The sequence below is a fragment of the Streptococcus equinus ATCC 9812 genome, from assembly GCF_000187265.1.
GTDB classification, from domain to species: Bacteria; Bacillota; Bacilli; order Lactobacillales; family Streptococcaceae; genus Streptococcus; species Streptococcus equinus.
The window spans coordinates 1-57,671 of record NZ_GL698434.1; the positions used below are offsets into that span (position 1 = coordinate 1).

General features: G+C 38.3%; 49 protein-coding genes and 8 pseudogenes. 11 read left to right on the forward strand and 46 right to left on the reverse strand.

Annotated elements, in window-relative coordinates; all coding sequences use genetic code 11:
- Positions 1–457: 457 nt before the first annotated feature.
- From rpsI to HMPREF0819_RS07865, 15 genes and pseudogenes are all read right to left on the reverse strand, one after another.
- A complete protein-coding gene (gene rpsI / locus HMPREF0819_RS07795) occupies positions 458–850 on the reverse strand; it encodes a 30S ribosomal protein S9 (RefSeq protein ID WP_003067667.1) in 393 nt (130 codons plus the stop codon).
- Between the two features lie 22 nt (positions 851–872).
- Entirely contained in the window at positions 873–1,319 is a 447-nt protein-coding gene (gene rplM / locus HMPREF0819_RS07800; protein WP_003067669.1) for a 50S ribosomal protein L13, read from the reverse strand.
- A 202-nt stretch (positions 1,320–1,521) separates the two neighbouring features.
- Positions 1,522–2,478 (reverse strand): ketopantoate reductase family protein, encoded by a 957-nt coding sequence (locus HMPREF0819_RS07805; RefSeq protein ID WP_003067670.1) that lies wholly within the window; start codon positions 2,476–2,478, stop codon positions 1,522–1,524.
- Between the two features lie 130 nt (positions 2,479–2,608).
- Positions 2,609–3,469 (reverse strand): annotated as a pseudogene (locus HMPREF0819_RS07810) (DegV family protein).
- A gap of 160 nt (positions 3,470–3,629) precedes the next feature.
- Positions 3,630–4,142, reverse strand: coding sequence for an NYN domain-containing protein (locus HMPREF0819_RS07815; RefSeq protein WP_003067677.1), 513 nt, complete (start codon positions 4,140–4,142; stop codon positions 3,630–3,632).
- A 46-nt stretch (positions 4,143–4,188) separates the two neighbouring features.
- On the reverse strand, positions 4,189–4,938 hold the full coding sequence (gene rlmB / locus HMPREF0819_RS07820; RefSeq protein WP_044023468.1) for a 23S rRNA (guanosine(2251)-2'-O)-methyltransferase RlmB: 750 nt from the start codon (positions 4,936–4,938) through the stop codon (positions 4,189–4,191).
- 61 nt (positions 4,939–4,999) lie between these two features.
- Positions 5,000–5,401 carry a Mini-ribonuclease 3 gene (locus HMPREF0819_RS07825; RefSeq protein WP_003067681.1) on the reverse strand — a complete coding sequence of 134 codons (402 nt, stop codon included), beginning with the start codon at positions 5,399–5,401 and terminating at the stop codon, positions 5,000–5,002.
- Positions 5,394–6,740, reverse strand: coding sequence for a cysteine--tRNA ligase (cysS, locus tag HMPREF0819_RS07830; RefSeq protein ID WP_003067683.1), 1,347 nt, complete (start codon positions 6,738–6,740; stop codon positions 5,394–5,396). The genes HMPREF0819_RS07825 and cysS overlap by 8 nt, the downstream gene beginning before the upstream one ends.
- Before the next feature lie 30 nt (positions 6,741–6,770).
- Positions 6,771–7,388 (reverse strand): serine O-acetyltransferase, encoded by a 618-nt coding sequence (gene cysE / locus HMPREF0819_RS07835; RefSeq protein WP_044023469.1) that lies wholly within the window; start codon positions 7,386–7,388, stop codon positions 6,771–6,773.
- Between the two features lie 13 nt (positions 7,389–7,401).
- Positions 7,402–8,151, reverse strand: coding sequence for an SseB family protein (locus HMPREF0819_RS07840; RefSeq protein ID WP_044023470.1), 750 nt, complete (start codon positions 8,149–8,151; stop codon positions 7,402–7,404).
- 36 nt (positions 8,152–8,187) lie between these two features.
- Positions 8,188–10,359 carry a polyribonucleotide nucleotidyltransferase gene (gene pnp, locus HMPREF0819_RS07845; RefSeq protein WP_003067689.1) on the reverse strand — a complete coding sequence of 724 codons (2,172 nt, stop codon included), beginning with the start codon at positions 10,357–10,359 and terminating at the stop codon, positions 8,188–8,190.
- Between the two features lie 216 nt (positions 10,360–10,575).
- Entirely contained in the window at positions 10,576–10,806 is a 231-nt protein-coding gene (locus HMPREF0819_RS07850) for a GlsB/YeaQ/YmgE family stress response membrane protein (RefSeq protein ID WP_020916090.1), read from the reverse strand.
- A 246-nt stretch (positions 10,807–11,052) separates the two neighbouring features.
- Positions 11,053–13,734, reverse strand: coding sequence for a bifunctional acetaldehyde-CoA/alcohol dehydrogenase (gene adhE / locus HMPREF0819_RS07855; RefSeq protein ID WP_044023471.1), 2,682 nt, complete (start codon positions 13,732–13,734; stop codon positions 11,053–11,055).
- A 449-nt stretch (positions 13,735–14,183) separates the two neighbouring features.
- Entirely contained in the window at positions 14,184–14,453 is a 270-nt protein-coding gene (rpsO, locus tag HMPREF0819_RS07860; RefSeq protein ID WP_003063161.1) for a 30S ribosomal protein S15, read from the reverse strand.
- 157 nt (positions 14,454–14,610) lie between these two features.
- Entirely contained in the window at positions 14,611–15,774 is a 1,164-nt protein-coding gene (locus tag HMPREF0819_RS07865) for an MFS transporter (protein WP_003067692.1), read from the reverse strand.
- A gap of 91 nt (positions 15,775–15,865) precedes the next feature.
- Here HMPREF0819_RS07865 and HMPREF0819_RS07870 point away from each other — a divergent pair, with 91 nt between their 5' ends.
- Together HMPREF0819_RS07870 and def are read left to right on the forward strand one after the other, a co-directional pair.
- The gene (locus HMPREF0819_RS07870) at positions 15,866–16,510 is read left to right on the forward strand and encodes a cyclic nucleotide-binding domain-containing protein (RefSeq protein ID WP_003067693.1); all 645 of its coding nucleotides are present in this window, start codon (positions 15,866–15,868) and stop codon (positions 16,508–16,510) included.
- 66 nt (positions 16,511–16,576) lie between these two features.
- The gene (gene def, locus HMPREF0819_RS07875; RefSeq protein ID WP_003067695.1) at positions 16,577–17,191 is read left to right on the forward strand and encodes a peptide deformylase; all 615 of its coding nucleotides are present in this window, start codon (positions 16,577–16,579) and stop codon (positions 17,189–17,191) included.
- 189 nt (positions 17,192–17,380) lie between these two features.
- Here the strand turns inward: def and HMPREF0819_RS07880 are convergent, their stop codons facing one another.
- From HMPREF0819_RS07880 to HMPREF0819_RS07940, 13 genes are all read right to left on the reverse strand, one after another.
- Entirely contained in the window at positions 17,381–17,926 is a 546-nt protein-coding gene (locus tag HMPREF0819_RS07880; RefSeq protein WP_003067697.1) for an NADPH-dependent FMN reductase, read from the reverse strand.
- Positions 17,927–18,026: 100 nt separating this feature from the next.
- Positions 18,027–18,479, reverse strand: a complete 453-nt coding sequence (locus HMPREF0819_RS07885; RefSeq protein ID WP_003067699.1) for a MarR family winged helix-turn-helix transcriptional regulator — start codon at positions 18,477–18,479, stop codon at positions 18,027–18,029.
- 103 nt (positions 18,480–18,582) lie between these two features.
- Positions 18,583–18,927, reverse strand: a complete 345-nt coding sequence (locus tag HMPREF0819_RS07890) for a hypothetical protein (protein WP_003067701.1) — start codon at positions 18,925–18,927, stop codon at positions 18,583–18,585.
- A gap of 176 nt (positions 18,928–19,103) precedes the next feature.
- A complete protein-coding gene (locus tag HMPREF0819_RS07895; RefSeq protein ID WP_003067703.1) occupies positions 19,104–23,498 on the reverse strand; it encodes a PolC-type DNA polymerase III in 4,395 nt (1,464 codons plus the stop codon).
- A 154-nt stretch (positions 23,499–23,652) separates the two neighbouring features.
- Entirely contained in the window at positions 23,653–25,509 is a 1,857-nt protein-coding gene (locus tag HMPREF0819_RS07900; protein WP_003067707.1) for a proline--tRNA ligase, read from the reverse strand.
- 152 nt (positions 25,510–25,661) lie between these two features.
- Entirely contained in the window at positions 25,662–26,924 is a 1,263-nt protein-coding gene (gene rseP, locus HMPREF0819_RS07905) for an RIP metalloprotease RseP (RefSeq protein ID WP_003067709.1), read from the reverse strand.
- 84 nt (positions 26,925–27,008) lie between these two features.
- Positions 27,009–27,803 (reverse strand): phosphatidate cytidylyltransferase, encoded by a 795-nt coding sequence (locus HMPREF0819_RS07910; protein WP_003067712.1) that lies wholly within the window; start codon positions 27,801–27,803, stop codon positions 27,009–27,011.
- 12 nt (positions 27,804–27,815) lie between these two features.
- Positions 27,816–28,571, reverse strand: a complete 756-nt coding sequence (gene uppS / locus HMPREF0819_RS07915) for an undecaprenyl pyrophosphate synthase (protein WP_003067715.1) — start codon at positions 28,569–28,571, stop codon at positions 27,816–27,818.
- Between the two features lie 134 nt (positions 28,572–28,705).
- A complete protein-coding gene (gene yajC, locus HMPREF0819_RS07920) occupies positions 28,706–29,050 on the reverse strand; it encodes a preprotein translocase subunit YajC (RefSeq protein WP_003067717.1) in 345 nt (114 codons plus the stop codon).
- A gap of 100 nt (positions 29,051–29,150) precedes the next feature.
- Positions 29,151–30,002 (reverse strand): GNAT family N-acetyltransferase, encoded by an 852-nt coding sequence (locus HMPREF0819_RS07925; protein ID WP_044023473.1) that lies wholly within the window; start codon positions 30,000–30,002, stop codon positions 29,151–29,153.
- A 79-nt stretch (positions 30,003–30,081) separates the two neighbouring features.
- Positions 30,082–31,080 carry a UDP-glucose 4-epimerase GalE gene (gene galE / locus HMPREF0819_RS07930; protein ID WP_003067721.1) on the reverse strand — a complete coding sequence of 333 codons (999 nt, stop codon included), beginning with the start codon at positions 31,078–31,080 and terminating at the stop codon, positions 30,082–30,084.
- Between the two features lie 9 nt (positions 31,081–31,089).
- Complete coding sequence (gene galT, locus HMPREF0819_RS07935; RefSeq protein ID WP_003067723.1) at positions 31,090–32,559, reverse strand: UDP-glucose--hexose-1-phosphate uridylyltransferase; 1,470 nt, start codon at positions 32,557–32,559, stop codon at positions 31,090–31,092.
- Between the two features lie 19 nt (positions 32,560–32,578).
- Positions 32,579–33,751: a galactokinase gene (locus HMPREF0819_RS07940; RefSeq protein ID WP_003067724.1), complete on the reverse strand. Its 1,173-nt coding sequence runs from the start codon at positions 33,749–33,751 to the stop codon at positions 32,579–32,581.
- A 149-nt stretch (positions 33,752–33,900) separates the two neighbouring features.
- Between HMPREF0819_RS07940 and HMPREF0819_RS07945 the strand changes: the two genes are divergently transcribed.
- Positions 33,901–34,899, forward strand: a complete 999-nt coding sequence (locus tag HMPREF0819_RS07945; RefSeq protein WP_003067726.1) for a LacI family DNA-binding transcriptional regulator — start codon at positions 33,901–33,903, stop codon at positions 34,897–34,899.
- Between the two features lie 35 nt (positions 34,900–34,934).
- Here the strand turns inward: HMPREF0819_RS07945 and dexB are convergent, their stop codons facing one another.
- The 3 genes and pseudogenes from dexB to HMPREF0819_RS07960 form a co-directional block, all read right to left on the reverse strand.
- Positions 34,935–36,545, reverse strand: coding sequence for a glucan 1,6-alpha-glucosidase DexB (gene dexB / locus HMPREF0819_RS07950; protein WP_044023474.1), 1,611 nt, complete (start codon positions 36,543–36,545; stop codon positions 34,935–34,937).
- Between the two features lie 120 nt (positions 36,546–36,665).
- Positions 36,666–37,004, reverse strand: a pseudogene (locus HMPREF0819_RS07955) (sucrose phosphorylase); the annotation flags it as partial.
- Positions 37,000–37,263 (reverse strand): annotated as a pseudogene (locus tag HMPREF0819_RS07960) (alpha-galactosidase); the annotation flags it as partial. The pseudogenes HMPREF0819_RS07960 and HMPREF0819_RS07955, both read right to left, overlap by 5 nt.
- A gap of 109 nt (positions 37,264–37,372) precedes the next feature.
- On the opposite strand from HMPREF0819_RS07960, the pseudogene HMPREF0819_RS07965 reads away from it, so the two are divergent.
- Positions 37,373–38,203 (forward strand): annotated as a pseudogene (locus HMPREF0819_RS07965) (AraC family transcriptional regulator).
- A gap of 328 nt (positions 38,204–38,531) precedes the next feature.
- A complete protein-coding gene (locus HMPREF0819_RS07970) occupies positions 38,532–39,302 on the forward strand; it encodes a DeoR/GlpR family DNA-binding transcription regulator (protein ID WP_003067735.1) in 771 nt (256 codons plus the stop codon).
- 116 nt (positions 39,303–39,418) lie between these two features.
- On the opposite strand, the gene HMPREF0819_RS07975 is transcribed toward HMPREF0819_RS07970, so the two are convergent.
- From HMPREF0819_RS07975 to HMPREF0819_RS08010, 8 genes are all read right to left on the reverse strand, one after another.
- A complete protein-coding gene (locus HMPREF0819_RS07975) occupies positions 39,419–40,552 on the reverse strand; it encodes an ABC transporter ATP-binding protein (RefSeq protein WP_044023476.1) in 1,134 nt (377 codons plus the stop codon).
- A gap of 98 nt (positions 40,553–40,650) precedes the next feature.
- Positions 40,651–41,499: a helix-turn-helix domain-containing protein gene (locus HMPREF0819_RS07980; RefSeq protein ID WP_003067739.1), complete on the reverse strand. Its 849-nt coding sequence runs from the start codon at positions 41,497–41,499 to the stop codon at positions 40,651–40,653.
- A 29-nt stretch (positions 41,500–41,528) separates the two neighbouring features.
- A complete protein-coding gene (gene dtd / locus HMPREF0819_RS07985; RefSeq protein WP_003067741.1) occupies positions 41,529–41,972 on the reverse strand; it encodes a D-aminoacyl-tRNA deacylase in 444 nt (147 codons plus the stop codon).
- A 130-nt stretch (positions 41,973–42,102) separates the two neighbouring features.
- On the reverse strand, positions 42,103–44,325 hold the full coding sequence (locus HMPREF0819_RS07990) for a RelA/SpoT family protein (RefSeq protein WP_003067743.1): 2,223 nt from the start codon (positions 44,323–44,325) through the stop codon (positions 42,103–42,105).
- A gap of 121 nt (positions 44,326–44,446) precedes the next feature.
- On the reverse strand, positions 44,447–45,328 hold the full coding sequence (locus HMPREF0819_RS07995) for an acetylxylan esterase (RefSeq protein ID WP_044023477.1): 882 nt from the start codon (positions 45,326–45,328) through the stop codon (positions 44,447–44,449).
- Positions 45,274–45,543 carry an SGNH/GDSL hydrolase family protein gene (locus HMPREF0819_RS08000; RefSeq protein WP_003067747.1) on the reverse strand — a complete coding sequence of 90 codons (270 nt, stop codon included), beginning with the start codon at positions 45,541–45,543 and terminating at the stop codon, positions 45,274–45,276. Before HMPREF0819_RS08000 ends, HMPREF0819_RS07995 begins: the two co-directional genes overlap by 55 nt.
- A 9-nt stretch (positions 45,544–45,552) precedes the next feature.
- A complete protein-coding gene (locus HMPREF0819_RS08005) occupies positions 45,553–46,416 on the reverse strand; it encodes an ROK family protein (protein ID WP_003067749.1) in 864 nt (287 codons plus the stop codon).
- A 33-nt stretch (positions 46,417–46,449) separates the two neighbouring features.
- Positions 46,450–47,163, reverse strand: a complete 714-nt coding sequence (locus HMPREF0819_RS08010; protein WP_044023478.1) for a GntR family transcriptional regulator — start codon at positions 47,161–47,163, stop codon at positions 46,450–46,452.
- A gap of 484 nt (positions 47,164–47,647) precedes the next feature.
- Here HMPREF0819_RS08010 and HMPREF0819_RS08015 point away from each other — a divergent pair, with 484 nt between their 5' ends.
- From HMPREF0819_RS08015 to HMPREF0819_RS08020, 3 genes and pseudogenes are all read left to right on the forward strand, one after another.
- Positions 47,648–48,499, forward strand: coding sequence for a cellulase family glycosylhydrolase (locus tag HMPREF0819_RS08015; RefSeq protein ID WP_272868973.1), 852 nt, complete (start codon positions 47,648–47,650; stop codon positions 48,497–48,499).
- Positions 48,442–48,762 carry a cellulase family glycosylhydrolase gene (locus HMPREF0819_RS09470; protein WP_003067755.1) on the forward strand — a complete coding sequence of 107 codons (321 nt, stop codon included), beginning with the start codon at positions 48,442–48,444 and terminating at the stop codon, positions 48,760–48,762. Before HMPREF0819_RS08015 ends, HMPREF0819_RS09470 begins: the two co-directional genes overlap by 58 nt.
- 159 nt (positions 48,763–48,921) lie before the next feature.
- Positions 48,922–49,377, forward strand: a pseudogene (locus HMPREF0819_RS08020) (3-methyl-2-oxobutanoate hydroxymethyltransferase); the annotation flags it as partial.
- Here the strand turns inward: HMPREF0819_RS08020 and HMPREF0819_RS08995 are convergent.
- The 4 genes and pseudogenes from HMPREF0819_RS08995 to celB form a co-directional block, all read right to left on the reverse strand.
- Positions 49,369–49,840 (reverse strand): annotated as a pseudogene (locus HMPREF0819_RS08995) (transposase); the annotation flags it as partial. The pseudogenes HMPREF0819_RS08020 and HMPREF0819_RS08995 sit on opposite strands and share 9 nt — an antisense overlap.
- A gap of 94 nt (positions 49,841–49,934) precedes the next feature.
- Complete coding sequence (manA, locus tag HMPREF0819_RS08030) at positions 49,935–50,885, reverse strand: mannose-6-phosphate isomerase, class I (protein WP_003067761.1); 951 nt, start codon at positions 50,883–50,885, stop codon at positions 49,935–49,937.
- A gap of 73 nt (positions 50,886–50,958) precedes the next feature.
- Complete coding sequence (locus HMPREF0819_RS08035; RefSeq protein WP_003067763.1) at positions 50,959–51,684, reverse strand: GntR family transcriptional regulator; 726 nt, start codon at positions 51,682–51,684, stop codon at positions 50,959–50,961.
- A gap of 52 nt (positions 51,685–51,736) precedes the next feature.
- A pseudogene (gene celB, locus HMPREF0819_RS08040) lies at positions 51,737–53,005 on the reverse strand (PTS cellobiose transporter subunit IIC).
- A 157-nt stretch (positions 53,006–53,162) separates the two neighbouring features.
- On the opposite strand from celB, the pseudogene HMPREF0819_RS08045 reads away from it, so the two are divergent.
- Positions 53,163–54,601, forward strand: a pseudogene (locus HMPREF0819_RS08045) (glycoside hydrolase family 1 protein).
- Between the two features lie 134 nt (positions 54,602–54,735).
- Here HMPREF0819_RS08045 and HMPREF0819_RS08050 read toward each other — a convergent pair.
- Both HMPREF0819_RS08050 and HMPREF0819_RS08055 read right to left on the reverse strand, forming a co-directional pair.
- Positions 54,736–55,053 (reverse strand): PTS cellobiose transporter subunit IIA, encoded by a 318-nt coding sequence (locus HMPREF0819_RS08050; protein WP_003067770.1) that lies wholly within the window; start codon positions 55,051–55,053, stop codon positions 54,736–54,738.
- Positions 55,054–55,069: 16 nt separating this feature from the next.
- Positions 55,070–55,384, reverse strand: coding sequence for a PTS cellobiose transporter subunit IIB (locus HMPREF0819_RS08055; protein WP_003067771.1), 315 nt, complete (start codon positions 55,382–55,384; stop codon positions 55,070–55,072).
- A gap of 234 nt (positions 55,385–55,618) precedes the next feature.
- Between HMPREF0819_RS08055 and nrdI the strand changes: the two genes are divergently transcribed.
- Positions 55,619–56,083 (forward strand): class Ib ribonucleoside-diphosphate reductase assembly flavoprotein NrdI, encoded by a 465-nt coding sequence (nrdI, locus tag HMPREF0819_RS08060; protein WP_044023479.1) that lies wholly within the window; start codon positions 55,619–55,621, stop codon positions 56,081–56,083.
- Positions 56,084–56,187: 104 nt separating this feature from the next.
- The gene (locus HMPREF0819_RS08065; protein WP_003067775.1) at positions 56,188–57,225 is read left to right on the forward strand and encodes a M42 family metallopeptidase; all 1,038 of its coding nucleotides are present in this window, start codon (positions 56,188–56,190) and stop codon (positions 57,223–57,225) included.
- A 45-nt stretch (positions 57,226–57,270) separates the two neighbouring features.
- Here HMPREF0819_RS08065 and HMPREF0819_RS08070 read toward each other — a convergent pair whose 3' ends face one another.
- Positions 57,271–57,441 (reverse strand): DpnD/PcfM family protein, encoded by a 171-nt coding sequence (locus tag HMPREF0819_RS08070; RefSeq protein ID WP_003067777.1) that lies wholly within the window; start codon positions 57,439–57,441, stop codon positions 57,271–57,273.
- Between the last annotated feature and the right edge of the window lie 230 nt (positions 57,442–57,671).

The window sequence follows — 57,671 nt, forward strand, 5'->3', positions numbered from 1 at the left end:
CTCACTTGAGACAACTTCTATATTCTATCAAATTCTCATCTCGTTGTCAAGAACTTTTTTCAAAGTTTTTTTCATACAAGTTTCAAATCTGATTGCCATCGTTCTCTCTCAAACAACAGCTATATTAGTTTAGCATTTCTAAGTAGCTTTGTCAAGAACTTTTTTAAAGTTTTTTTCAACCTTTTAGAAACTCTTACTGTCTCATGCGACAGCTATATTAGTATACTAAACTTAACTTACACTGTCAACACTTTTTTGAAATTTTTTTCATCTTATTTACATTTCGTTTTCAAACGTTAAATTTCGGTTATATTTCGCCTATTATAAGTTTTTGAACATTTGTCATATATCTTCCTAATTACTACCTTCAAAGCTTAATTCACTGGTAAAAAAGCCAAAAAAAGACATCCAAGATAAAAATCTTGAATGTCTTGAAACGTTGATATAATCGTATTGATTAACGTTTTGAGAATTGTGAAGCTTTACGAGCTTTCTTAAGACCTGGTTTTTTACGTTCAACCATACGTGCATCACGTGTAAGAAGACCAGCGCGTTTCAATGAATCACGGAAATCTGGGTCTACTTGAAGCAATGCGCGAGCGATACCGTGACGGATAGCTCCTGATTGACCTGCGTAACCACCACCTACAACGTTAACGAAAACGTCGTATGAACCTACAGTTGAAGTAACTGCGAATGGTTGGTTGATAACAAGACGAAGGTCAGCATGTGGGATGTATTCTTCTACATCTTTTTTGTTAACAGTGATTTTACCAGTACCTGGAACCAAACGTACGCGTGCAACAGCGTTTTTACGACGACCAGTACCTGTGTATTGTGCTTGTGCCATTTAATTGATGCTCCTTTCTCTCTTAGATAAGTCCTTTGATATCAAGTACTTCTGGTTGTTGAGCAGCGTGTGTGTGTTCAGCACCTACGAAGACTTTCAATTTCATACCTTGTGCACGTCCAAGAGTGTTGTGTGGAAGCATGCCTTTAACTGATTTTTCAATCAAGCGAACAGCGTTTTTAGAACGAAGTTCACCTGCTGTGATTTGTTTCAATCCACCTGGATACATTGAGTGAGTGTAGTAGATTTTATCAGTTGCTTTTTTACCAGTTAATTTAACTTTTTCAGCATTGATAACGATAACGAAGTCACCTGTATCAGTGTGTGGTGTGAATGTTGGTTTGTTTTTTCCGCGAAGTACGCTAGCAACTACTGCAGAAAGACGTCCAAGAGGTACATCTGTTGCGTCAACAACGTACCATTTACGTTCAACTTGGCCTGGTTTAGCCATGAATGTTGTTTTGTTCATGAGTTCTCCTATACGAATTCGTTTTTGTTTACAAAGTGTGGATGTTCCGGTCCACGAGTTATTTGAAAGGTTCCGGGGCCTTACAAATGGGGTAAACAATACCGTTTATTATAATACCAAAAAAAGTGGTAGTAAGTCAACAGTTACGTACCATCTTTTCTAAGTTTTTTAGTGATTTTTTCTTCTTTTTCATAGAAAACGCTTAGCGGAATTTACGGGTATTTTCTGCTAAGTGAACTAAGTGGCGTAAAAAGTCATGCGTTTTTGCTTGGTAGTCATAAGTCCTGCCTAAATCATAAATATAACCATTGATATAATCAACTTCTGTCTGACGTCCTTTGTTCATATCTTGGTACATTGACGGATAATGCAGAGGACTTGTTTCCGCGCTAACATACCGAATGGTCTCCCATTCTTCATCACGACTATTCAGAGGAGTAATGCCCGCTAATTCGGCAACGTTATAAGCTTCATCAATTAATTGACGTCCTAGTGTTTCGGCACCTTCGTAATCAATGAATTGCCCCATACGAATTTCAAAAAGGGTGCAAATGGTATTGATGACAGAATTGAACACAACTTTTGTGTAAAGTGTTCCTAAAAAATTATCAGTCAGATTTGGATTGAGGTTTGAGGCTTCAAATTCAGTTATTATCTGCTTTTGAACATCATCGACCGTTCCTGATTGAGCGGCAATATTAGTAGAACCAGCACCTGCTTTTCCAATAAAATCAACATTTCCTGCGTCTTTCAAGACCGTTCCAATCAGACAAGTTCCTGCTAAAACTTTTTCAGGCGCAAAATAGCGATTGATTTTCTCGATATGTCCCATACCGTTCATTCCTGTGAAAACATATTGATTTTCGTGGAAGAAATGCTTGCTTCGTTCGAGTAATTGCGACAAATTCATTTGTTTATCAAAAATGATAAAAACATCTGGTTTTCCTTGGTATTCTTCTGGTGTCTGAATGTTAATCGGAATCAGATGACGATTTTTACCATCACGTGATTGATAAACACCACCTTGTTTTCTAATCGTGTCGATTTGCTCTTCCCACGTATCAATAAAATCCACTTGAGCACCGAGATGTTCTTTTAATAGCAGCCCAAAACGTAGTCCCATTGCACCACTTCCAAGTACAGCATAAGTCAAAGCCATGTCTTTTCCTCCTTTGATTTTAAAAATTATATCACTTCATCAGTCGAATATGGAGGAAATCAGGTATAGAATTTTCTTATGGCTAGCTATAAATAAAAAGGCTAGAACTTACTATTCTAACCCTTCTCTATTATCTTGCTTCTTTTCCAATCGTAAAAGCTGCTAGCGTACCTAGGCCTACGTGAGCAGAGATAACTAGGCCTAGTGGCATAATGAGAACATCATCAATTTCTTCGTGTTCTAAAAGAGACTCTTTTAATGCTTCAGCACCTTCTAAATCATTAGCATAGGCAACAACCGCTGTTCTATGAGCGATAGATTTGGTCGCTTGAGAAACAACTTCTTTTAGTGCTTTTTTGCGGCCACGAATTTTAGCTAGAGGAACTAATTTTCCTGTTTTATCCAACCACAAAAGAGGTTTAATGTTGGCTAAACTTCCCATAATAGCTGATGTTTTTGACAAACGACCACCGCGCATCAAATGATAAAGATCATCAACCAAGAAATAAGTACGTAAACGAGGTAAGATATCAACAATCATTGCTTTAGTTTCTTCAAGTGTCTTACCTTCATCACGCGCTGCAGCTGCTAACACTGACAGATACCCTTCTCCACCAGCAGCAGCCAAAGTATCAACGATTTCAATCGTTGCATCTGGATAGTCTTCTAGCACCAAATCACGTGCAATCATTGAAGTTTGATAAGTTCCTGAAAGTACTGAAGAAAATGCCAAATAAAGCACTTTGTCCCCATTTTGAGCATGATGTCGGAAGCTTTCTTCAAATTGTCCCACATTAACTTGACTAGTGGTTGGTTTGCCACCATTTTTCATGCTTTCAAGCAATACTTCACTCGTTAAACGGTTCTCACCGACAGTTTCGTATGTTTTTCCGTCTAATTAAATGGTTAATCCTAAAATTTCAACATCGTGAGCGTTTGCCCATTCTTCATCTAAATCAGCTGTTGAATCTGTTATTAATTTAAAAGTCATAATTCTTCCTTTACTATCAAACACTGATTTTTCTGACATTTTACCGTCAAATCAGTTTTTATTTTCAAAATAATACTTTGATAATCAAATGATTTTAAATTATTATACCAAAAAAGCTCACATTGCGCGAGCTTCTTTTAAAAGTCTGTTTCTGATTAAACTACATATCGTCTAGCAATTGCTTCAATTTATCCAATTGTCCGTCGTTCCAAGGGCGTAATTTTGGTGTTGTTAAATCAATATGTTGAGACATTTTATCCAAATCTGATTTGACTGTATTAACACGTTGTTCGAGTTCACGGGCCGAGACGCGTAAAGCTCCCTGAGAGAAAACTGTCCACTGCTCATTCAAATCACTGGTTGCAACTTCAACAAGATTAAAGGATGTGTTTAATTCAGCAGCGGTACGTTCAATGTAAGAATCTGCAGTCTCGTCTTCTTCTGTAAAGATGACTTGAATTTTATATTGGTCATAGCGTTGACGAACTCCAGGGACATATTGCGCATCAAAAACACAGATGATGTCAAGATTTTCAAAATGAGCGTAGTTATTTAACTTACGTAGCAAGATATTTCTGGCTTCGTCTAGTTGATTTTTCTTAAACAGTTGACGTGTTTCCTGCCAAAAGGCAATCATATTATAACCATCAACTAAGAGGATTTTTTTCTTCATTTTCTAGTCCTTTCACAGATGGCTAGTTTTTGGCATTACAAGAATCTTAGTCCACTTTATGACGGAAAACTTCGTACATTAAAACTGCAGCTGCAACACTGGCATTCAGACTTTGTACGTGACCATTCATTGGAATAGTAATCATTTCATCAACTTGTTTTTTTATATTTGGTGAAATACCTTTTCCTTCATTTCCAATGATAAGGGCAAGTTTTCCAGAAGTATTCCATTTGTGTGACGATGTTCCGTTCATATCTGTACCAAATACCCAGAAGCCTTGTTCTTTTAATTTATCAAGGGTTTGGCTAAGATTTGTCACACGAGCAATTGGTACGTGCTCTACTGCACCTGTTGAAGTTTTTGAAACAACTGGTGTTACACCAACTGCGCGGTGTTTTGGAATAATCACACCAGTTACATTTGTCGCATCAGCCGTACGCAAGATTGACCCAAAATTGTGTGGATCATTAAGACCATCCAAAATCAAAATAAGTGGATTTTCTTCTTGTGCTGCTTTATCTAAAATAGTATCTAATTCTGCGTAGGCAAACTCTGATACACGTAACACAAACCCTTGGTGAACTGCACCATTTGTCATGTCATTAAGTGTTTTTTTAGGTGTCCAAGAGATTGACACTTTTTTCTCTGCTGCTAAGTCTTTAATCTTATCAACATTTTTTCCACGCAAATCATCTTGGATGTAGAGCTTATTTCCTGTATTAGCCGTTAAACTTTCTGTTACTGCATGAACACCATATACGATGTCATTTGCTTCATTAAAATCTTTGTTCTTCATAGTGCTATTATAACATGAAAACCAGCTCTCATGCGAGAACTGGCTATTTTTATTTTTTAGTTTAATCTTCGATTTTTTCAACAGCTTGAATACACCAGTCGATGAGTTCTTCAAGACGATCAATCTGTTCTGTCATATGAAGATATCCCATCACTGCCTCAAACCCTGTTGACATGCGGTAAGTCACAACATCTGCATTTTTTGCTTTGGTGTGACTATTAGTATTACGACCGCGTTTGTAAATTTCTTCTTCTTTTTCAGTCAGTAGCTGCGCTTCTAGCATCATGTTAATCAACATAGCTTGAGCTTTAGCTGAAACATACATAGTTGCTTTGCGATGCAATTGATTTGGTTTCGTCATTCCTTGAAAAATCAAGTGTTTACGAATATAAGTTGAGTAAATAGCATCACCTTCAAAGGCAAGCGCGATACCATTGATAAGATTGACATCTACCTTAGTCACGTGTCCACCTCACGCCATCTTTGGTATCTAACAATTTAATCCCTTGTACTGCTAATTGGTCACGGATGGCATCGGCTGTGGCAAAGTCACGATTTGCACGCGCTTCTTGACGTTTTGCAATCAAAGCTTCGACGTCAGCATCCAAAACTTCTTCTTCAAAAACAATGCCAAATACAGCAAGCATTTTAGCAAAAGTATCTTTGACTGTTTGGTCATAATTCCCTGAATTAATCCATTTTGCCATGTCAAAGATAACAGTAATACCATTTGCAGTATTAAAATCATCATCCATTGCTGTTTCAAAGTCATCTTTGAATTTTGCAAGTTCAGCTGCATCCGCTACTTCACCAACTGGCAAGGTAAAAGTATTTTTCAAATACTTAAGATTAACAGAAGCATCGTGAACTGCTTTTTCTGTAAAATTGACTGGTTTACGGTATTGTTGCGTTGCAAGGAAAAAGCGAAGTACTTGACCATCAACTGTCTTTAACATGTCGTGAACTGTCACAAAATTGCCGAGAGATTTTGACATTTTTTCATTGTCAACATTAACAAAACCATTGTGCATCCAGTAGTTTGCAAAGGTCTTACCTGTTTTAGCTTCAGATTGAGCAATTTCATTAGTGTGGTGAGGAAATTCTAAATCAGCTCCACCACCATGGATATCAATGGTATCACCCAGGATACTTGTCGCCATAACTGAGCATTCAATGTGCCAACCCGGACGACCTTGTCCCCATGGGCTTTGCCAAGAAACTTCACCTGGTTTTGCAGACTTCCAAAGTGCAAAGTCCAATGGATTTTCCTTGATGTCACCTTCGCCATCCACACGACCACTAGCACCTACTTCAAGGTCTTCTAGGGTTTTATTAGCTAATTTAGCATAGTTTTTACTTTTGGCTACACGGAAATAAACATCGCCATTTGCTTCATAGGCAAAGCCTTTATCCACAAGGTCTTTGACAAAAGCAATAATTTCGTCCATGTATTCGATAACGCGTGGATTTTTAGTAGCTGGTTCTACACCGAGCTCTTTGACATCTTCCATAAAGGCTGCGATGAATTTATCTGAGAATGCTTTGGTATCCATGCCAGCTTCAGCAGCACCTTTGATAATCTTATCATCAACATCGGTAAAGTTAGAAATATAATTAACTTTATAACCACAATATTCAAAATAACGTCGAATTGTGTCAAATGCAACAACACTGCGAGCATTACCGATATGAATGTAGTTATAAACCGTTGGTCCACAAACATACATATTTACCGTATTTTCTGTAATTGGGACAAATTCACGAAGACTTCTCGTCATTGTATCGTAAATTTTAATCGTCATCTGCTATCCTCCTATCTTTCGTATTATTTATTAAAGTTTTGAAGAATGTAAGCTTTCATAGAAAGCCGCTTCAAGTTTTGAAGTGTAATATTCACGATGTTCTTCAAGATCATGAATAGCTTCTTCATCTTTTTTACCGTGGACACGGACAACTTTTGCTGGAACGCCAACTACTGTAACATCTGCTGGAACATCTGAAACAACAACAGCTGCTGCACCTACTTTAGAATTTTTACCGATTTCAATTGGTCCAATAACTTGAGCGTGAGCCGAAACAAGCGCTCCTTCTCGAACAGTCGGGTGACGTTTTCCGACATCTTTTCCTGTTCCACCAAGGGTTACACCATGATAAAGCATAACACCCTTTTCAACAATTGCTGTTTCACCAATAACAAGACCTGAACCGTGGTCAATAAAGACACCCTCAGCAATTTCAGCACCTGGGTGAATTTCAATTTGTGTCCAAAAGCGCCAAAACTGACTGTGCATGCGAGCTAGTAATTTAAAGCCATGTTTCCACAAGAAATGTGAAATGCGGTGCGCAGCCAAGGCTTTGATACCAGGATAGGTTAATACAATTTCCAGAGAGCTACGAGCCGCTGGATCGTTTTTCTTAATAATATCAATACTTTCTTTCCACCAACCCATATGTTCTCCTTTCTTATTCATCGATTTCTGACCAATCAACTAAGATTTGTTGATTGTCAAACGGATTAATGGCAACTCCGACCGTTTCATCGATGTCATTTTCGCCATGTCCTGGTTGATAAATATCAGCCAAACGCCACGTCAAAACACTTCCTTGTGCTTTGCGGAATGGTGTTCCAAAATCTTTGTGATTGTACCATTTTGCAAAACTTTGAAGATTTGAAAAGGCTGGGACATAGCTTTTTCCTTCAGGTGTAGACATCGTCGGGAACATACGGTCAAAGCTTTTATCATCACGTGGGTGAACAAAGGCTGGGACAAGATAATACTTGTCTAAAGTATCAGCCTTACGATTTTCCTCACCCATGAGTTTATTTAAAATAGTTGTGTAAGCATTTAAAAATTGGATTAATTCACTGCTTTTAAAAATTGTTGAATTGCCAAAATCACCTGATTTTTTAAGGTTAAAGACAATTCCAGTCAATCCTTTTTCAATGACTTCTTTCAAAACGTCCAAAGTTGGACGTTCAACCCAATTTTGAGTTTTGGCACTGTCTTGTTCTTCTTTGAAATTTTCAAGATCTTCTTTATCAGAAAAGACAGGCGTAACCTTTTGCCCTTCAATATCAAGAGCGTAAGGTTGGTCACTCGCCAAAACAGGAATATTGTGCAAAGCGTTGACAAGAGCAATACTGTCTAAAAAATTATCTGGTGCGTTTACAAATGCACGCAAACGCAAATCAAGTTCGTTGATATTTGTCATCATAAACTCCAAAACTATAAATTACAACTAAAATGCTTATTCTTTGTGATCACGTAGATGTCCACCAAATGGTGAGTTGTGTTTGTGTTCGTGATTTTTTTCAGCTCTTTGTGGGCGTGGTAGCAACGCTTTCATTGAAGCATCGACACGACCTTTATCGTCAACTTTAATGACTTTAACGTCTACTTCATCGCCAACTTCAAGAACATCTGAAACATTTGCTGTGCGTGTCCAAGCGATTTCTGAAATGTGAACAAGGGCATCTGTTGTATCAAATAGATTTACAAATGCACCGAATTTTTCGATACGAACAACTTTAGCGTGGTAAACTTCACCAACTTTAGCTTCACGAACTAAACCAGCAATGATTTCTTTAGCACGGTCGATAGCAGCTTGATCAGATGAGTAGATAGATACATTTCCTTCTTCGTCGATATCGATTTTAACGCCAGTTTCTTCGATGATTTTATCGATAGTTTCGCCACCTTTACCGATAACCACTTTGATTTTATCAACATCAATTTTAATAGTATCAATTTTTGGTGCTGTTGGAGCAAGGTGTGTACGAGGAGCTGGGATAGTTGCTTCAATCAAATCAAGAATTTCAAAACGAGCTTTCTTAGCTTGAGCTAGAGCTTCTTTCAAGATTTGCGGTGTAATACCTTCAATCTTGATATCCATTTGAAGAGCTGTAATACCTTCACGAGTACCAGCTACTTTGAAGTCCATATCGCCGAAATGATCTTCAAGACCTTGGATATCTGTCAAGATTGTGTAGTTGCTACCGTCTGAAATCAATCCCATGGCAATACCAGCAACTGGTGCTTTGATTGGCACACCACCAGCCATAAGTGCAAGTGTACCAGCACAGATTGATGCTTGTGATGATGAACCATTTGATTCCAAAACTTCAGCAACTAGGCGGATAGCGTATGGGAATTCTTCAAGACTTGGAAGAACTTGCGCAAGAGCACGTTCACCAAGAGCTCCGTGACCAATTTCACGACGACCTGGCGCACCATAACGTCCTGTTTCACCAACAGAGAATTGTGGGAAATTGTAGTGGTGCAAGAAACGTTTTTTGTACTCAGCACCAAGACCATCAACGATTTGAGTTTCACCCATTGGGGCAAGAGTCAAGACAGACAAAGCTTGAGTTTGTCCGCGTGTGAATAGACCTGAACCGTGAACTTTTGGTAAGAAATCAATTTCAGCATCCAATGGACGGATTTCGTCAACACGACGACCATCAGGACGGATTTTATCTTCTGTAATCAAGCGACGCACTTCAGCGTGTTCCATTTGTTCAAGAATTTCAGCCACGTCACGCATGATTGTTTCGTAGTTTTCATCGTCAGCGTAGCGTTCTTCATAAACAGCAGTCACTTCTTCTTTGACAGCTTCTGTCGCTGCTTCACGCGCTTTTTTCTCTTCAACTTGAACAGCTTTTTGAAGATCTGCATTGTAAGCTGCAATGATTTCAGCTTGCAATTCTGGATCCACTTGAAGCAATTCAACTTCTGCTTTTTCTTTACCGACAGCTGCTACAATTTCTTCTTGGAAAGCAATCAATTCTTGAACAGCCTCGTGACCTTTAAGAAGAGCTTCAAGCATAATATCTTCTGATAATTCTTTGGCACCAGATTCAACCATGTTGATAGCTTCTTTTGTACCAGCAACAGTCAATTCAAGAAGAGATTTCTCTTTTTGTTCTTCTGATGGGTTGATGATGAATTCGCCATCGATGTAAGCAACTTGAACACCTGCGATTGGTCCGTTAAACGGAATATCTGAAATAGACAAAGCAAGTGAACTACCAAACATCGCAGCCATTGGTGCGCTAGCATCTTCGTCATATGAAAGAACAGTGTTGATAACTTGAACTTCGTTGCGGAAGCCTTCAGCAAACATTGGACGGATTGGACGGTCAATCAAGCGTGCTGTCAATGTTGCATCAGTTGTTGGACGACCTTCACGTTTGTTAAAACCACCAGGGAATTTTCCTGCGGCATACATTTTTTCTTCGTAGTTAACTTGAAGTGGGAAAAAGTCACCTGTAGACATCTTCTTAGACATAACAGCTGCACTAAGGACAGTTGATTCACCATAACGAATAACAGCTGCACCATTAGCTTGTTTAGCAACTTGACCAATTTCAACAACAAGGGGACGACCTGCAAACGTTGTTTCAAAAGTTTGTTTTGACATTTTTATTCCTCTAATATTTTATTTTGATACGTCTGTTTTCTACAAAAACCAGTCTGTAAAAGACTTATAAACTCGTCTTTGCATAAAACCACGTATCTTCATTATTTTATCACATTTTATAGGAAATAGCAGAGCTTGTAGCATAGTTTTTTAAGAATCATTAAAAAGCAGCTACAACTCAGTAACTGCTTCACTTTATAACGATTTACCAGACTATTATCCAAAAAATAAATCAACTACAGCAATAACAATAATAGCTCCCAAAACAGAAGGTAAAATTGCCATATCTGCTAAAGTCGGTCCCCAATATCCAAATAAACTTTGCCCAACGAATGAACCAACAAGACCTGCAAAAATATTATAAACACAGCCCATTGACTCACCTTTTTTCGTAATAGCGCCTGCCATCATCCCAATAAGCGCACCAACAATTAATGATCCAATCATAACAGTCTCCTTTTTTAAATATCTGACATATTTAGCTATTTCTTTACACCCACATTGTAGCATAAAAAAACAGTCCGGGGGACTGTTTTTTCTCGAGCCTGAGAATTCGAAGGCGAGTTAAGCCCTATGGACTGTTTTTTCTCGAGCTTAAAAATTCAAAACTAGATATGTTTTTTGAGTCTGAAAATTAATGAGCTATTAACAATTGACTGCTAAATATATCAACAATAATCTTTTCGTTTTTTCTTAGAACATATCAATCAACAATTGTTTCAACTCTGAAATATATGGTTGACGTGGGTTTGCTGGTGTACATTGGTCATCGTAAGCAAGTGATGCCAATTTATCCACAGCTGCGTCAAAGGCTTCTTTGGTAACACCATTTGCAGAAAGACGAGGCTCAACATCAACTGCTTTCATCAAAGCATCAATACGTTCGCAAAGTGCTTCAACCAATGCTGCATCATCTTTACCTTTAAGACCAAGGCTACGAGCAATATCAGCGTAGTCACGTTGTGCACGATATTCTTCATAACGTGGGAAGACTGAACGTTTTACATTTCCAGCCACACCATTGTAACGAATAACGTGTTGCATAGCGATTGAAATAGCTAGACCGTGTGGAAGACCAAATTCACCACCAGTTTTGTGTGCGATTGAGTGGTTAATACCTAGGAAGGCATTTGAGAAGGCCATACCAGCAAGTGTTGCTGCGTAGTGCATATTTTCACGTGCTTGTTCACCACGAAGTGTTGGGTGTTTTGGATCATAGTTATATGAATCTTCCAAGTTTTCGATAACCAACTTGATAGCTTCAAGTGACCATGGACGAGTCAAATCAGATGCCATAACTGAAACATAAGATTCAAGGGCATGTGACAAAGTATCAAGACCAGATAGAGCAACTGTGCGTTTTGGCACTGTCATAACAAATTCTGGGTCTACGATAGCAACTTGTGGAGTCAATTCATAGTCAGTCAAAGGATATTTAACGTGAGTGTGGTCATCTGTAATAACAGCGTATGGTGTCACTTCTGAACCAGTACCAGATGTGGTTGGAATACAGAAGAGACGTGTTGCTGTTTGATGTTTAAATTTCACGATACGTTTACGGATATCGATAAATTTTTGTTGCAAACGTAAGAAGAGCTCGCTGACATTTTCATAGCTGTCAAGGAAATCAGCTTCTTGGTCAAGTGAGTATTCATAGATATAACGTGCAATTTTAGCCGCATCAAGTGCTGAACCACCACCGACTGCAATAACTGTATCAGGTTTGAAATCACGCATTTGTTTTGCAATTTCAATTGTTTGACCAAGTGTTGGGTCTGGTTTGATAGTACCGTAAATTGATGTTGCAACTTTTTCATCACGCAATGCTAATTGAGCAAGAACAGTATCAACAAAACCAAATTGAACCATTCCTGGGTCAGCAACGATTAAAGCACGTTGCATTGGTTCGTATTCATCTTGCAAGTAAGAGATAGCATTTTTTTCATAATATGTTTTTTCTGGTAGGCGAATCCATTGAGGACGGTTGCGACGTTTGGCAACTGTCTTAACATTTAAGAGATCGCCAGTTGAAAGATTGTGTGACAATGAATTTTTCCCCCATGATCCTGTTCCAAGTGTTAAGCTAGCTTTAAGTGCATCTGTGTAAACATCACCGATACCTCCGACTGAATCTGGTTGGTTAACCAAGACACGTGATGCTTTTACGGCATCTCCGTATTCAGCAACAAATGGATCTGCTTGAGAGCCAATTTGGATACCAGCATTGTGCCCTGCACCTTGGTAGTCAAGAAGTGCTTCGACAATTTCAACACCTTCGCTACGATCTTTAGCTTTGTAAATTGAAAGGAGTGGAGAAAGTTTTTCAGAAGAAAGTTTTTCACCAATGTTTTTCTTGTCAAGTTCAAACAAGAGAACATCTTTTCCTTCTGGTAATTTCACGCCAGCTTGTTCACAAATCCAAGTCGCTGGCATACCAGCCACTGGTCCATTAACACCATGGCGATCATTGAAGACAAAGTCTTCGATTTTTTTATAGTCCTTCTTAGGCACAAGGTAAGCACCTTTGTCTTGCATTTTTTGAAGCCATTCATCGTAAATAGGAGCTTCAACGACTGCAGAGTTTTCTGTGGCACAAATCATACCATTATCGAAACGTTTTGATAACAACAAATCTTCTACTGCACGGTCAACGTTAGCTGTTGCATCAACGTAGATAGCACCGTTACCAGCACCAACACCCATTGATGGGTTACCTGATTTAAGAGCGGCATTTACCATACCAGGTCCACCAGTTGCCAAGATAGAAGCAATTTTCGGATTTTGAATCAATGCTGATGTGTTTGCAAGAGATGGTGTTTCAATCCATTGAACAATGTTTTCTGGTGCACCAGCTTTAACAGCAGCGTCGTAAAGAATTTGTGCTGCGTGTGCTGAACATTTTTGCGCTTGTGGGTGGAAGGCAAAGACAATTGCATTACGTGTCTTCAACGCAACCAAAATCTTGAACATTGTTGTTGAAGTTGGGTTAGTTGTTGGAACAATACCAGCCAAGACACCAAGTGGTGCTGCAATTTGGATACTTCCTGAAACTTTATCTTCCCCAATAATACCTACTGTTTTTTCGTTTTTAATACGTTCGTAAACGTACTCAGTAGCAAAGTGGTTTTTAATATCCTTATCCTCAACGACACCACGACCTGTTTCTGCATGAGCTTCTTTTGCCAATTCAAGTGAAGCTTCTGAACCTGCAAGAGCCATAGCTGCGACAATGTTATCAACTTGTTCTTGTGAATAAGTTGCATAAACACGTTCAGCTTCAAGAGCTTTTTCGACAAGAGCTCCTGTGTACTGTTGAGCCAATTCTTCTGCACTCAACTCGTTATTCCTTACATCTGCATTTGTTGCTTTAGCCATTAAGAAAACCTCCTTATAAGTACCCTTAAATAAGTGCCTCATTTTTTAAGAAGAACTATATTAATGATTGATACTTAAATAAAAACACGACTGTATAGTCTGAAATTCCAAAACTCAACGTCATTATTTGAGGTCTTCTTCCTTACATAAACTACACAAAATCAAAAGTTAAATTCTTTAATCATCATATCATTGTGATATTCTTCACCAACTATATTAGACCTTTTTCAAAAAAAGTCAAGTATTTTTTGTAAGCTTTTTCATTTTTATTACAAAAGTAATGTAAAGGGATACAAACATAAATGACTATTTTCCTTTTAAACTAATGTTTTTTTCACTTTTATATTTTCACATTATTCAAAAACTCATTTTCATTAAAAATCATTTTCAAATAAAACAAAAAAACTTCTTGGAAATTCCAAGAAGTTTTTCTTTGGTTTTGCGTCAGATTAACGACGAAGACCAAGTGATGCGATCAATTCGCGGTAACGGTTAACGTCTGTGCGGCGAAGGTATGCCAACAAGTTACGACGGTGACCGATTTTTTTCATCAAACCACGGTAAGTTGCGTGGTCTTTTTTGTGTTGTTTGATGTGTTCGTTAAGGTGGTTGATTTCCCAAGTAAGAACAGCTACTTGAACTTCAACTGAACCTGTGTCACCTTCGTGACGTGCGTATTGAGCGATGATTTCATTTTTTTTCTCTTTTGAGATTGCCATAATTTTTCTCCTTTATATTGCTTCATCCGAGTGGTAGGTTTTTGGCGGATCCTACGACCAAGAAGAAGTTACTTGTCTTACGACAGTCCTTATTGTAGCAGATTAAATCTAGTTTTGTCAAAGGTTTTCCCTTAATTTAACAAGACTTTAACCCAAATTAGTTTTTCTTTGAAAAACGTGTTTTTACAATCAAACCTAAGCAAATAATCAAACTGATAACAGCGTAGATGACAAAGGCAAATCCTGGTTGTGGGTTAAATTGTGAGAAGAGATTCAAGACAATAGCTGAGCTAGCACCACCAAGGTTACAGAAAATCAAAATAAGTGTTGTCGCATTTCCAATCAATTGAGGTGAGATGTTATTTGAAACGTCACTGAAGACACATGTCACCACAATACTATACCAGAAACCTGATAACATTGCTCCAAGTAGCATAATCCAAAGATTATTAGCAAATCCTACCATAAATAGACCAAGAGCAAATGGAAGCATTGAAATGGTAATCAAATTTTTGCTAAAGCGACCAAGTAATCCCTCAAAACAAATTCCTGAAAGAATTCCCATAAGCATCATACCACTCAAGATTAAGCTAGCTTGACGTGGGCTTCCAAGATGTAATTGGTCAACAATCACTGGAATACGTAAACTGTTTGCACTGTTAATGTTAATAACAAATCCAGCCAATAATGATAGTCCAACAATATATAAAATATCTTCTTTGCTAAATTTAGCACGAGTCTCACTATGCTGAACTTCTTCTACTTCAACGTTAGGTTTTGGAGCAAAAATAAGATAAAACGCAAGAATTGGCAAGGCAAATAGATAGACGCTAAATGTCCATGTCCAACCAAGAGTTACAATGAAACCTACAATCACTGTTAAAAGGGCATTACCAATGATTTCAAATGAACCACGAAGCCCCAACATTTGAGCACGTTCATTGCCAACATAAGTTTCACTAATGATACTAATCGCACGAGAATTGATTAGACCAATACCAATACCAAGTAAAATACGTGAGACAACTACTAATGAATAGCTGTGCAAAAGAACTGGCATACTTCCGCCAAATGCGACCAAAAGTAAACCAAGAATAATACTAGCTCTCTCAGAAAGGAATCGGTCAATAATCGGATTAAGCAAAAGCATTGCTAAAATAACAAATGATGACATTGAAAATAGAAATTCAACTTGACTTGCAGCATAACCTTGCTTAGCAAAAGTCGTAATCATTTGCGGTAAAGCTGTCGACGGAGATAGCGTCGAAATCAGCATTAAAGATAAAGATAGGAGACTAAATTTCTCCAAAAGTGTTTTCATAGAAACTCCTTACTTGTTTTTTTCATCAAATCCAGTATAATCAAAGTTAGCGTATAAAAATAGGACTTATGTCACAACAAAGGAGGTCTGTGTGACTTTAGAAAAATATATTCAAGAATATCAACTTGAAAGAATCTTTCCCAAGCACTATTTTGACAAATTACAAATCCGTGAGCTAGCTGCTGGAGATGCGATTTGTCACCAAGGAGAAGCTTTAACAGCACTCTCTTATTTTGCTAAAGGAAAACTAAAAATCGTTCGACGTTTATTTAACGGCAAAGAACACATTTTAGATATTAAAGAAAAACCAACTTTAATCGGAGATATTGAATTGCTAACAAATCAACCTATCGTATCTTCAGTCGTTGCACTTGAAGATACCTTGGTTATCCAACTTCCTCTAACAGGAATCCGCGACGAATTGTTAGCTGATAATGACTTGCTTTTAAACCTCAGCAAAGGGCTCGCACAATCACTCTACGAGCAAAATATCCGTGCCTCAACAAATCTGAATTACACGCTTAAAGAACGCCTAGCAACACACATCCTAGCTGTCGAAGACAAAGGAGTCTTCAGACTAGAATTAACCAGTCTTGCTGATTCATTTAGCGTCAGCTATCGCCACTTGCTTCGCGTGATTCACGAATTCATCGATTCAGGAATCATCGAAAAACGTCGCCCCTATTATTACATCAAAGATATGAAGAAACTTATCGACTTGAAGATTACTAACTAAGCCAATAACTTTCTCGTTAAGCATTTTTATGCTATAGTGTTATATAGAATAATTAGAGGAGAAACTATGTCAGTTATTGAAAAACTAGCAAAACCAAGTCATTTAATCAATATGAATGATATTATTCGCGAAGGTCACCCAACTTTGCGTCAAGTTTGTGACGACGTCACATTCCCTTTATCTGATGAAGAAATCATTTTGGGTGAAAAAATGATGCAGTTCTTGAAAAATTCACAAGATCCTGTAACTGCTGAAAAAATGGGCTTGCGCGGCGGTGTTGGACTTGCAGCACCTCAATTGAACGTTTCAAAACGAATCATTGCCGTTCTTGTTCCAAATATGGAAGACAAAGATGGTAACCCACCAAAAGAAGCTTACAGCTTGCAAGAAGTTATGTACAATCCAAAAGTTGTTGCTCACTCAGTTCAAGACGCTGCTCTTGCTGATGGTGAAGGTTGCTTGTCTGTTGACCGTGTCGTTGAAGGATACGTTGTTCGTCATTCACGTGTGACTGTTGAATACTTCAACAAAAACGGTGAAAAACACCGCGTCAAACTTAAAGGTTACAACTCCATCGTTGTCCAACACGAAATCGACCACACAAACGGTATCATGTTCTACGACCGCATCGATGAAAAAAATCCATTTGCCGTTAAAGATGGCATGCTAATTGTTGAATAAACTAAAAAGAGAGGATTTTCTCTCTTTTTTTGTGACTAAAAAAGCCTAGGATGTTAAAATCCTAGGCCTTTTATATCTCACAGTTTTTGATATTGAAAGGCTAAACCAATATGACTGTGATAAAGGTGAGCTAAGCTTAAATAGGAAAAGCTGACTCACCTATGGATTTGTTAAATGGTAAAACTTAGATTAATCAAGCGCAGCAAGAAGTGCTTGAGCTTGTTTGTCAAGGTTAGCAAGAACCTCATCAGTTGCGATAAATTTACCATCTACCCATGCAGAATCGTTCACACGTGTTGTTGTAATTTCATCAACAAATTTTGTGCGGATGAATGGGAACAAAGCACGGTAAGCATCGGCTACAGCTTCGTGCCCACCATTTGCAAGGATAGAAACAGTTGTTACTTTTTCATTAAGAGCAGATGGACCAGTTGGGTCTGAAAGATCAAGCGCTCGGCTCAACCAGTCAAGCAAGTTCTTCACTGAACCAGGAATCGCAAAGTTATAAACTGGTGAGAAGACCCAGATAGCGTCTGCTGCAAGAACTGCTTCACGCGCAGCTTGAACAGAAGCTGGAATATCAGCTTCCAAATCTTGTGAAAAGACCGGAACCTGTGACCAGTCTAGGTATGATACTTCTGCTTTGCCTTCAAGAGCTTTTTCTGCATTTTGAGCAAATTGTTGGTCAAATGAACCTTGACGCAATGAACCTACGATAAATAGAATTTTTTTCATGATAATTCTCCTTTTAAAGATTAGCTATAGTAATGATATTAATTGATAGGATTGATATTTATCACTATGTAGTGATTTATCTATAATATCATTTTATGACTTATTTATCATTTTGTAAATTATTTTGCTCACGCGGTTTGAATTTTTTCAGGAGTCGAATTAATTCTTCTTGCTCCTCTTCTGTCAGAACTGAAAAGGTCTCTTCGATTTTTTCGATATGAAGCGACAAAGCTCGCTCAATAACTTGACGACCAGCATCTGTTAAAGTTACCAGATAAGCACGTTTATCGTCTGGACAAGTGTGACGGGTCACCCATCCTTTTTTCTCCATATTACGAATCACTACCGTCATGTTGCCAGACGTTGCCAAGATACTTCCCATTAACTCGCCGATTTTCATGGGACCTTTGCTGTAAAGAACGTCCAGGACACTAAACTGCGTCGGAGTTAAATCATCTTGTTTAAACGTTTCTGATACCTTAGCATCAATGGTCCGAAATGCTTTTCGCATGACAACCATAGCTTTAACTGAAGGATTTTTAAAGTCACTCATCGCTGCTCCTTTCTTTTTTACATCATATCATTCACTAGGATTTTTGACAAATAGCAGAGCCTAAAAAAGAAGTCCTCTTACGAGAACTTCTGACTTTACGTTTTTATGCTTTTTCAATAAAATCGATAATTTTTAATTTCATACCACTTGAAACAGGGTATTTTTTAACTTTTTTAATCATATCTTGTTTAGAAGTAGTTTTTAGTTGTTCTTTAACAACAAGTACAGTAACTTTTTCATAGCCAATTTCTGCAATCTTATCTGCTGATAGACCTATAACTCCTAAAGTTGCTACTCCTCCAAGTATACCAAACGGACCCAATGCGGCTAACGCTGATGTAATTACCGCCGCACCAACTAAACCACTTGCACTCGCTGCGCTCATCGCTACTAATAAAAATAATCCTGGAACTCCTAAACCAGCAAATTTTTTGATAATTTCATCCATTTTTTCTCCTCCATTTTCTCGGATTTTTGCAAACCTATTATATATATATATATATAATTTGTCAACCTTTTTCGGCCTATATTTTACAGGATTTTTGACATTTTTTAGAGAGATAATTTTACTAGATTTAACACCAAAAAGCAGTTCTGAAAATCAGAACTGCTTTAATTTATTCATTAGAAGAAATCGTCAAACAAACTGAGTTGGTTATCTTCTGGCATGTTGCCAAGGATTCCCATCTCATCCATTTTATCGACCAATGTTGCTGAAACACCACCGCGTTTGCGAAGTTCCATTTTAGATAGGAATTCACCTTCTTCACGCGCTTTAACAATTTGTTTTGCAACGTTCTCACCAAGACCATCCATAGCTACAAATGGTGGAATAAGGGTATCACCGTCAATGATGAACTCTGTCGCATCACTACGGTAAAGGTCTAATTGACCAAATTTAAAGCCACGTTCGAGCATTTCATTGACCAGCTCAAGTGTTGTGTAAAGGTCAATTTCAACGTTTGAAGCTTCGTTATTTTTACGTTTAGTTGAAATTTCTGCCATGCGTTCTTTAACCGCATCAAGACCTGTACTCATTGTCTTGATATCAAAAGCTTTGGCACGAATTGAGAAATAAGCACAGTAATAATAAAGTGGGTAGTGAACCTTGAAGTAAGCCACACGTAAGGCCATCAAAACATAGGCTGCCGCGTGAGCTTTCGGAAACATGTACTTGATTTTACCACAAGATTCGATGTACCAATCAGGCACATTATTGTCACGCATAGCTTGGATATAGCCATTACGTTCTTCATCAGAAATCTTCAACCAACGTCCCTTACGCACACGTTCCATAATTGTAAAGGCCATTTTTGGATCAAGACCTGCGTGCATAAGATAAACCATGATGTCGTCACGACAACCAATAACAGTTTTCAGTGTCGCGATACCTTCTTTAATCAAATCTTGGGCATTTCCCAACCAAACATCGGTACCGTGTGATAGACCAGACAACTGTAGCAATTCGGCAAATGTCGTTGGGTGTGTTTCTTCAACCATCCCACGAACGAAGTTTGTACCGAATTCTGGAATACCAAGCATACCTGTCGGTGTTCCGATTTGTTCAGGCGTTACACCAAGCACTTCAGTACCTGAAAAGAGTGCCATAACATCTGGATCATCAGCTGGAATATCTTTTGGATCAATACCTGACAAGTCTTGTAGCTTACGAATCATCGTCGGATCATCATGTCCGAGGATATCAAGTTTCAAGACGTTTTCATCGATATCGTGGAAGTTAAAGTGAGTGGTTTGCCATTCAGCAGATAAATCATCAGCTGGATATTGCACTGGCGTAAAATCATAAACGTCCATATAGTTTGGAATAACAACGATACCACCTGGGTGTTGTCCAGTCGTACGTTTCACACCTGCGGCACCTTGCGCTAAACGCTCAACTTCTGCTTCTGGATACATCTTGCCATAATCACGTTCATACCCTTTAACGAAACCATAAGCCGTACGATCAGCAACAGTACCAACGGTTCCTGCACGGAATGCGTATTGCTCACCAAAAATATCACGAACATCCAAGTGCGCTGACGGTTGGTCATCACCAGAGAAGTTCAAATCGATATCGGGAACCTTATCTCCATCAAATCCAAGGAAGGTTTCAAACGGAATATCGTGTCCATCTTTCTTGTAACGTGTTCCACATTTTGGACAGTCTTTGTTAGGCAAATCATAACCCGAACCAACTGAACCATCGGTGATGAATTCTGAGTGTTGGCAATTTGGGCAGACATAATGCGGTGGCATCGGGTTAACTTCGGTGATACCAATCATTGTCGCAACAAAACTTGACCCAACAGATCCACGCGAACCAACCAAATAACCACGTTTATTTGAGCGGATAACAAGCATTTGTGATGCCAGGTAAATCACGGCAAATCCATTACCCAAAATAGATGTCAATTCTTTTTCGATTCGTCGATCGACAATATCAGGAAGCGGATTACCATAAATTTCAAAGGCTTTTTGATAAGTCATTTCTGCAACACGTTCTTCTGATTTTTCAAGGAAAGGCGTGTACAAATCTTTTTTAACAACTTCAATTTCTTCAAAGCGTTCCGCAAAATCATTGGTATTTTTAACAACAATTTCGTAGGCGACATCCTCACCAAGGAAAGCAAATTCATCTAGCATTTCATTGGTTGTACGGAAATGCGCTTTTGGTAGCGGAGCAGGTTGTGCATCCTCACCACGACCAATCGGACGGTTAATCGGTGCCCCTTGCCCTAAACTACGAACGATAATTTCGCGGTAAATTTCATCTTCTGGCTCGATATAGTGAACATTACCAGTCGCAAGAACAGGCTTGTTCAAACGGCGTCCGACTTCAATCAAATCACGAATAACTTGGCGAATACCTTCTTCATCCTTGATTGTTCCTTGTGCCAAAAGCGGTGCATAAATAGCTGGTGGCATGACCTCAATAAAATCATAGTACTTAGCCACTTCAACAGCTTTATCCACACCAGATGTCAAAACTGCATCAAAAACTTCACCTTCTGAGCAGGCTGTCCCAAGCAAAAGCCCTTCACGGTGTGCATCAAGAACAGTTCTTGGAATACGTGCTACTCCTTCAAAATATTTGACATTTGAAAGACTGACAAGTTTGAAGATGTTTTTCAATCCAGTTTGGTTTTGAACATAGATCGTTGCATGTTTGACGCGAGCTTTCTTATAAGAATCTTCAGCCACCAACTTGGTATTCAAGTCCATCATGTTGGTAAGGCCATGATTTTCACGTGCTTCTTTCAAGAAAATAAAGAGCAAGCGACCAGTTGCTTCGGCATCGTAGTTGGCCATATGGTGGTGTTCAAGAGACACTTGGAAACGTTTTGTCAAAGGCCCCAAACCATGACGTTTGTATTCTGGATAAAGATTTCGTGCCAATTCAAGCGTATCAATAACTGGCTGCGTAATCGTTGGCATACCATGACGTTTGTAGTTAGCATTCATAAATCCAACGTCAAAGGTTGCATTGTGGGCAACAAGAACGGTATCTTTACAGAAATCTTGGAACATTTGAAGCACTTGCTCAATTGGTTTAGCGTTTCTGACATGATTATCTGTAATACCAGTCAATTCTGTTGTAAAGGCTGATAGATGGTGCCCTGGGTTGATGAATTCATCAAACTGCTCAACAATATTTCCTTTGTACATTTTTGAAGCCGCAATCTGAATCAAATCATTATGCACCGCAGAAAGTCCAGTCGTTTCCACGTCAAATACGACATAAGTAGCTTCATTCAACTCTAAATCAACTGGATTGTATGCAATCGGCACTTTATCTTCAACAATATTGGCTTCCAAACCAAAGATGGCTTTAATACCGTTCTTACGGGCTCTGTGATAGCCATGAGGGAAACTTTGAACATTTCCATGGTCAGTAATGGCAACAGCCTTGTGGCCCCATTTTGCGGCCGTATCAATCAACTCTTCTACTGTTGGGAGAGCGTCCATTGTCGACATGTTTGTGTGAGCATGAAATTCCACACGTTTTTCACCTTCTGGCATCAAATCCTTACGATCATGGTGAACAATTTCTTTAACATCTTGCACATTCATGGTAAGGGCATGAGTGAAATTATTATTCTCGATATTACCCCGAACACGAAGCCATGAGCCCTTGGCAATCATGTCATATTTTTTCAATTCTTCATCATCTTTTGCCCATTTTTGCATGGCAAAACTTGATGTATAGTCAGTCATCTTGAAATTGATGATGTGTCGACCAGTTCGTGTTGTTTTCTTTTCAACGTCAAAAACCATCCCTTCAAAAACGATGCGGTTTTCTTCGGTTGTGATTTCAACCATCGGGGTGATTTCAGCATTTTCAAATCCTGCACGACGTTGTTTAGCACGTTCTTTGAAATCAAATTTAGGTTTTGGCGCTTCTTCAACTGGTGGCATTGAAGCTTCTAATGATTTGACAGCTTCGCGATTTTCCTGCACAGCCTTTTCAACCATAGCTTCGCGATTTGACGTAAAATCTTCTTGGAGAGCTTGCGTCATGGCTTCATCTGACACCATATCAATCGCTAATTTTCCAAAACCAAAGGCTTCAAACTGACGTGCCAAATTTGGCAAATGATTTTTACGAAAATGATTATTATTGACAAAAGCTGGCGCTTCAATCAATAATTTTGTCCCATCGTAAGAGACTTTCAGTTTGCTAAAAGATGCTTTAAAGCTAGCGCTGTTGCAAGGAGCGTGCTCAAAAGCTTCTTCATAGTAAGCCTGCAATAACGGCTGTGAAAAATCAATATTTTCTGCTTTGATATCAAAAGTTGCCATGATGTCTGCTTGTTTGAAAGTATTGACCAGGCGGTAAGCCAACTCACGGTAAATCTCGATTGGCAAAATCTCTGCAAATGAAAAATGGAATTCCCAGAGGCGAGATACCGAGTGCACCTTAACTTCACGGATATCTGCAGATGAAAAAGCACTTGATTGTCGCATTTCAAGCGGCATATCGATTTGCTCCATCAATTTTTTAAATAACTCTGACATAAAACGTAAATTACCTCAATTCCATAAATTAAACTATTCTTATTAAGCAAAATATTGCCTTTTTTTCTAGGGATGTTATCTTCTAATTCTACCACAAATGACAGCTTTTTTCGACACAAAAAAGGCCAGGACTAAATACCTGACCTCTCACTAATTAGTGTTCTTTTGTCAAAATTTCAAGTGTTTCAATAAGGTTTTCAGCGTTAACCTCGATTGTATCACCAGTTGCTTTGATTTTAACTTCAACGATTCCATCCGCAGCCTTTTTACCTACAGTCACACGGATTGGAAGACCGATAAGGTCGCTATCTGAGAATTTAGAACCAACACGTTCGTTACGGTCGTCAACCAAAACTTCGTAACCTTTTTCAACCAATTCAGCTTCTACTTTAGCTGTCAATGCTTGTGCTTCTTCGTCTTTCACGTTTACAGTGATAACGTGTACGTCAAATGGTGCCAATTCTTTAGGGAAGTTAATACCCCATGCAAAACGGTAAGCACCTTTTGGTGTTTTAGAAACAAAGAGACGAGCATGTTGTTCAATAACAGCAGACAAGATACGGCTAACACCGATACCGTAGCATCCCATGATGATTGGAACAGCACGACCGTTTTGGTCAAGAATTGTTGCTCCCATGCTTTCTGAGTAACGAGTACCGAGTTTGAAGATGTGTCCGATTTCGATACCACGAGCGAATTTAAGAACACCTTTACCATCTGGTGAAATTTCACCTTCTTTAACTTCACGAATATCAACGTATTCTGCTTCGAAGTCACGACCTGGGTTAACACCAGTCAAGTGGTAACCATCTTCGTTAGCACCTACAACAGCGTTAGCAACGTCTTGAACTTTGCGGTCAGCAATGATACGAACATTTTCAGGAAGGTTAACTGGGCCAAGTGAACCGAAGTTTGCCCCAAAGACTTTAACAGCATCTTCTTCAGTTGCTGGATCAAGGAAGTCTGCACCAAGGTAGTTTTTCAATTTAACATCATTAACTTGGTCATTTCCGACAAGAAGAGCAACAACTGGTTCTTTATCAGCGATGAAAAGAAGTGTTTTAATTGTTTGTTCTTCATCAACATTCAAGAAAGCAGCCACTTCATCGATTGATTTGCAGTTAGGTGTTTCTACACATTTGATATCTTCTTGAGCAACAACTTTAGTTGTTGGTTTGTATTCGTTGCTTGCCATTTCAAGGTTAGCAGCGTAGCTTGATTCAGTTGAGTAAGCAACTGTATCTTCACCTGATACCAACCATGATGCCAATTCTTTTTTGATGCCTTCTAATACATCTTCTGGGATTTCATCAAATGAAGCGATTGATTTGTCAAGAACAACCCAACGGTCAAGGTCTGTACGGTCTGGAGTAATAGCCATGAATTCTTGAGAATCTTTACCACCCATAGCACCACCATCACCGATGATACCTTTGAAATCAAGACCAGCACGTGTGAAGATAGCTTCGTATGCTTTACGGTATTCTTCGTAAGTTTCATCCAAACCTTCATAATCAGCGTGGAAGCTGTAACCGTCTTTCATGATAAATTCACGTGTACGAAGAAGTCCGTTACGTGGACGTTTTTCATCACGGTATTTAGATTGAATTTGGTAAAGGTTAAGTGGTAATTGTTTGTATGATTTAACCGCATCACGGATAAGACTTGTAAATGTTTCTTCGTGAGTTGGGCCAAGGATAAAGTCTGATTTGTCACGGTTTTTTAGTTTGTAAAGGTCTTCACCGTAAGTTTCGTAACGACCTGATTCACGCCAAAGATCAGCATTCAAAAGTGCTGGTGCAAGCATTTCAACGGCACCAATTTTTTCGAATTCTTCACGCATGATTTTTTTGAATTTTTCGATTGTGCGGTTAGCAAGTGGTAGGTAAGCGTAGATACCTGCTGAGACTTGACGAACATAACCAGCACGAACCATAAGAGCGTGGCTAATAACTTGGGCATCGCTTGGCATTTCGCGAAGCGTTGGGATAAGCATTTGTGTTTGTTTCATAATAAAAATATTGCGGCCAAATCATGAAAATAAGTAAGCTGCTTTATTAAAAAGTAGCTTACTTACTCGCATATTAGAAAAGACCGTATCAATTCCTTTCTAAAAGATGTGTATTTTTAAAATTATATACTAGATTATGAGTTTAATAAAATTTAGAAAAAGACGCGCATGATATCATTCCATGTCACAGCAATCATTAAAATAATCATAATGACGACACCGACCAGAGTGATATAGGTTTCAGTTTCTTGTTTCAATGGTTTGCGGCGAACAATCTCAATCAAATTCATTAAGATTTTTCCACCGTCCAAAGCTGGAATCGGAATTAAATTAACAATTCCAAGGTTGATTGATAACAGCGCTAAAAGATTAACAACAGAAGTCAATCCATAAGATGCTGCTTGGCTTGAAGCTTGGTACATGGCAACTGGACCACCTAGCTTGTTCAAACTAAAGTTTGACACAAGACCTTTTAGTGCATTGAGAATGGCTGTAGCACCTTGCCATGCCATTTGGAAACCGCCAGTGATTTTATCCCAGAAGCCTGTTTTCAAAGCTGAAGAAACACCAATAAGGTAACTTCCGTGATTTTCAACTGGTTGAACAGCAAGTGTTTTAACCTTTCCTGATTTATCTTTGACTTTGACTGAGATAGTGTCGCCTTTTGAGATAGTCTTAGTCGACTTAGTTACAGCTTCAGTCAAATCAGACCAGTTTGTAACTTTATAATCACCGATAGCTAAAACTCTATCACCATTTTTGACGCCTGCTGCTTGCATAGCACCACCATCAGCCACTCGAACGGCATTAGTTGCAGTGTTTGGCACACCACCTTGCATGAAAACAAGAAGTATAAATGCTAAGATTCCAAGAATAAAGTTATTCATCGGACCTGCAAAGTTTGTTATCAAGCGACCAAGAACCGTCGCGTTTTGGTACTGCACATCAAGCGGAGCAATGCGAATTTCTGTACCATCTTCTTCAACGATGGTTGCATCATGGTGAACAGCAAAAGTCTTTTGTTCATCTAAGACAAGACCAGTAATTTCTAATTTATCTTCCAAATCATAAGACGTCACGTTCATCGGAAGTGCTGTGTTATCCAAGTGCTTGTTTGATAAATTAATTCGTGTTACTAAGCCATCTTTGTTCATCGTGAGACTAGCAGGTGTACCAGTTTTAATTTCAGTAGCATCATCACCCCAGCCAGCCATACGAACATAGCCACCAAGTGGTAAGATACGAAATGTATAGGCTGTACCTTCTTTATCAAAATGAGAAAAGATTTTCGGCCCCATGCCGATAGAAAATTCTCTCACCAAGATTCCTGCTTTTTTGGCAAAGTACAGGTGACCAAATTCATGGACAATAACTAAAATTCCAAAAACAATAATAAACGTTAATATTCCGAGCATTTTGCTCCTCTCTATACCAGTAAGATTATTTCCTTACTAGTAAGTAACTTTCAGAAGTTGATGGAAAACCTACCACTCAACTTATTAGAAAAGACCAAATAGATGCATGATCGGGAAAACAAAAATCATTGAATCAAAGCGGTCAAGAATACCACCATGACCAGGAATTAATTTTCCAGAATCTTTTACGCCAAAATGACGTTTAATTGCACTTTCAACCAAATCACCGAATTGGCCAAAAATACTAAACAAAATAACGTAAATCAACATAGCAAATAGATTGTGCGGTGCATAAACCGCTTTATCGATTAGCATGAAGATTAGTGAAACGACAACTGCACAAGCAATTCCGCCTAGGCTTCCTTCGATTGTTTTGTTCGGAGAAACTTTTGGCATTAACTTACGTTGACCAAAACGACGACCAACCATGTAAGCACCAATATCTGTTGCCCATACGATAAACAAGGCAAACAAGACTTTATCCAAACCACCCATGCGGGCATTGACTAGGTTTTGGAAACCAATTCCCACATAAAGACTTGCAGCAATCGGATAAGACACGTCGTCAAATGAATAATCATCGCTGTTCACAACTGTTCCAGCTAGTAGCAAGAAAACAAGTAAACCGTAGACTGAAAAATTAGAGTCAATCGGTAGCGATGTAAAGTAATTATCCAAAGGCACTGTTAAAACAAAAGCACCTAACATTGATAAAACACCTTCAATTGAAAAGAACTCAAGATGTTTCATGCGTAACATTTCTGCTACACCAATCATTGCTAAAAGACCTACAAAAACTTGGAAAGCAAGCCCCCCATGCAACAAGAACGGCAGCATAATCAATAGAGCAATAGCTCCCCAAATCACACGTTGTTTCATGATATTCCCTTTCTAGATTCCACCAAAACGGCGATGACGCTGATTGTACTCAGCAATCGCTTTAATCAATTCGTCTTTTTTGAAATCAGGCCATAAAACTGGTGTGAAATAGAACTCACTGTAGGCTGATTGCCACGGTAGAAAATTACTAAGACGAAGTTCACCACTTGTTCGGATAATCAAATCCGGGTCGCGGTAAAGATACGGCAAGTGATTAGTCATCAAGTGATTTGAAATCACATCTTCTGTAATATCATCTGGACTAATTTTCGCTTCAAGAACTTCTTGAGCAATATTTTTTACCGCTTCTGTAATTTCTGAACGGCCACCGTAGTTAAGCGCAAAGTTCAAAATAAGACCAGAGTTGTGCTTTGTTTGGTCACAAGCACGTTTCATAGCATCGTAAGTGTCTTTTGGTAAACGGTTTGTTTCACCAATAACTTGAACTCTAACGTTATTTTCGTCCAATTGCGGGACGTATTTATCGAAGAACTCGACTGGCAAGTTCATAATGAATTTGACTTCGTCTTCGGGTCGTGACCAATTTTCAGTTGAGAATGCATAAACCGTCAGAACTTTTACACCAAGCTCTGATGCAGCAATCGTCACATCTTGCAAAGCATCCATACCAGCCTTATGTCCCATGACACGTGGTTGCATGCGCTTTTTGGCCCAACGACCATTACCATCCATAATAATTCCAATATGATTTGGAATTTTATCGAGGCTAACTGCCTCTTCTTTTTTTCTAAATTTAAATTTAAACATATCAATTCCTTAAAAGCATACTCATCGTCCTATTTTACCATAAAATGGCTATTTTTTCTCTACTTAATTAAGAGGTTTTTAGGGAATAATGGCACAAAAAAAGCCAGACGTGTTTTCATCTGTCTTTTCATGTATTAATCTTCGCTTTCAACAGCAGTATCTTCAGTAGTTTCTGCTTGTTCTTCAGCAGCTTCTTCAACAACCGCAGTTTCAACTACTTCTGGTTGAGCTTTATTAACGACGCGTTTTACAGCACCTAGTTCAAATGTTAAGTAAACCCCATCGATGTCCAAAACCATTTTTTGGTTATCAACATCAACTTCATCGATAATACCATAAAGGCCACCGATTGTTACAATTTCATCACCTTTTTGTAGTGCTTTCAATTGTTCTTGACGGTTTTGTGCTTGTTTCTTTTGAGAACGTTGCATAAACCAAATCAAGGCAACCATAACAATCAACATAATAAGTGTTGGCATAAGTATCCTCCAAAAATATAAGCTTACTGACAACTATACCAAATTCCATTTCACAACGCAAGAATTGACCATTAAATGACTAAAAGCCTAATTTTTCTAGTCATTTAACATAGACGACTTGAATTTGTTCTTCAAATCCGAGTTTTTCATAAAGACGTTTTGCTGCAAGGTTTTCTGACTCAACCGCAATTTGAAAAGACTTTTCATTTTCGGCCACCAAAGCATTGACAAGAACTTTCATAAAATAAGTTCCAATGCCTTGACCACGATAACTTTCAGCTACTGCGAGTCCATAAAAATAATTGTATTCCGTACTAAAATCAACTGTACAAGAAGCCAATACTTTTTGGTCCTTCATGACGATATACAATCGTCCCGTCTTATCTGCTAGCGCTGCTTTAGCATAATGAAAAGCGACTTCATAAGACTCACCAAAAGCTTGAGATTGAAACTCAGCAATAGCCTCAAGATGTTCTTTCTGAGCTGGTGTCACTGATAACTCTTTTTGATTATCAACAGGATAAAATTGGCGGTTACGTGTCAGCCAATATTCAAAATCATCGTCTAATTTCATGCCAAGATTTGGCAACAAATCAGGATTTTTCGATAGAAATGCACGTTCTGACATCACGACAAATTCTAAATGATAATCCTGCAAGGTTTCACGAAGAACATGAAATAGTTGTCTTGCATAACCCTTTCGACGAAAATCTGGGTGAACCATAATAGCAACTTCAGCTTTCGCAGGACTGTCTGCGTAAACCGTCAACAAAGCCACTAAGCGTTCATCTTCATACCCTAAAAAGAAAGCTGGCATTTTCTCATCAAAATTCAAACTATTGGAAAGGTAAGGCGTTCGGTGTGTTTCATCAAAATCTTGAACCTCTCTAATCAATTTTTCAGCAGCCAGTCTCTGCTTGTCATCTAAGCAATTCGTGCTAATCACTTTCATAATCTCATCCTTTTTCATATCATTCTATACAATGCACAAAAAGCCTGAGACAAATGTCTCAGACTAGATTTATGTCATATTAACGGTCGTTGTATCCGTTTGGATGGCTTGAGTGCCATGCCCAAGCAGATGCAATGATTTTTTCAATATCGTCAAATTGAGGTTTCCAACCAAGGATTTCACGCGCTTTATCTGACGATGCGATAAGCGTATCTGGGTCACCAGGACGACGGTCAGCAAGTTCAGCTGGAATTTCTTTACTAGTTACTTTACGAGCTGCTTCAAGAATTTGAAGGTTTGAGAATCCTGTTGAAGAACCAAGGTTGAACGCTGTAGATGGATTACCTTCGCGAAGATATTTAACAGCAAGCAAATGTGCATCCGCTAAGTCAAATGGGTGAACGTAGTCACGCACATTTGTACCATCTGGTGTGTTGTAATCATTACCAAAAATCATGATTTTTTCACGAACACCTTGTGCTACTTGCAAAATAATTGGCAACAAGTGTGTTTCTGGTCCATGGTCTTCACCGATAGAACCATCTGGTTTAGCACCAGCAACATTGAAATAACGAAGTGGGACAAACTTAATGCCATAAGCTTGGTCAGCCCATCTCATAATAGTTTCCATCATGAGTTTACTTTCACCGTATGGATTGATTGGGCGTTGTGGAGTTGTTTCTTTGATTGGAAGCTCATCTGGGATACCATAAGTTGCTGCTGTTGATGAGAAGACGATGTATTTAACACCAAATTCATTCATCACTTCAAGCAATTTAATCATGCCAGCAGTGTTGTTGTCAAAGTATTTCAATGGTTTTTCCATGGATTCTGCAACCAATGAATAAGCCGCAAAGTGAATGACAGCATCCACATCAGGATTTTCTGTGAAAACTTTACGCATGAAATCTTGATCAGCAAGATCTCCTTGATAGAATTTTGCATCAGGATGAACCGCGGCACGGTGTCCTGTCACCAAACTATCGACAACAACAACTTTTTCTTCACCTTTTTCAATTAAACGATCAACCATGTGAGAGCCAATGTAACCAGCTCCACCAAGCACTAAAATTGACATTTATTTCTCCTATTCTAACCCAATGCTATTTACAAAACGCATAAAGGCTTTTTGACCTTTTTCATCACGTTTGTAAACACCGGCATCTTCTAGAACACGAACAAAAACGTGTCCAACTTCTTCTTGTACAATATTATGCACTGCATCAGCCGTAATATCCGTACGTTTTTTAATCTCATCTGCCCAATCTTTATGACAGTCAGCAATTTCATTATACTCATTCAAAAGATATTTTTCAACTTCTAGCAGTTCATCTTTCAGACGCGGCGGTAAAATAGCTAAGCCCATAACTTCGATAAGTCCAATATTTTCCTTTTTAATGTGTTGCACATCAGCATGTGGATGATAGACACCGTCTGGAAATTCAGCTGTTGTGTGATTGTCACGAAGAACAATATCCAGTTCAAATTGACCATCACGTTTGCGTGCAATTGGAGTAACTGTGTGATGCGGTGTGTCGCCTGTGTAAGCTAAAACATCAACACTTTCGTCAGAATAATCGCGCCATGCCAAACGAATTTTTTCAGCCAACTCAACCAAGCGTGCCTTGTTTTGACTGCGTAAACGAAGCACTGACATTGGCCATTTGACAATACCTGCTGTCACGTCAGAATAACCTTTAAAATGAAATTCATTGTCCAACTCGGCTATTTCCATTGGAAAGACATGACGACCACCTTGATAGTGATTGTGTGTCAAGATTGACCCACCGACAATTGGCAAGTCTGAATTTGACCCAGCAAAATAACCTGGGAAAATATCAACAATATCAAGCAACTGCGCAAAAGTATTTTTACTGATAACCATCGGCACATGCTCAGTATTTAGGATAATGCAATGTTCATTAAAATAGGCATATGGTGAGTATTGGAAGCCCCATTTTTCATCGCCAAGATTCAAGCGAATGATACGGTGATTAGCACGCGCTGGGTGATTAATGCGACCTTGATAACCTTCATTTTCCATACATAACTGACATTTTGGATAAGAAGATGCCTTGGTTAACTTAGCAGCAGCAATTGCTTTAGGGTCTTTTTCAGGTTTTGATAAATTAATCGTAATCTGAATATCACCGTATTGTGACGGCGTCGTAAAGGCAATATTTTTGGCAATTGCAGCGACTTTAATGTAGTCATTACGCTTGCTTAGGTCATAAAAATCTGCAACAGCTTGTTGAGGAGATATAGCATAAGTGTCCCAGAAACGACGATTCACCTGACTCGGGATTGGTGTGATGAAGTTCATCAATTCAGCACCCAAGCAATCTTTTTCTGCCATTAATTCGCCGACTTTGCCATTTTTTACAGCTAAGTCAACCAACTCTTCTTTGAGAGCAATTAAATCTGTTTCTTGCGTTTCTTGCTCTGCTCCATCCTCACCCACAAGGGCAAGGACACGGTTACGCAAGTAAAACATATCATCTTCTGTGTAGTCGCTGGCTTCAATTACCTTAGCGACAAAAGTATCTAAAAGTTTCATTTTATCTCTCTAATCTTAATTATTTTCTAGACAAGACACGTGAACCACCAGCGATTTCAGCAATGTAGAAAGCTGGTGCATAACCAACTGTTTCAGTGTAAACTTGCCCAACGTTTTTAGTAAATTCATCAACTTTATCTTTTGCAACAATGGCAATACCGCAGCCACCGAATCCCGCTCCTGTCATACGAGCTCCGAGAACTCCTTCTTGTTGCCAAGCAGTGTGAGCTAGGGTGTCAAGTTCAATACCTGTTACTTCATAATCATGTTCAAGTGATACATGTGAGGCATTCACCAAACGACCAAATTTTTCAAGTTCACCAGCCATCAAAGCTTCTTTGGCTTGAAGGGTACGTTGATTTTCCCAGACAGCATGGCGGGCACGTTTGAGACGATTTTCATCTTTAATAAGATAGCTATATTCGTCAAAACTTTGTAAATCAAGTTCACCCAATGTCTTGATATCAAGCACTTGGTTAAGTTCTTCTACTGCTTTTTCACATTCTGCACGACGTTCGTTATATTTTGAATCAGCAAGCTCACGACGTTTATTAGTGTTCATGATGACAATGACATTGTCACCAAGATCAAGTGGAACAAGTTCATATTCTAATGTATTTGTATCAAGGTAGATAGCTTGTTTGTCAGCACCCATACCGATGGCAAATTGGTCCATGATACCAGAATTTACTCCGATAAATTCATTTTCTGTTTGTTTACCAATTTTTACTAAGTCTAAACGTTCAACTTCAAGGTCAAATAATTCTTCGGCTACGATACCGACCAAAAGTTCTAGTGAGGCTGATGATGACAAGCCAGAACCATTTGGAATATTACCGTTGACGTAAAGTTCAAAACCACTGTCAATTTTGTGACCAGCTTCTTGCAAAAATTTAATGACACCTTTTGGATAATTTGTCCAGCTATCTTTCTTATCAAAAGTAAGATTATCAAGTGACACTTCAATAATACCTAAATCATCAAAGTTTGCTGAATAAAAACGTAAAAGTTTATCATCACGTTTACGAGCTGCACCATATGTTCCAAGAGTGATAGCTGCAGGGAATACGTGACCACCGTTGTAGTCAGTGTGTTCACCGATTAAATTGATACGTCCAGGTGAGAAAAACGTTGCATCTGCTTCTGTTCCAAATACTTTAGCAAAAGCTTCTTTAAGTTCTGTGATAGTCATGAGGGTCTCCTTTTTTATCTTTTTTTGTTTGCGATTTCATTTTACAACTGCAGTTAACTCAAGTCAATGATATTTACTAAAGTTTTACTTAAAATTTTTATTTTTAGAAATCTTGTGATATAATACTATCAAGAAAGAAGGGATGACCTATGGCTACATTAAAAGATATCGCAAAGCTAGCAAATGTTTCGTCAGCGACCGTCTCACGTGTCCTTAATAAAGATAAAACCCTCTCAGTTGGTGAAGAGACACGTCACCGTATTTTGACAGTTGCTGAAGAATTAGGTTACGAAAAACACAAACGTAACACAAACATCACACAAGAACGTCAAAAGATTGCCATTGTCCAATGGTATAGTGAACAGGAAGAGTTAAACGACCTTTACTATTACAGCATTCGTATTGGTCTTGAAAAACGTGCCCAAGAACTGGGTTATGACGTTGTACGCTATTTTAACAATGATATTCTAACGATTTCAGAAAGTGTTAGCGGGATTATCGCTATTGGTAAATTTTCAGACCAACAAATTCACAGTCTAGAAAACCATTCAAAAAACCTAGTTTTCGTTGATAGTGATACTTTGAATGCTGGTCATCCTTGTGTCACTACAGATTTTGATAACGCCGTTGTCAAGGTTCTCGATTATTTCATGAAAAAAGGATTTACTAAAATCGGGATGATTGCTGGGGAAGAACGTACGACTGACCAAAAAGAACTCATTGTCGACCAACGTTTCCGTACCTTTAAAAACTATGCTTACGAAAATAATCTCTATAACCCTGACTATGTCTTTGTAGGAGATTTTTCTGCCCCATCAGGATACGCTTTAATGAAAGAAGCTATCGGAAAATTGGGCGACGACCTTCCACAAGCTTTCTTTGTTGCAAATGACACTCTAGCCATAGGTGCCCTTCGTGCGCTTCAAGAAGCTAACATCGCTGTTCCTGACCGCGTCAGTCTCATTTCTTTCAATGACACACCTCTAACGAAGCAGGTCTTTCCTGCTCTATCAAGCATCACCGTTTATACCGAAGAAATGGGACGCACAGCCGTAGATATTTTAAACCATCAACTTATCAAACGTCATACCGTCCCAACAATGACAAGACTAGCTACCAGCTTGACTTTACGTGATAGCACAAAATAAACCTAAAAACAGCTCCTATTAGGAGCTGTTTTTTATTACCCAACTTTTACGCAGAGAGCATCCCATGGTTGGAGTTCATGATTTTCAAAATCTGTTAACTCTGATGTGTTACTGATGATAGTTTCTTGATAAGAAAGAGTTGTTTCAAAAGCTTGGACTTGATTTGATAAGTTTGCGACTACTAAATAAGTTTCATCTGCCGTTTTTCTAAGATAAGCAAAAACCTTATCTTCTGTATCCAAAAGTTCAAAATCAGCATCAATCAACCAGTCATTTTCTTTGCGAAGTTTGATGAGTTTTTGGTAAGTGTAGAAAATAGAATCTGGATTTTCTAGAGCAGCTTGGACATTGATATCGTGATAATTGGGATTCACTGTTAACCAAGTTTTATCAGCAGTTGAAAAGCCAGCATTTTTACTATCATCCCATTGCATTGGGGTTCTGGCATTGTCTCGTCCAATCATGCGAATGCTATCCATGATTTCTTCTGGCGTCTTACCATTTTCAAGGGCTTCTTTGGCAAAATTAAGCGACTCGATATCATCAATTTCTCCCAAATCTTTGAAAGGATAGTTAGTCATGCCGATTTCTTCTCCTTGGTAGATGTAAGGCGTTCCACGCATTAGATGTAAGGAAATAGCTAGTGCTTTAGCTGATTTCTCACGGTAAGTATCTGTGTTACCCCAGATAGAAAGCACGCGCGGCAAATCATGATTGTCCCAAAAAAGGGAATTCCAACCCTGACCAAGTTCAAGCTCTGTCTGCCATTTGTTAAAAATAGCTTTAAGTGCAGGAACATTTAACTCTTTTTCGTATTCCCATTTTGAAGCGTTTGGCTTGTGTTGAAGACCGATATGCTCAAATTGGAAGACCATGGATAATTCTTTCTCAGCTGGCGATGAATACTTCTTAGCAATTTCCGGAGTTGCTCCCCAAGTTTCACCAACCGTTAGCAAATCTTTTCCAGCTAAAGTTTTTTGATGCATTTCTTTGAGGTAGTCGTGCAATTTTGGACCATTATTTGAGATTAAGCGGTCAGGAATCTTCCCAATCATGTCAATCACGTCCATACGAAAACCAGAAATACCTTTGTCAATCCAGCGATTCATCATATCATAAACAGACTGGCGTAACAGCGGATTTTCCCAATTCAAATCAGGTTGTTTCTTGCTGAAAAAGTGCAAATAGTATTGCCTAGTTTTGCCATCATATTCCCAAGCAGAACCACCAAAAATAGAATTGAGCTCATTAGGTTTATCACGCCAAATGTAAAAATCACGATACTTGCTGTCAGGATTTTCATGCGCTTCGATAAACCAAGCGTGCTCATCTGACGTGTGATTAACCACTAAGTCCATAATGATGCGGATACCACGCGTTTTTGCCTCTTCTAGCAATTCTTCCATATCAGACATATCGCCAAAAATATCAGCAATCGCCTCATAATTTGAAATGTCATAGCCATTGTCATCCATTGGAGACTGGTAAACTGGAGATAGCCAAATCGCTGTAATTCCGAGCTTTTGCAGGTAATCAAGCTTACTAATAATTCCTTTTAAATCACCAACTCCATCACCATTTGAGTCCTTAAAAGATTTTGGATAAATTTGATAAATCGTTGCTTTGTGCCACCAATGTTTTTCCATAACGCACCTCATTTTAGAATTCTTTGTCTCTATTTTAGCTTTTTCTTTTGTTTTACGCAAGCGTTTGCGTTGCTCGAACCTAGATGCAAAGAAAAGCAAGGACACCCCTTGCTTTTATCTTTATAGAAAGGTAATTTCTTTACCGTTTTCTGTGACATGATAAGTCAAATCTTTTAGATTAATCTTTGCTTGTGCGACAACACTACTGCCTTGATTACGGCGTGTAATAAGGATTGTGTGGTTATCAGTCTCATCAACTTCAATACTGCCATCAAGGGCAAAAGCAGCTGACTCATTACGGAAAGTAAATAGTTTTAGCAAAGCTTGAACAACCGGACGTCTGACTTCTTCTGCAATTTCGCTACTGCTGTAATAATGACGATTAATATTGCGCCCTTCTTTTGTTTTTTCTAACAAATCAAGGTCGTTTTTTCCTGCCAAAAATCCAACATAATAAACTTAGAGATGGTTGTCGAAAATCTCCGAACCCGTGAACGCCAAAAACTTGACGTTGGGTATCATAACTAAAGGTTCGGTTATCTGGAGTTGGATTCCCTGAAAAAGCGTGGTCCTTCTCCAAAATAGCGTTTGAGCCGTGATATTTGGCGATTTTGCCTCCAATATGACGAAGAAGCAAATCCCCTTCTTTATTTTCGATAATCATTGACATCTCTTTACTTTGAATGTAAAAAAGATTCCCTTCGATGCGAATTCCCATGATAATTCCTCCCTTTGTTTACTAAAATTTTACCATCATTTATTTACCTCTTGAATGGTATTATGTTGGGCAAATATGGTAAAATGTTGTTTATAAAGGAGTTGATACTTTGAATGTTCTAAATACCTACAACGAATTTGACACGAATAATTTTGACCTGAACGTCGACCATTATGGTGCTGAGATTTGAGATAAAAACTACTCTTTTGGACCTACTGTTAGGGATAACTATGTCCTTCATTTCATTGTTGATGGCAAGGGAACTTTCACAATTGATGGCACAACAATCGAACTCAAAACAGGTGATATGTTCATTTTGCCAAAAGGAAAAGTGACCTTCTACCAAGCAGATAGCAAGCACCCTTGGACTTATCTTTGGGTGGGATTTAGTGGCTCAAAAGCTGAAAGCATCTTAAATAAAACAAAACTTCTTGAACACTATTTTTGTCATTCAACGCTCAACTCTAAAATCCTCGATCAGCTAGTCAAATTAACACAATTCCGTGACCAAAAACTCGATGACATTACAGAGCTTCAGCTGATTGCTGAACTTTACAAATTGCTAGCGTTTCTAATAGAAGAATTTCCAAGCAAAGCAATGTCTGATAGCAGTATTTTGATTCAAAATTACATCAGGCAAGCTAAAAAAATCATTCACACACAATATGGAAATCCATTAAAAATCAGTGATATTGCCAAAAAGCTCAATCTAAATCGCTCCTACTTGTACAAAATTTTCAAAGAAGAAACAGGTTATTCTCTCAAGGATTATCTCATCCAAATCCGCATGGAAAAAAGTGCTGATTTGCTTACCAGCACGACTTTTCACATCTCAGAAATCGCAAATGCTGTAGGCTTTCCAGACGCTCTCGCCTTCAGCAAGGCTTTCAAAAAACATTTCGGACAAAACCCAAGCAATTACCGTAAGACACAAAGATAAAAAAACTCCCCCAGAACTAAGTTCTTGGGAGAGTTTTTCTTAATCAACTTTAACAAGTCGGACGTTATCAATGTTTAGCCATTTGTTGGTAGCATTAGATTCAAAACAAACATTTGTCAACAATTTTGTTTAGTATTTTTTAAAAATGTTTGTTGTTTTTTTGTTTACTGTATTAAAAACAATGTCATAGAAATCCTTTATTTTCAGTACTTTTCACCTCTGTTACAACAATGTTTCAAATTGTTTCTTTTTTTTCTTATTTGTTGAGCTAGTAATTTAATTGTGATATGATAATGACAAGAAGAAATAAAAAAGAAAGGAGTTTAGTATGTTAAAAAAAGAACGCCTCCAGTGGATTCTTGAAAAAATCAACGTAAAAGGTGTTATTACTGTTAACGACATCATTAAAGAACTAGGTGTTTCAGATATGACTGTTCGCCGTGACCTTGACGAACTCGATAAAGAAGGTTTGTTGATTCGTATCCATGGTGGCGCCCAAAGTATCGATACACCAAAAGTAAAACCTAAATACGAAAAATCAAACAGCGAAAAACAAGAACTACAAATTGAAGAAAAACGCGCTATTGCAAAATTTGCAAGTCAACTCATCCAAGATGGCGAAACAGTTTTCATCGGTCCTGGAACAACACTTGAACATTTTGCACATGAGCTTGTCACTAAAAATATCCGTGTCGTAACAAACAGTTTGCCAGTATTTACCATTTTAAATCAAAATAAAAGCACTGATTTAATCTTAACTGGTGGGGAATATCGCGATATTACGGGTGCTTTTGTTGGTTCTTTAACGTCAACTTACTTGAAAGAACTTAAGTTCTCAAAAGCTTTCGTCAGTGCTAACGGTGTCTTTGGTGATTCTGTTGCTACTTATAGCGAAAGCGAAGGAGAAATTCAACGTATAGCCCTAGACAACGCCTTTGAAAAATTCCTACTTGTTGACCACGAAAAATTCGATAAATACGATTTTTATGACTTCTACAAGGTCAGCAAAATTGATCATCTTGTCACTGATTCAGGAATTTCTAAAGATGCCAAAAAAAAATTCGGTCAGTTAACAGACATTATGACTGCTGAAGATTAATTAGACAGAAAAGCTACTCTGTCTTGAGTAGCTCTTTTTATAACAAAAAATCTCCTAGGCAAATTAGCTTAGGAGGTTTTAAGGTTGTATTCTAGAAAAGTTTTTGAGAGATCAGATTAGCGAATAGCTCTTTCTGTTTCTGGGTCAAAGAAATGACCTTTAGCAACATTCAAAGTCAATTCAACTTTTTTACCTGGTTGGTAAGTGTCACGTGCATCTGTACGTGATACAAGTTCAACGTCACCAGATTTAACGTAAAGCATTGTTTCTGCACCGAGCAATTCTGATACAGTCACTTCTGCTTCTACAGTTGCTCCTGGGTAAGTGTCACGAACAAGTGGGTTATTTGAGATATCTTCTGGACGGATACCGAAGATAACTTTTTTACCTTTATAACCTTTGAGTTCAAGAAGTTTACGTTGACCTTCTGGCAAAGTAATCTTAAAGCCATTGTCGCAAACCAAGCTATCACCTTGAACAGTTGCTTCAAAGAAGTTCATAGCTGGGCTACCAATGAATCCAGCAACGAATTTGTTAGCAGGACGGTTATAAAGTTCTTGTGGTGTACCGATTTGTTCTACACGGCCGATTGTTCCTGAACCGTCTGGGTTTTTAGTAGAACTCATGATAACAATACGGTCAGCAAGTGTCATAGCTTCTGTTTGGTCATGAGTTACATAGATTGTAGTTGATCCGATACGGCGGTGAATTTTAGCAATTTCAGCACGCATTGATACACGAAGTTTAGCATCCAAGTTTGACAAAGGTTCGTCCATCAAGAATACTTTAGCATCACGGACAATGGCACGTCCCATAGCAACACGTTGACGTTGACCACCTGAAAGGTCAGCTGGCTTACGTTGAAGGAATTCTGTCAAACCAAGGATTTGAGCAGCTTCACGAACACGTTTATCAATGTCGTCTTTTTTGTATTTTCTAAGTTTCAAACCAAATGCCATGTTATCATACACAGTCATGTGTGGGTAAAGGGCATAGTTTTGGAAAACCATGGCGATATCACGGTCTTTTGGTGCTTTGTCATTAACAACTTCGCCATCAATTTTAAGTTCACCTTCTGTGATATCTTCAAGACCAGCAACCATACGAAGAGTTGTTGATTTACCACAACCTGAAGGTCCTACAAAAACGATGAATTCTTTATCTTTGATGTCAAGATTGAAATCTTCGACAGCATAGTGACTTGCATTTGGATATTTTTTGTAAATGTGATCTAGATTAAGTTCTACCATTTTTCTACTCCTTTGATTTATAGCTTCATTATAACAAAGATAACGCTTACAAACCATGGGCAGAAGAAACAAGATTTTTTGTGCAATGTGCACAAAAGTTAATTTTCCATAATCAAAAGGTAAACAAAAGCTAAATCATTTAGATTTTTCAAATTGAGACCAGAAGCTAAGCGGAATTTCTCAAGCTTATAATGCAAAGAATTGCGGTGAATGTAAAGACTTTGTGCAGTTTTTGCTAAGTTGCCCTGCTCTTGCCACATGGTCGTGATAATCATGCGAGTGTCTTTGTTATCATCAATTGCTTGCAATATTTTATGCTTAATCGCTGGCAAATCAATCTGGTGCGCGTAAGCTAAAAGCAACATTTCTGAAAAAGTCACCGTCCGTTCGTTTCCAAGATAGTGCCCTGCATTCGCAAATAAACGGCTTTCTTCTTGATAATACAAAGGCAGTTCGTCAGCCTGAAGTTTGTTCCAAATATTACCAAAAAAGACTGTCAACTTAAGACCAAAGTCGCTCTCAAGAGTTGGTAGAACATCTTTAACAAGAGCTTGTGCCTCAAGCGTCTCTTCTTGATTAAGGATTAGCAAAGTTCGATTTTTTGAAATGACAACATGCGCAAGTATATTTGGTAAAAGTGTCTCAAAAAAGTCAAATAACTCTTCTGGTAATAGTTCTTTATGGTCAATATAGATGATTTGAAGGCACTTGTAACCTTGCGATGCACTTGTGTCATTTTGAACTAAATAACGATACCAAGGATTATCAGTAATGCTAGCATCCAACACGCCATCATTTTTTAAGGTTAACAAGGCTTTTTCACGCCCGCTAAGACTGGCTAAAGGCAAATAAAATGTCTGTCCATTTTCTTCAACAGCTACCCAATCATCTGCATGTTCTACTTTTTCAGCTCCGACCGCTTCTGGAAATAAACTTTCTAATGACATGTCTCAACTCCATTCCTTTTTGGCTAATGTTAGCACGATTTAGTATCCAAAATAATTGTTACAGGGCCATCATTAAGTAAGCGCACCTGCATATCTGCACCAAAAACACCTGTTTCAACTGGGACAAATTTAGCCAAGGATTCGTTGAAATCATTGTAGAATTTCTCAGCTTTGTCAGGTTTTGCTGCTCCGGTAAAGGCTGGACGATTTCCTTTCTTAGTATCAGCAAATAAAGTAAATTGTGACACAGACAAAATACTTCCCTTGATGTCTTGAACTGACAAGTTCATCTTGCCCATATCATCTGAGAAAATACGCATATTTGTAATTTTACGCACAGCATAATCAAGGTCTTCTTGCTCATCATCTGGGCCAACCCCAACTAACAACAACAAGCCTTGATTAATATCTCCAACAATCTCATCATCAATCGTAACTTGCGCTTCTTTCACGCGCTGAATAACAACTTTCATATCTATTCCTTTCAGAAAATAAATTCGCTTTCATTATTGCCATTTTAACATTTTCAAGAAAAGAAAAAAAGCACCGACCTTTATACTCTTTTACACAAAAAAATGAGCTGCATTATCAGCTCATTTTATCTTATCCATTTGTACGTTTAACAGAATAAACGTCTGGGATGATTTTAATTTTATCTACAACAGCGGTCAACTCTGTTAGGTTTGAAATGGCAAAGCTAACATGAATATTAGCAAATTTCATGTCCTTACTTGGTTGAGCGTTAACTGTTGAAATATTTTTCGTAACATTTGAAAGAACTTGAAGAACATCATTAAGAAGTCCTGAACGGTTAAGACCATAAATATCAATTTCAGCCATATAATCGTTATTGGCACTTGTGTTGTCATCCCATTCCACTTCGATTAGGCGTTGTTCATAGCCTTCTTGACTTTTGATATTGTGGCAGTCAGCACGGTGAATAGCCACGCCACGTCCTTTAGTGATGTAACCTTCAATTGGGTCACCTGGAACTGGGTTACAGCATTTTGCAATACGCATCAAGAGACCTGACGCCCCTTGGATAATCACACCATTTTCGCTGCGAACTTTCAAGACATCTTTATTTTCAGTCTTGACCTCGCCGCCATTCATAAGCTCTTCAGCTTCTGCCTTAGCTTTTGCACGTTCTTCTTCGCGGCGTTCTTTTTCAGTCAATCGATTAAAGACTGAAGCAGCGCTGATTTCACCAAATCCAACAGCTGCATATAAAGCTTCTTCGCTACGAACACTGAAACGTGGCAAAATAGCTTCAAGGTGTTTTTTATCCAAGTATTTGTTAGCTACATAGCCTTGGTCTTGGAAATAATCCACCAAAAGTTCACGACCTTTGTTAACAGATAGTTCCTTATCTTGATTTTTCAAGAATTGACGAATACGATTTCTAGCTTTGTTAGTCTTAACAATCTTAATCCAGTCACGGCTTGGACCAAATGAATTTGGATTGGTTACAATCTCAACCACATCACCTGTTTTTAGTTTTGCAGTTAGTGGAACCATGCGTCCGTTGACTTTAGCACCAACAGCTTTTTCACCGACTTGGGTATGAATAGCATAGGCAAAATCAATTGGTCCTGAATCTTTTGGCAATTCTTGTACAGCACCTGTCGGCGTAAAGACATAAATGCGTTCTGAGAAGATATCTTGTTTGACAGAGTCAACAAAGTCAACAGCATCGCCGTTTGAAGCATCTTGCAATTCAACAAGCTCTTTAATCCAGCTCATGCCGACAGCTTGTTCTTGGTCATCAACCTTGCCTTTAATACCTTTTTTGTATGCCCAGTGAGCAGCAACCCCGTATTCAGCGACTTGGTGCATTTCTTTGGTACGAATTTGAATTTCAATCGGACCTTTTGGACCATAAACTGTTGTATGGATAGATTGATACCCATTAGCTTTTGGCGCAGCAATATAATCTTTGAAACGCCCTGGCATTGGACGCCACAATTCATGAATGTAACCAACCATGGCATAAACGTCGCTCGGTGTTTCCATGATGCAGCGAATAGCAATCAAATCATAGATTTGGTCGAAGCGTTTCTTCTTGTCGCGCATCTTACGGTAAATTGAATAAAGGTGTTTTGGACGTCCGTAAACATCGCCATAAAGCCCTTGTTCTTCCGTGTAATCTTTGATTTTCTTAACAATTTCATCAACCAAAGCTTCACGTTCACGACGTTTTTCGTTCATCATGTGAGAAATCTTGTAGAACTCAATTTCGTTTAGATAACGGAATGACAAGTCTTCCAATTCCCACTTGATACGACTAATCCCCAAACGATGTGCAAGAGGGGCATAGATTTCCATCGTTTCACGTGAAATACGCTCTTGTTTATCTTTACGCAAATGTTTTAGCGTACGCATATTGTGCAGACGGTCAGCCAATTTCACCAAAATAACACGGATGTCTTTTGACATTGCCATAAGCATTTTACGGTGATTTTCAGCCAATTGTTCTTCATGTGATTTGTATTCAACTTTACCAAGTTTTGTTACACCATCAACGATAATGCGAACATCTTTACCAAACTCTGCTTCAATCTCGTCTAAAGTGATGTCAGTATCTTCAACAACGTCATGCAAAAAACCGCAAGCCACAGTTACCACATCAAGGTGCAAATCTGCCAAAATACCTGCCACTTGAATAGGGTGAATGATGTAAGGCTCACCTGATTGGCGCACTTGAGAAATATGTGCTTTTGTCGCATAATCCAATGCTTTTTGGACAATCGCCACGTCCGATTCACTCATATATTGGGCCGTTAGGTCAACGACCTCTTCACCCGTCAAATTCACAATTTTTGCCATAAGGACCTCTTCTTTTCTCTCGCATACAGATTTATATTGTTACTATTTTAACACTAAAATGGCTAAAATACCAATGCATTAGCCAAAAAGACCTGAACCAAAAACTGTTCAGGTCAACTTTTTAGTTTCCAACCAAAATCTGGTGCATCATGTCAGTAAATTTTGGTAAATATTCGTGTCCGTATTCTGGATAAAAATAAAGTTTTTTAGGAGATTGGATACGATTATACACAGCAAATTGTATTTTTGGATGACAAGTTCTATCTTCAAGTCCCATTGCCCAAACTACTTTTGCTGTAATGTGTTTTACTAAAAATTGAATATCAACATAATCAAGTGCCGCAAAAACAGCTGTTTCATTTTCATGAAGAGGGTCACGAAAACGGAAGTAATATGCTAGTTCTTCATATGCTGACTGCGTTACATCAAGACTATAGGCAGTACGATAATCACTCAAAAATGGATACTGCACAAAAACACGCTTAATCGATGGGTACAAACTTACACAGACTAAAGCAAGAGCACCACCTTGTGAAACGCCGTATGACATCATGTTTGCCTCATCAACAAAAGGCAATTGGGCAACTATTCTAGTCAGCTGATAAACATCTTGAAAAACTGTTCGATAAAAAAGATTTTCAGGACCATCTTCAATACCTCGAATAAGATGACCTTTCAGTGTTCCACCATTCGTCAGCAAATGATCTTCTGATTTACCGCCTTGACCTCTGATAAACAAAGAAACAACAACGTATCCTTCTGATACTAAAGATAGTTTATCAGACCAATCACCAACATCGCTGTGGTATCCATGAAATTGTAAAGACACTGGATGTTTTGTATTTGATTTTTTAGGCAATAACAACTGCGCATAAATTTTTGAATGATGAACGCCTGTAAAAGAAAGATCATAGCATTCTGCAATTGTTGAAGCAAATTTAGCAGGAACTAACTTATAATCATAACCATTAAAATCACAACATCTGGATTTAAAGAAAGACAGTCAGTATCAACACGATCCAACAAATCTTGAACTTTATTGCCACCGATTCCTCGGTTGAAACATTGTAAATGAAAATCTCTGTGATGCTCCAACAAATCAGCTGCTACTAAGCTCACAAAGCCAGTCCCGAGACTTGCTGGGTCAGCTTTATCACGTCCCCACTCAGTGATACTATCACTAAAAAAGACAGTACGGTCATTCTTTCTAATTTCCATAAGGCTGCCTCACTTTGTGCTTAAAAAGTTAGAAACAGCTCCAAATCGATTGGCATCATTTCTAAATTGACAGACTTTTAATTGATAATCTAATTCACGCGCATTTGTTGTTTCAATCAAAGCTTTGATACGTTTATCAAGCTCTGACACCAAATCCTCACGCACTGAAATACCGCCACCAATTCCAACCAAATCTGGATTTAGACTGACCAAACAATTAAAAATTCCGGTAGCTAGAGCATCATACATTCCAGACAAAGCTGCTTTTGCATCTTCATTTCCAGCATCTGCTAAATCAAACAAATCTTTTCCTGAGAATTGACTTAAGCCGTGTTCTTCGGCGTAATTCTTCGCTACCTGAACTGGACTTGCAAGGTTACTGAGTGTTTTGCCATCTGTCATCATCATGTAGCCAAATTCTCCGCCATAAAGGCTACTGCCCTTGTACAATTTGCCATCTTGACAAATAGCGCCACCAATTCCTGAACCAAGAATAAAGTAAATAGCATTTTTGCTGTCTTTACCAACACCAAACTGAGTTTCAGCAAGACCAGCACAATTAGCATCATTTTCAATCGTTACAGGCAAATTAAATAGAGCTTCAAGCTCATCAATAATCTTGAAACGGTGTAAATATGGAATCGCACTAAAGCCTTTAATGACACCTTCTTTCGTGTCAACGGCTCCAGGGCTTGACATGGCAACTCCCTTGGTATCCTTATCAGATAAATCCTTAACTACTTGATGTAGATTTTCTTTCATTTCTTCCCAAGTTTTTGGGGTAGCAAAAGAACTCTTTTTATCAATACCGCCAACTTGATAACGACCGTATTTTACAGATGTTCCACCAATATCAAACACGACTAAATTCATTTGTTTCTCCAATCTATGTAGCGAAATCTACTACTAATGATGTGTCAAAACAATCTCCAAAGAAAATTCATCGTAACGATGGGTACTGATTGAGTATTCAAAGGCAACACCATTTGTTAAGTAGCCTGTTTGAACAGCGATAGCTACTGGGTCACCTTTTTCAAGTGCAAGATAGTCTGCTTCTTCATCTGTCGCACGGCGTACAGAAATCGTACGATGACCAGATTGAATTTTTAAACCAATACCATTTTCAATGTAGTCATAAATTGAATTTTCCACATGCTCAATCTTCAAACCAGTAATCAAATCAATCGGCATGTAAGTTTCTTCGATAACCGTTGGTTTATCATCAACTACACGCACACGATGAATTTTGTAAACGAAGCTTGTTTCTTTAATTTTTAATTTTTCTGCGATTTCAGGTGTTGCTTTAACAACCGTAAAATCAATTACACGGCTTTTGATTTTTTTGTCTGGATAAAAGGCTGTGGTTCCCATCATTTGGATATCCATCAACATCTTTTCCATTTTTTCGACTGACAAGTCCATAACGAATGTACCCGCACCACGACGTTTGTAAATCAAACCTTCTGCAACTAAAATATCTAAGGCTTTTTTAACAGTCATTTTGCTGACGTCGTAAAACTGACAAAAATCTTTTTCAAAGGGCAATTGTTCGTTAGGCTGATAAACACCTTCTAAAATCTTCTTACGTACATCATTTGCAATAAGATTATATTTTTCCATTTTTTCTCCTCTGTTCATAGACTTACACATTTTCTTATCTATATTGTAAACTAGAACCCCAGAAGTTCCAAAGGTTATTTAATAAATTCTTTCAAATGATAAATTTCTCCATAAAAGTCACCATAAAATCAAAATAGTCTAGGAGATTCAGATAACTATCTTGATTTTTAGATGACTATGTAAAATAACTTTCTGTTTTCATTACCCCCCTATTTTTTGATTGCGTTTACATTTTACCATTTTGTTTTATAAAAATATATACTTTTATAAAAATTTTTATTATAGTATTTTTGGATGAGCTTCCTGAAACTTTATTGATGTTTTTGTATACAATTACTAGCACATGTCACAAAAAGGAGATTCACACAACTCACACTATTAATGTCTAAATTGAACACTTAGTTTTAACATTTGGGAGAGGAGAAAACTACTGAATAAAAAACTCGTCGGATCATTAACAGTGCTAGCTTTGCTTACTGGCGCTGTGTCAGCTCATGAAGTAAAAGCTGATGTTATTGTTTCAGGGAATACTTATAAAATCACAGCTAGACATAGCGGAAAAGTTCTAGATGTTGCAAGAGGGGCAAAAAATGCGGGCGCCAATGTCCAACAGTGGTCAGACACCAATGGCACAAACCAAAAATGGGAATTCACAAAAGTAAATGATTGTGAAAATACTAACCCTTCTGACACAACACCTACTACGACAACTGGTTTCCACACTAGTGGCACAACACTTTACGATGCCAAAGGGAATCCATTTATCATGCGTGGTATCAACTACCCATATGCTTGGTATAAAGGACAAGAAGATACTGCTATCCCTGCAATCGCAAGAACAGGTACCAACTGTATTCGTATCGTCATGGGTGACGGGCGACAATACAGCAAAACATCACTTGCTGAAATTCAAAAATTATTGCGACTTTGTAAAGACAACCACTTGATTGCAATCGTTGAAGCCCACGATGCTACGGGTTCTGATAACATCCAAGATTTGGAAAATGCAGCAAATTATTGGATTGAAATGAAAAACGTCCTCATCGGAAACGAAGCAAATGTTATTTTGAACATTGCTAATGAATGGGCTGGTTCTTGGGATAGTTCTACTTGGGCATCGGGTTATCAACAAGTTATCCCCAAACTTCGTAACGCTGGTATTAAAAACACTATCGTGGTTGATTGTGCTGCTGGGGACAATATCCAAAATCAATTACTGATGCAGGTCAAAGTGTCCTTCAATCTGACTCACAAAAGAACATCATGTTCTCTATTCACATGTACGAATATGCTGGTGCCTACGGTGCTGTACAAAACAATATTGACTCATCATTAGCCGTTGGTGCACCACTTTGTATCGGTGAATTTGGTATCAAACACACTAATGGTCCTATCGATTACAAGACTATCATGAGCTACTCTCAAGCCAAAGGTGTCGGCTATCTAGGCTGGTCTTGGAAAGGAAATAGCAGCGAGCTTGCTTACCTCGATATGGTTCAAGACTGGGCTGGAACACAATTAACCAAACAAGGTAATGCTATTCTTAACGACCAAAATGGTATCAAAAATACGTCAAAATCTTGTAGCATTTTTGACTAAGAACTAACATTTCTATACCCAATCATATTTAGATGAGGAAAGGTGCGAAGCTCACTTTTCCTTGTTTTTAAATTTAAAATTTTCTGAATATTCGATATAATATTAGCCAGTTGCGTTTTATTCTGAAAGTTTTTAGACTTTTAGAGAAAGGAGACTCTCATGAAAAATACCGTTTTGAACTTTCAAAAAGCCAAAAAAGACGGTCAAAAACTAACCATGTTAACCGCCTATGATTATTCAACCGCAAAATTAATTGACAGCACTGGTGTCAACAACATCCTTGTTGGTGATTCTCTTGAAAATGTCAAGCTAGGCTACGATGATACGATTTCTGTGACTATGGAGGATATGATTCATCACGGTAAAGCCGTTTGTCGTGGAGCAAAAAACGCTCTAGTCATCGTCGATATGCCTTTTATGCCCTACCAAGTTTCTGTCGAAAAAGCTCTTGAAAACGCCAGATGCTTAATGAAAGAAACTCACTGCCAAGCCGTTAAATTAGAAGGCGGAAAGAGTGTCTGCCCGCAAATTAAAGCTATGGTTGATGCAGGAATTCCTGTCTGTGCACATCTTGGTCTCACACCACAACACATCAATGCCTTTGGTGGCTTTAAGAACCTTGTTTTTGTCTACTTGTTTAAGTTGTTTGATGTGGTAATAATAACTCGAACGAGGTAAGGATAAAATCTCTAGTAACATCGCTTGAAGTCTTTTTCGGCTGACGTTCCATCTTACTTGGTCTCCCTCTTGTTTTCTCAACAATAGTATACCCATTTTTCTTGTATTGTGCTAGCCAATTGGAAAGTGTTCCTATGTTAGGAAGAGCATATTCAAGAGAGACTGATATTTGAGAGTAACCTTCAAAAAGGACTTGATTGATAATTTCTTGCTTTAGTTCAGGGGAATAGTACCTATTTTTGCTTTTTTTAACAATCTCTACGCCATATCGGTTCATAAGCTTAACCATGTAACGTAGATTTCTAGGATTGACATCATAGGTTTGACCCAGCTGAGGGCAAGACATACCTTGTTTTCTGAGTTGATAGATTTCTAGTTTATCTTCATAAGTTAATTTCATACAAAGAGCACCCCAATCGTTAGATTTTTTGTCTAACTTTTGAGGTGCAGTTCAACATTCTCGGATTTTTTATGTCACTTATGCTTACGAACATTTATTTTTCATTTGGATGGCTAGCGATAATTTCTAAATCGCCATCAAGTTGCCATGATTTGACATCGTTTGGCAAGATGAAATGATCACCTTTTTTAAGGCTATAAACACGGTTATCCACAGTCAAGCTACCTTGACCTGAAAGAACACTTACTAACAAATATGGCGCTGTTTGGGTAAAGTTTACGGCACCTGATACGACCCATTTGTAAACAGCGAAGAATTCATTTGACACCAAAAGGCTTGAACTCAAGTTATCCACATCTACAGTCACAGGTGTGCTGTTTGCAGGTTCACCAATTGTTAGAACATCAATTGATTGTTTAATATGCAAATCGCGAAGATTACCAGCCGCATCACGACGGTCAAAATCATAAACACGATAAGTTGTATCACTTGATTGTTGTGTTTCCAAAATCAAGATACCTTTACCGATAGCGTGCATTGTGCCACTTGGTACGTAGAAGAAATCACCAGCTTTGACTGGAACTTTTGTCAACAAATCGTCCCATTTGCCTGCTTCAATCATCTCAGCAAGTTCTTCTTTTGATTTGGCATTGTGACCATAAATGATTTCTGAATCTTCATCAGCAGCAATGACATACCAACATTCTGTCTTACCGAGTTCACCTTCATGTTCAAGGGCATAAGCATCATCTGGATGAACTTGCACACTAAGCCAATCGTTAGCATCAAGAATTTTTGTCAATAGTGGAAAGACTTCTGATTTTGGATTTCCAAAAAGCTCTTTGTGTTCACGATAAAGTTTGTCTAAGCCTTCACCTTTATATGTACCATTATCCACAATTGAAACACCATTTGGGTGAGCTGAAATAGCCCAATATTCACCAGTCGTTTCAGTCGGAATATCGTAACCAAATTCGTCACGAAGTTTTGTTCCGCCCCAAATTTTATCATGCATTTGTGCTTTTAAAAATAATGGTTCTGCCATAAAAAATTTCCTTTCTTCAAGCAAATCTGCTTGTCTACCACGAAGAAACCCAAAGTTCTTTTGGGTTTCTCAGCTAAATATTCTTAACATCCAACAATGAATATCCGCGTACATCATAACGATTTCGTGTGCGTGAATACTCAATCGGTCTACCATTTTCCAAATAAACAACTTGCTCCACTTGCAAAATAGGATCATCATCCCGACAAGCTAAATGGTCTTTATCGTATTGATCAGGTTTTTCAGCAGTGATATGACGATAAGATCCAGCAAATTTAAGATGCAAAGTGTTCCAAAGATAATCATAAACCGATGCCAACAAAATGCTATCATCCAATCCAGGAACCAAGTCACACGCCATATAAGTATGCTCAAGAGCATATGGTTTACCATCTAGCAAACGTAGACGAATAATTTTGTAAACTGGTGCTGATTGTTCGACCTGAAGACGTTCAGCAACCTCCACATCAGGAAATTCAACGGTAAATTCAATGATTTTGCTCGTTAATTTGCGAGAATCATCCTTCATGTCGTGGCTTAAGCCATTGTAGTTGTTCAATCGAAATCTCGAATCCTCTTTATCCCAAAACGATGAGTTTAAAACTTTCGTTCCATTACCTTGTTTTGAAAGGACCAAACCTTCAATGGTTAACATCTCAATAGCTTTTTTGATAGTCATTCGACTTACCCCAAATTCTTTTGCCAAGTCAGATTGAATCGGCAGCATCGAATCAATTGGGTAAGTTCCGTCTGAAATCCTTGTTCGAATAATCCCTGCAATCTCTTCATATTTTGACATAGATCGCTCCTATTCCACTTGTATAGACTAATTTTTAAAACTTATAGCCTTATTATAGCGCAGAGTCAGGTTGTTTGTCCAGCATATGCAAGAATGGTAGCCAGATAAATCCGACAATCAAGCAGTCAATAATTTGAAGAAGACCGCCAGCAAGTGAGTTTGTCGCAATCATACCACTAAAGAAGACTGGCACAGTCCAAGGAACAGATACTCCTGTTGGTGCAGGAACAAGGCCAATTGCCATTACGAAGTAGTTAAGAGCTGTAACGATGATTGGTGAAATCACCCAAGGAATAAGAATTGTAGCATTCAAAACGATTGGCAAACCAAAGATAACAGGTTCATTAACGTTAAAGATACCAGCACCAAGTGCCAAACGACCAACGTCACGGTATTGTTTTTTCTTCATGATAAATGCCATGATGATAACAACCGCAAGAGTCATCCCTGAACCACCAAGACCAACAGTGAATGTTTCCATGAATGGTTTTGAAATAATGTGAGGAATATGTTCACCTGCTTTGTAAGCATCCAAGTTATCATGCATCAAAGTGTTCCAAATTGGGTCCATCACAGAGTTAACAAGAATTTGTCCGTGAAGACCAAAGAACCACAAGAATTGGATAAAGAAGATGGCAATCAGTGTTGCCCAAATACTACTACCAAGACCAACCAAAGGCATTTGGATAACATTATAAATCACATCGTGAAGGTTTGTATTGAAAGCACCTGTTACTATTGCATTAAGCGCTGTGAAGATTGATAATGTCAAAACCGCTGGAATCAAAGCAGCAAATGATTTTGCAACTGCAGGTGGAACGCTGTCAGGCATTTTAATTTGCCAACCTTTTTTGCTGACGCGACAGTAAATCTCAGTTGCGATAAATGACACAATCATTCCTAGGAACATGCCTTTTGCCCCTAAACAATCTAGGCTAAGAACGTTAGATACTTCTTGCCCTTTATCTGTCAATGTGTAAAACGGTGTTAAAAGAAGGAAACTTGCAAATGCAATTGCTCCGCCAAAAATACCATCTTCATCATATGATTTAGATAGGTAGTAACCAATCCCCCAGGTTACAAAGACGGTCATAATCGACATCGTCGCATTTTGTGCATTACCAAACAGACTTCATAAAAGCGCTTTCGTACCATCGTTTAAAAAAGGAAGGTTAGAAATAACGACAACAATTGACCCAAACATGGTCAACGGGAAGGCAAGCATGAAGGCATCACGTAAAATCGAAAAGTAACGATTGGAAGCCAATTTGTTTGCCAAAGGCAAAAGTTTGTCACTGATAGCATCTAGAAACTTGTTCATAAACACTCCTCTTTCCATTAAGTTTGTTTTTACATTATCATTATAACTTTTTTGTAAAAGTCTAGTCTTTTTATATAAAAATATTGTCTTTTTTGTTTTAAAAAGTGTATAATTGTACTTGTAAAATCAAAAAATATATATTTTTAAGGAGAATCCTATGGCAACTTACACATTTCCAGAAGACTTCTGGTGGGGAGCTGCAACATCTGGTCCTCAAAGCGAGGGGCATTTCCAAAAAAACATGCCAATATGTTTGATTACTGGTACGAAATCGAACCTGAGGCTTTTTACAACCAAGTTGGTCCAGACACAGCATCAAACTTCTATAACAGTTACAAAGAAGACATTGCGTTGATGAAGAAAATCGGTCTCAACAGTGTTCGTACTTCTATTCAATGGACACGCTTGATTGATGACCTCGAAAAAAATACCGTTAATCAAGATGCAGTAGACTTCTATAATGACGTTATTGACTGCTTCATCGAAAATGGCATTCGTCCAATTATGAACCTACACCATTTTGATTTACCTGTCGAGCTTTATCACAAATATGGTGGTTGGGAATCACGCCACGTGGTTGACCTTTATGCTGGTTTTGCTGAACAAGCTTTCAAGGCTTTCGGTGACCGCGTCAAAGACTGGATAACTCACAACGAACCAATGGTTGTTGTCGACGGTGAATACCTCTATCAATTCCACTATCCAAAATTAGTTGATGGTAAAAAAGCTGTTCAAGTTGCCTACAACTTAAACATCGCTTCAGCAAAAGCCATCGCTAAATTCAGAGAACTTGGTTTAGACAAAGACGGTGGTCTCATTGGTACAGTTTTAAACTTAACACCAACTTATGCTGCTTCTGATTCTAAAGAAGACCAAGCTGCTGCACACTTTGCTGAACTTTGGAATAACAAAATGTTCCTTGAGCCAGCAATCAATGGGCATTTCCCAGAAGAACTTGAAGAAGTTCTCAAAAAAGATGGCGTCATCTGGCAAACAGAACCTGAAGATGCTCAAATTTTTAAAGAAAATACCATTGATTTCTTAGGTGTTAACTTCTATCACCCAAATCGTGTGAAAGCACCAGACATCGCACCAAATTCTGTCGGTGCTTGGATGCCAAATCGTTACTATGACGAATACAACATGCCAGGTCGTCGCATGAACATCGACAAAGGTTGGGAAATCTACCCAGAAGCCATTTACGACATCGCCATTAACATTCGTGACAACTATAAAAATATCCCTTGGTTTGTCTCAGAAAATGGTATGGGTGTTTCTCGCGAAGAACGCTTCATGGATGAAAATGGAAAAATCCAAGATGATTACCGCATCGACTTCATCAAAGAACACTTGGCTTGCCTTCACCGTGGTATCCAAGAAGGTTCAAACTGCTTTGGCTATCACCTTTGGACACCAATCGATTGCTGGTCTTGGATGAATGCTTACCGTAACCGCTACGGTTTCTTCACAAATAATATCCACACTCAAATCAAAACTATCAAAAAATCTGGTGAATGGTTCAAACAAGTAACCATCGATAACGGATTTGAAGATAAATTCACTACCCCAATCCCAGTAGAATTCAACAATTCCTAGCTCTACTTACTCCTCAAAGAAGAGCTTTCCTCATAAATCCTTTTATTAATTTCACAAAAACACCTTATCAGATAACGATAAGGTGTTATTTAATGCAATTCATTTAAGAAAACACCATCAAAGATGGTGTTTGTTTAAGCGTTAATTTTTTTGTACATGTGCATCATTTCGATAGCAACTTCTTTCAATGTCATTGTTGTCATCAAGTGGTCTTGTGCGTGAACCATGATGATTTCAATTTTAATTTTGGTACCGCTTGCATATTTCTGTAGCAAATCAGTCTGAGCATGGTGAGCCTGTAAAAGTTCTTCATCAGCTGCAGCTAATTTTTCTTCAGCCTCTTGAAATGCTCTATTTTTCATAGCATCAAGAGCTTCATGAACAGAGGTGCGGGCTGTGCCGCTGTGCAAAATAATTTCAAAAGCAGCAAGTTGTAATTCTTCTTCAGTCATATCTAGCAGTACCTCATTAAATATTTTCCAAAATCAAATTAGCCATTTTCTCAACACCCATTAGGATTGGAACGTAAGCTTGTGGTGGAACTTTGACAACAGGTCGCCCTGATTTTTCACCCGCTGCCGCAAATTGGTTGTAATACATTGTAGCTTGTGGACTAACAAGGTACAAATCATAAGTAGCATCAGTAATCACACGTTCCCCTTCGTTTGAACTGATTGCTTCAACAGTAATGTCTTTTCCTTGTGTTTTAAAATAATCTGTTGTTTTTTGTGCCATAAGTGATGATGACATTCCGGCAACACAGATAATTAATGCTTTTGCCATGGTTATTCTCCCCTTTTAAATAATAGACTTAGTAACTGTAAATGATTGCGCTACCAACATCTTTAATAAAAGTACATCACAGTTATTTTAATAAGTGTAGTCTTTTAAAATAAAAGAGTAAACTTTTATACATTTTCGCAAAACAGCACTACTCCTATTTTCAAATCTAATTGCTTGTCTATCCATTTCTAATATGATAAATTGGCTAAAAGTAAAAAAATCATGAGGAATTTTATGACAGAAAATACATTAACCATTGCTTATATCAGCCTAAGTGGCAACACTCAAAGTTTTGTTAAACGTTTAGGAGAATACTTAAAAGAACATTACCAACTTGAAAGCAAAACTATCAATATCAAAGAACTTAAGCACGAAACTTTTCCAGTCACATCACCTTTTATCGCAATTTTACCGACTTATCTCGAAGGTGGAAACGGGGTTGACTCAGGTAATGTTGAGATTTTGACAAATCCTTTGGGAGACTTTATCGCAGCACACGATAACTACAAACACTGCTTTGGAATCATTGGCTCTGGCAATCGCAACTTCAACGAGCAGTATTGCTTGACTGCTAAACAATACGCTAAGCGCTTTGGTTTTCCAATGCTTGGTGATTTTGAACTTCGAGGCACAAGTGCTGATATTGAACGTTTGGCCGAGATTATTGTCGATAATTTCCATATTTTCATAGCAGGCTAAGCAATTTTTAAAGCCTTTTCAGAAACAAAGTTACAAATAAATGTTATAATGGCATTAAAGAGTCGGAAACTTCCGACCAATGACTAGATTTTATTGGAGAAACCATGAAAACAACAGTTGATTACATTACAAAACTTGCAAATATCCCTTCACCTACTGGCTACACAAGCCACATTATGAATTATTTGATTGCTGAACTTGAAAGTTTTGGCTATGCCCCTGTTCGCACAAATAAAGGTGGCGTTATGGTCACTGTCCCTGGTAAAAACGACGGCAAACACCGTGTCGTAACAGCTCACCTTGACACACTTGGAGCAATGGTTCGTGCTGTTAAACCAGATGGTCGGCTTAAGATGGACCTTATCGGTGGTTTTGTCTACAATGCCATTGAAGGTGAAAACTGTACTATCCACGTTGCCACAAATGGTAAAAAAATCAGCGGTACTATCCTTATGCACCAAACATCAGTTCACGTCTACAAAGATGCTGGAACTGCTGAGCGTAATCAAACTAACATGGAAGTTCGTCTTGATGAAAAAGTAACAAACGAAAAAGAAACACGCGCACTTGGTATCGAAGTTGGAGATTTCATCTCGTTTGACCCACGCGTCGTTGTTACCGAATCTGGTTTCATCAAATCACGCCACTTGGATGACAAAGTTTCAGCTGCTATTTTGATTGAATTGCTCAAAGAATACAAAGCGCAAAATGTCACTTTGCCATACACAACTCACTTCTACTTCTCAGCATTCGAAGAGCTTGGTCACGGTGCTAACTCAAGTATTCCTACTCAAACTGTCGAATACCTTTCTGTTGATATGGGAGCTATGGGTGATGACCAACAAACTGACGAATACAGCGTATCAATCTGCGTCAAAGACGGTTCAGGTCCATACAATTTTGAGCTTCGCCAACACCTTGTAGCCTTGGCAGATGAAAATAAAATTCCATACAAATTGGACATCTATCCTTACTACGGTAGCGACGCCTCAGCTGCACTTCGTGCTGGTGCCGAAGTTAAACACGCCCTATTTGGAGCTGGTATCGAATCAAGCCACTCATACGAGCGCACACACATTGACTCTGTTCAAGCAACAGAACGCCTCGTTGACGCTTACCTCAAAAGCCCAATTGTAGAATAAAATAATTAAATAACTCAAAAAAGAGTGGACTCATGTCCGCTCTTTTTACTCTGACATCACTCGAAGTTCGTAACCTTTATAATCATTTTCATCTAAGATAATTTCTTCATTCTTATATCGTTCACTCACAATTCTCAAAGCTTCATTTTTATTTGCTGCTTCAACTTCTACAACTTTTTGAAGTACTTCTTCAATTTCAATACTAAATGTTTTCATGACATCCTCCGTAAATAATTGTTTAAGTGTTAATGTTGCGATCCATTATATCACATCAAGATGCCACTTTAACTAAAATCGCTCCTGAAATCAGGAGCGATTTAGAAAATAAACTAGACTGTTTTTAACTTAATAAATTTCAAATTGTTATTAACTCTCTTCAACTTTGAAATTAAAAGCGAGCGAAGTGAGCATTAAATGATACTTACCGCCATGGTGAATGTGGCTAA

Coding starts and splice junctions, on each gene's coding strand:
- manA (WP_003067761.1), bottom strand. CDS start 50,885: ATGGCAGAACCATTATTTTTAAAAGCACAAATGCATGATAAAATTTGG.
- nrdI (WP_044023479.1), top strand. CDS start 55,619: ATGACAGAAAATACATTAACCATTGCTTATATCAGCCTAAGTGGCAAC.
- rseP (WP_003067709.1), bottom strand. CDS start 26,924: ATGCTCGGAATATTAACGTTTATTATTGTTTTTGGAATTTTAGTTATT.
- HMPREF0819_RS08050 (WP_003067770.1), bottom strand. CDS start 55,053: ATGACTGAAGAAGAATTACAACTTGCTGCTTTTGAAATTATTTTGCAC.
- HMPREF0819_RS08055 (WP_003067771.1), bottom strand. CDS start 55,384: ATGGCAAAAGCATTAATTATCTGTGTTGCCGGAATGTCATCATCACTT.
- HMPREF0819_RS07980 (WP_003067739.1), bottom strand. CDS start 41,499: ATGTCATTAGAAAGTTTATTTCCAGAAGCGGTCGGAGCTGAAAAAGTA.
- HMPREF0819_RS08010 (WP_044023478.1), bottom strand. CDS start 47,163: ATGGAAAAATATAATCTTATTGCAAATGATGTACGTAAGAAGATTTTA.
- uppS (WP_003067715.1), bottom strand. CDS start 28,571: ATGTTTAAATTTAAATTTAGAAAAAAAGAAGAGGCAGTTAGCCTCGAT.
- HMPREF0819_RS07940 (WP_003067724.1), bottom strand. CDS start 33,751: ATGACTATCACAGAACTTAAAGAAGCTTTTGCTAAAGTATTTGGAACA.
- HMPREF0819_RS07910 (WP_003067712.1), bottom strand. CDS start 27,803: ATGAAACAACGTGTGATTTGGGGAGCTATTGCTCTATTGATTATGCTG.
- HMPREF0819_RS09470 (WP_003067755.1), top strand. CDS start 48,442: ATGTACGAATATGCTGGTGCCTACGGTGCTGTACAAAACAATATTGAC.
- cysS (WP_003067683.1), bottom strand. CDS start 6,740: ATGACGATTAAAATTTACGATACAATGACGAGAAGTCTTCGTGAATTT.
- rplM (WP_003067669.1), bottom strand. CDS start 1,319: ATGAACAAAACAACATTCATGGCTAAACCAGGCCAAGTTGAACGTAAA.
- HMPREF0819_RS07850 (WP_020916090.1), bottom strand. CDS start 10,806: ATGATTGGATCATTAATTGTTGGTGCGCTTATTGGGATGATGGCAGGC.
- rpsO (WP_003063161.1), bottom strand. CDS start 14,453: ATGGCAATCTCAAAAGAGAAAAAAAATGAAATCATCGCTCAATACGCA.
- HMPREF0819_RS08065 (WP_003067775.1), top strand. CDS start 56,188: ATGAAAACAACAGTTGATTACATTACAAAACTTGCAAATATCCCTTCA.
- HMPREF0819_RS07925 (WP_044023473.1), bottom strand. CDS start 30,002: ATGAAAGTGATTAGCACGAATTGCTTAGATGACAAGCAGAGACTGGCT.
- HMPREF0819_RS08005 (WP_003067749.1), bottom strand. CDS start 46,416: ATGAATTTAGTCGTGTTTGATATTGGTGGAACATCTGTAAAATACGGT.
- HMPREF0819_RS08000 (WP_003067747.1), bottom strand. CDS start 45,543: ATGGAAATTAGAAAGAATGACCGTACTGTCTTTTTTAGTGATAGTATC.
- dtd (WP_003067741.1), bottom strand. CDS start 41,972: ATGAAAGTTGTTATTCAGCGCGTGAAAGAAGCGCAAGTTACGATTGAT.
- rlmB (WP_044023468.1), bottom strand. CDS start 4,938: ATGAAGAACAAAGATTTTAATGAAGCAAATGACATCGTATATGGTGTT.
- HMPREF0819_RS08070 (WP_003067777.1), bottom strand. CDS start 57,441: ATGAAAACATTTAGTATTGAAATTGAAGAAGTACTTCAAAAAGTTGTA.
- HMPREF0819_RS07815 (WP_003067677.1), bottom strand. CDS start 4,142: ATGAAGAAAAAAATCCTCTTAGTTGATGGTTATAATATGATTGCCTTT.
- HMPREF0819_RS07975 (WP_044023476.1), bottom strand. CDS start 40,552: ATGGTAGAACTTAATCTAGATCACATTTACAAAAAATATCCAAATGCA.
- rpsI (WP_003067667.1), bottom strand. CDS start 850: ATGGCACAAGCACAATACACAGGTACTGGTCGTCGTAAAAACGCTGTT.
- HMPREF0819_RS07945 (WP_003067726.1), top strand. CDS start 33,901: ATGGCTACATTAAAAGATATCGCAAAGCTAGCAAATGTTTCGTCAGCG.
- yajC (WP_003067717.1), bottom strand. CDS start 29,050: ATGCCAACACTTATTATGTTGATTGTTATGGTTGCCTTGATTTGGTTT.
- HMPREF0819_RS07880 (WP_003067697.1), bottom strand. CDS start 17,926: ATGAAAAAAATTCTATTTATCGTAGGTTCATTGCGTCAAGGTTCATTT.
- adhE (WP_044023471.1), bottom strand. CDS start 13,734: ATGGCTAAAGCAACAAATGCAGATGTAAGGAATAACGAGTTGAGTGCA.
- HMPREF0819_RS08035 (WP_003067763.1), bottom strand. CDS start 51,684: ATGTCAAAATATGAAGAGATTGCAGGGATTATTCGAACAAGGATTTCA.
- HMPREF0819_RS07805 (WP_003067670.1), bottom strand. CDS start 2,478: ATGGCTTTGACTTATGCTGTACTTGGAAGTGGTGCAATGGGACTACGT.
- HMPREF0819_RS07865 (WP_003067692.1), bottom strand. CDS start 15,774: ATGAAAACACTTTTGGAGAAATTTAGTCTCCTATCTTTATCTTTAATG.
- HMPREF0819_RS07890 (WP_003067701.1), bottom strand. CDS start 18,927: ATGGATGAAATTATCAAAAAATTTGCTGGTTTAGGAGTTCCAGGATTA.
- HMPREF0819_RS07970 (WP_003067735.1), top strand. CDS start 38,532: ATGTTAAAAAAAGAACGCCTCCAGTGGATTCTTGAAAAAATCAACGTA.
- HMPREF0819_RS07895 (WP_003067703.1), bottom strand. CDS start 23,498: ATGTCAGAGTTATTTAAAAAATTGATGGAGCAAATCGATATGCCGCTT.
- HMPREF0819_RS07900 (WP_003067707.1), bottom strand. CDS start 25,509: ATGAAACAAACACAAATGCTTATCCCAACGCTTCGCGAAATGCCAAGC.
- galE (WP_003067721.1), bottom strand. CDS start 31,080: ATGTCAATTTTAGTGCTTGGTGGAGCTGGTTACATTGGCTCTCACATG.
- HMPREF0819_RS07885 (WP_003067699.1), bottom strand. CDS start 18,479: ATGAGTGACTTTAAAAATCCTTCAGTTAAAGCTATGGTTGTCATGCGA.
- cysE (WP_044023469.1), bottom strand. CDS start 7,388: ATGGGTTGGTGGAAAGAAAGTATTGATATTATTAAGAAAAACGATCCA.
- HMPREF0819_RS07990 (WP_003067743.1), bottom strand. CDS start 44,325: ATGGCAAAAATTGTGAATTTGACGGGTGAAGAGGTCGTTGACCTAACG.
- pnp (WP_003067689.1), bottom strand. CDS start 10,359: ATGTCAAAACAAACTTTTGAAACAACGTTTGCAGGTCGTCCCCTTGTT.
- galT (WP_003067723.1), bottom strand. CDS start 32,559: ATGAAACTTTTAGATACTTTTGTCGCTAAGGTAATTGAAGCCAGCGAC.
- dexB (WP_044023474.1), bottom strand. CDS start 36,545: ATGGAAAAACATTGGTGGCACAAAGCAACGATTTATCAAATTTATCCA.
- def (WP_003067695.1), top strand. CDS start 16,577: ATGTCAGTTATTGAAAAACTAGCAAAACCAAGTCATTTAATCAATATG.
- HMPREF0819_RS07840 (WP_044023470.1), bottom strand. CDS start 8,151: ATGACAAATATCAACGAACTTGATTTGCGTTTGCGTGCATTTGTAAAC.